The organism is Nonomuraea sp. NPDC049486 (genome assembly GCF_040676925.1).
GTDB lineage: Bacteria > Actinomycetota > Actinomycetes > Streptosporangiales > Streptosporangiaceae > Nonomuraea > Nonomuraea ferruginea.
In genome coordinates, this window is sequence record NZ_JBFAPV010000002.1 from 792,576 (window position 1) to 850,246 (window position 57,671).

Consider the following 57,671-nt stretch of genomic DNA (forward strand, 5'->3'; position numbering starts at 1 on the left):
GACGCCGGCCGCGGCCGGGTGACCGGGTCGCCGATCTCGCGTGCGCCGGCACGCGGCTGCACGCCGAGCTGGGCGGGCGCTGGGCTCTGCTGGCCACCGGCCCGGGCGCGCGGCTCTGCGAACCACAGGTGAGCGACTCGCTGGGTGACCGCGTCGTCACTCTCACACCGGACGGCTGGCGCGATGACGAGGTGTGGCTGGTGCGCCCGGACGCCCATCTGGCCTGGCGCGGCCGTCCCGGCTCGGACGGCCTCGGACGCTGGCTGCGGCGCGCGTCGATACACCCCGAGCCATAGGTCGTCGCCGTGGTGCCGCCGAAGACATCGCGCGGTTGTCGCGGATCGTGGCGAGGCGTTCCTGGCGGCAGGCCGAGGCTGGGCGCTCGCGCCGGCCGGCGGGCTTATGTCAGGCGCTCTGCTGGTGCCAGCGGTGCAGCAGGGCGGGGAGCTCGCCGAGCAGGAACGCGTAGAAGTCGCGCATCTGGGTCAGGCGCTGATGGGCGGGGTTGCCGCTTTCTGTGGCGGCGATCCCGGCGGCCGCGGCCTGGAGCATGGCCTGAATGACGGTGTTCTGGCTGGTGAACAGGGTGGCCCAGGCGTCGTCGCGGAGCCGGTAGTGCTCGCGGCGGCTGCCCGGCGCGGGCAGGCGTTCGATCAGGCCGACCGTCAGCAGGGATTTGATCGCGCCGGAGACCGAGCCCGCGCTGGCCTCCAGCCGGTCGGCGATCTCGCCGGCGGTGACGCTTTCCTGGTCGGTGAACAGGAAGACCGCGAGGGTGCGCGCGGACATGCGTTGCATCCCGCCTTCGATCAGGGTCAGGGCCAGCCGTTCGGCCGCCTGCCACTGCTCATGCCTGTCGTTCACGTGTGCCTCCTTGCGGAAGCAGGATATCGAACACACCATGTCTTCGGAAATTTCTGAAAAGTCGGTATAGTGTTGGCATCGGCCTCCGCGGGAGGTTCGATGGTGTGCCGGGAAGCCTGGTCGGCGATGTGACATCCAATTCCACGTCGATAGGGAGTTGACCGGCTATGACCCTGCTCAGTCGTGTGTACGGCGTGCGGCCCACCCTGCGTCACCGGGTGCGGGTGCGGCGGAACGTGGAGATCCCGGCCGCCGACGGTGTGCGGCTGCTCGCCACGCACTACTATCCGGCCGGTCAGCGCCAGGCTCCCTTGGTGCTGCTGCGCGGCCCGTACGGCCGCGGCAACGTCCTGGACCGGCTTCCTGCGCTGCTGGCCGAGCGTGGTTACCAGGTGCTGTTCCAGAGCCTGCGCGGCACGGCCGGTTCCGGCGGCCGCTTCGACGGCTTCGTCATCGACCCGGCCGACGGCGACGGCACGCTGAGCTGGCTGCGCGCCCAGCCGTGGTTCGGCGGCCAACTGGCCACCTGGGGCGCCAGCTACCTCGGCTTCACGCAGTGGGAACTGGCCGCCCGCGACATCCCGGAGTGGAAGATCGCGCTCATCCAGGACGCGCCGTCGTCGTTGGCCGAAGGCTTCATGTACCCCGGCGGGGCCTTCGCGACCGGGAACGCGCTGGGCTGGGTGCAGCTGGTGGAGCGGATGTTCACCGGCGGCTACCGCATCGCCCGCCAGATGGCCGGCATGGTGGGCGCCGCCCGGCGGCTGTCGAAGGCCACGCTCGCCCTCCCGTTGCAGGAGGCCGACCAGGCCCTGACCGGGCACCCCGTGCCATGGTTCCGGGACTGGGTCCGGCACGAGGCGAGCCAGGAGTACTGGGCGAGCACCGACCACCGCGCCAACACCCCGCGCATGCCGCCGGTGGTGCACTTGCAGGGCGGCTGGCACGACTGCTTCCTGCCGGGGATGCTGGCGGACTACGCCGCCCTGGTGGCCGCCGGGCGCCAGGTGCGGCTCCTGGTCGGCCCATGGGGGCACGGCCGCGGGCTCTACACGCGCCAGGGGCTGGCCGACGCACTGGCCTCGCTGGACGCCGTGCTGCTCGGACGGCAGGCGCCCACCGGTGTACGCCTGTTCGTCACCGGGGCGGACCACTGGCGCGACCTGGCCGCGTGGCCGCCCCCGCACGAGCCGACCCCCTGGTTCCTGCATCCAGCCGGTGGGCTCAGCCGTACCCCGCACGAGGGTCAGGCCGCACCCAGCCGCTACCGCTACGACCCCGCCGACCCGACCCCGACCATCGGCGGCACGCAGGCGGGCATGTCGGTCGGGACGCAGGACAACCGCGCCGTCGAGGCCAGAGCCGACGTGCTGACCTTCACGACCGCGCCCCTGCCCGACCACGTCGAGGCCGTCGGCCCGGTCCGCGTGCGGTTGCACGCGCGCTCGGCCAACCCGAACGTCGACTACTTCGCCCGCCTGTGTGACGTGGACGAGCGCGGCCGGTCGATGAACGTGTGCGACGGGATCGTGCGCCTGCGCGAGCCGGGCGACATCCGTACGGTCGAGGTCACCCTGTGGCCGATGGCCCACCGGTTCCAGCGCGGCCATCGCATCCGGCTGCAGGTCTCCAGCGGCGCACACCCGCGCTTCGGCCGGAACCCCGGCATCGGCGAGCCGCTCGCGACCGGGACGGGCCTGCGCGCGTCCGAGCACGAGATCTTCCACGACCACCTGCGCCCATCAGCCCTTTTCCTGCCCCTCACCCCAGGAGCGTCATGAAACTGCTTGTTCTCGGCGGCACCCACCACGTGGGCCGCGCCGTCGTGGAGACGGCACTGGAGCGCGGTGACGATGTGAGCACGCTCAACCGCGGCCTCAGCCGTGACCCCGCGCCCGGCGTGCGGGCGCTGCTCGCCGACCGCACCGACCCCGAGGCTGTCCGGCGGGCGCTGGGCGGCCAGGAGTGGGACGCGGTCATCGACACCTGGGCCTGGGCGCCCAGAGTGGTGCGCGACACCGCCCGCCTGCTGTCCGGCAGGGCAGGGCACTACGGTTACGTCTCCAGTCGCGGCGTGCACCGCTGGCCCTGGCCCGCGGGCGCCGACGAGCAGGCGCCCCTGGTCGACGGCGACCCCGCCGGCACCGACGATGCCGACTACGCCGCGGCCAAGCGCGGCGGCGAACTCGCCGTCCTCGAATCCTTCCCCGAGACGGCGCTGCTGGCCAGAGCCGGGATGATCCTCGGCCCGTACGAGGACGTCGGCCGCATCCCGTGGTGGCTGCGCCGCCTGGAGAAGGGCGGCAAGGTCCTCGCGCCCGCCCCCGCCCGGACGCCCCTGCAGTACATCGACGTCCGGGACCTGGCCACCTGGCTGCTCCAGTCCGCCGAATGCGGCCTGAGCGGCGCCTTCACCGCGACCGGCCCGCCAGGCGCGATCACCCTCGGCGACCTGCTCACCACGGCCCTGGACGTCACCGGGTTCGACACCGAGCTCGTGTGGGCGGAGCCGGACCTGCTCCTGCGGCACGGCCTGCCGCTCGGCATGGAGTTCGGGCTACGGCTGCCCGACGGCAGCGTGCCGAGCGGCATGCACGACGCCGACGTCAGCGCTGCCCTGGCCGAAGGCCTCACCACCCGCCCCTTGCGCGAGACCCTCGCCGACACCTGGACCTGGCTGCGGGCCGAAGGCGATCCGGCACCCCGCGCGGACGCCCCTTCCCCCGACACCTGGCTGGACGCCACCGCCGAACAGCGGCTACTCGACCATCTCGCCTCCTGAGGAAGCACACCTTTCATGCGCGCCATCATCATCGGAGCCGGCATCGCCGGCCTGGCCACTGCTCTGCGCCTGCACCAGATCGGCTGGGACACCCTCATCGTCGAACGCGCTCCCGCCCGCCGCGGCGGGGGCTACGCCGTCACCTTCGGCGGCATCGGCTACGACGCCGCCGAACGCATGGGCATCCTGCCCGGTCTGCTCGACAAGGGCTTCATCACCGACGAACTCGTCTACCACAAGCCGAACGGCGACCGCCGCTTCTCCCTCGACCGTGCCACCATCGCCGCCACCACCGGCCGCCGCTCGATCACCATCCTGCGCGGCGACCTCGAAGCCGTCCTGTACGAGAAGGTCGAGGGCGGTGAGGGTGGCGCCGAAATCCGCTTCGGCGCCACCCTCACCGCCGTCGACCAGGACGAGCACACCGTACGCGTGACCTTGACCGACGGCACAGAGGAGGAAGGCGATCTGCTGATCGGCGCGGACGGCCTGCACTCGGCCACCCGCGCCCTGCTGTTCGGCCCGGAAGAGGACTTCCTGCTCGACCTGGAGCACAAGGTCGCCGTCTACATGCTCGACAAGCGCCCTGCCTCCATCGCCACCGGCGCCACCGGCACCCTGTCCTCCGGCGGCCGCACCGCCGCGGTCATCAGCATCCCCGACGGCCGCAACGTCGCCTTCTTCGGCTACCGCGCCGACCACGCCCGCCCCGGCGAGGACGTGACCACCGAACTGCGGCGCGTCTACGGCGACCTCGGCTGGGTCATCCCCGAAGCCCTGGCCGGACTTCAGCGGGCCGAGTCGGTCTACTTCGACACCATCAGCCAGGTCGTCGCGCCGTCCTGGAGCAAAGGCCGGGTGGTCCTGCTCGGCGACGCCGCCTGGTGCGTCACCCTGTTCGCCGGATACGGCTCCTCCCTGGCCGTCGGCGGCGCCGACCGCCTCGGCACCGAACTGGCGGCCCACCCCGGCGACGTCCCCGCCGCGCTGGCCGCGTGGGAGGGCGTCATCCGGCCCGAAGCCGAGCGCAAGCAGAAGCTCGGCCGCCGCGTCAAAGGCGTCTACGCCCCGACCAGCCCGCTGCTGCTGTGGCTGAGCTTGCTGCCCCTGCGGCTGGCCTCCCTGCCCCTGGTCCGCCGCTACATGATCCGGCGCTTCATCGAAGGCTGACCATCGGTCCATCTGGCCAACGGAAGATCACACCGCTTGCGGCCGGCGTTCGCGTGGGACCGCTCGTCTCAAGGCCGGGGCCAAGCCGGCGGAGGCGGTGAACTGACGGCCGGTATCGCCGCGTCCATGGTGTCGAAGATCGGCAGGTGAGCTTCCAGGCCAGTGATGCGCAGCCATCGTGTGACCGGTGCGCCGGGATGCAGGAAGGCCATGGCCACACCTGCTCGCTGCAGGCGTTGGTGGGCTGTGATCAGGCTGGCAAGCCCGGAGGAGTCGAGGAAGGCCAGAGCCGACAGATCGATCAGCACCGGCATCTTCGCGTCGGTTGCCAGGTGCGCGTCCAGCCACGATCGCCATCTGGTCATGTTGTCCCAGCTCAAGTCTCCGGCGAGCCTGACGACGAGCACGCCGTGCTCTTCGGCGACGCCCACGATGAGCGCGCTGTCGTTCATGCCGAATCCTCGCGTCGGCCGCCCGGCGGACGCGAAACGTCCTGTGAGGGCCCGGCGGAACACCGGACGACACCGCGGCTTCCTGATGGCGATACGGGCGGGTGGAGCCTGCTCGGATGGGCCGCCGCCGGCGGCAGAGCATCCACAGGGATCCCGGGGAAGGGGATGAACCAATCCCGTGCGCGCATATCGAGGACCTCTGATTTCGGTCGGCGACAACAATTGCCGACCAGGCTTCCCGGCGCACCAATTGTGAGCGTAGCAAACGGTTACAGTCGGCAGAAGTGATGCCGTTATCGGACCAGTGGTGTCATCAAGCTCCACCCGCGAGCGGCTCAGGTGCGCTTTCGCAGGGTGTCGAGGAGCGCGGGCAGGAGGGTCGCGTCCTCGTGCGGGCCGAGATGACCCACGCCCGGCACATTCACCACGTTGGTATCCAGCAGGGCGAGCGCAGGCCCGTGAAGGCGGGCGGGCGGATAGAAACAATCCTCCTGACCGGTGGCCACCACCACGGGGGTGCCCCGCCAGCGGCTCACGAGGGGCGCGGGGAGCGGCGACGGAGCCAAGCTGGTACGACTGTGCCGGGCGACCAGGGTCATCCACTCCGCCAGCCGGTGATCCGAGCCGTCCGTCTCGTGCGCTCGGCCGCTCATGTGACGCAGCAGCGCCTGACTGCGCTCGACGGTCGGAACGGTCAGCCAGGGCAGCGTGACCCTGATCAGCGCGGGAGTCAGGCGGGCCCGGCTCAGACCGGCCGCGGACACCAGTAGCAGGCCGCTGATGTGCGGCCCCGGGTGCGCCGCCAGGGCTACCGCCGCTCCCAGCGAGTGACCCACGACCACGACGGGTCCGCTGTCCAACTGGTCGACTATCTCTCCGACCCAGCGGCCGTAGCCGGCCAGGCGTCCCCGCCCGGGTCGACGTGCCGTGCTCAGGCCCGGCTGGCCCGGCAGGTCCACCATGATCACCTGGTGGCCGGGGAGCAGAGCCTCGGCCACCTCCAGCGAGGTCGCGGCACAGAAATTGGTGCCCGGCAGCAACACCACGCCGCGGCCCTGGCCGGCGCTGACGACCGCCGTGGTGCCCAAACTGGTCTCCAGGGTGTCGAGCCGGTGTCGCACTGTCCAAGAGCGCAGCCGGTCACGGCACCAGTCGCGCACTTCCCGCTCGCCCGCGGGTGAGGTGTAAATGGTGGGGGAGGCCACAGAGGGAGCCCTTCCTCGCAGGTGGGTCGATCATCTGCCGACCAGGCTTCCCGGCTCACCAACCCCGAGCCTCTCGTGAGCGAGGCCAAGGCACGATGTCACCCTGGCAAAGATCCACGCCACCCGCAACAAGCATGCTGTTAGTTGCGAGATTGATCCGAACAAGTGGACCATGAGGGGAAACAGCCAGGGCTGGTGGAGCGGTTCCGGGTGCGCGGCGAGCGGCGCGACCGCTACCGGCTCGCCGAGGACGTCTTCGCCCGCGCGTTCCGCGCCAAGATGGCCGGGGTCGCGAGCTTCCACGCGCTGGCGGAGCAAGGGCTCGAAGCGGTGGGCGGCGACCCTGAACGGCGCCGGCGGCTGGAACTCATGCGCGACATGGCCGCAGGCCGCAGGGCACCGGCCGCAGCATCGTCGACGCCGAGGCCATCACCGACGCAGGCCTGCGACGCCGGCCGTTCGACCACGGCCTCCGCCACGGCCGATCCAGGCGACCGGTTGCGAGGTCGGCGCGAACCCAAGAACAAGCGTCACCAGCGCCACGCGAGTCATCCGTCCGACGGAGGGACGGTGACACGTTGGACATCACGGTGGGCAGCGCGGCGGTTGGCGTGCAGGCTCGTGATCGTGACGGTCGTCAGGGCCACGACGATGACGCCGAGTGAGACCAGGGTGGGGATGTCCGGGACTGCGGGCCAGACGCTGTGCGCCCAGTTCAGGACGAGTTTGACGCCGATGAACCCCAGGATGACGCTGAGCCCGTGATTGAGGTGCCGCAGCTTCTCCAGCACGCCCAGCAGCACGAAGTACAGCGCCCGCAGGCCCAGCAGGGCGAAGGCGTTGGTGACGAAGACGAGGAACGGGTCTTCGGTGACGCCGTACACCGCGGGCACCGAGTCGACCGCGAAGACGATGTCGGTTGCGAAGACGGCCACGATGGCAAGCGCCAGCGGCGTCAGGGCCAACCGGCCGCCCTGGCGGACCATCAGGCGCGAGCCGCGGTAGTCGGCGGTGACCGGCATGAAGCGCCGCAGCACATGGATGGTGCGCATGGAGGAGATGTCGACCTGCTGCTGAGTGCCGTGCAGCGCGTCTCTGAGGATCTTCCCTGCGGTGATGATCAGGATCACGCCGAACAGCAGGAACGCCCAGGTGCCGCTGGCCAGCGCGGCCGCGCCCAGGGCGATGAAGATCGCGCGCAGCGCCAATGCCCCGATGATCCCGTACAGCAGGACCCGCTGGGCCAGCTCACCGGGCACCGCGAAGGCCGACAGCAGCAGCATGAACACGAAGAGGTTGTCCACCGACAACGACTTCTCCACCAGGTAACCGGTGTAGAAGCCCACCGAGGCCTGCAGCCCGAACGCGCGCCACACGTAGACGCCGAACAGCAGGGGCAGCGTCAGGTAGAAGACCGACCAGCCGACCGCCTCACGCATCCGTACCTCGTGCGGGCGCCGGGTCAGCACGAAATCCGCGCCCAGCAGCAGCGCAAGGCCGCCAACGGTGGTCGCCCACAGCTGCGGCGAGCCGATCGATTCCAGAGGGGCAGCCGTCATCAGCCCTATGGGGACGGGCATGGAACCTCCTCGGACCGGCCGGGCCTTTCGAGGTCTCCTTCGCCCACGACCGTGCGGGCGGCCGCCCGGGGACGAAGTCACGCCCGTACTGACCGGGCCGGCTCTTGGGAAGTACTCCCCTCGCCCTTCCAGGCTAGGCACACCGGTCCGGTCTGTTCCACTTCGGCGGCTCCCGCGTTGATCGTCAAGCGTTTGACCGGCGCCGCAAGCTGGGCCGATAGTGGAAGAAAGGGGAGTACCCGCCGTCGGACATCCCGGTCGTCATCACGGTCTGCACGCCTGGACAGGCCCGGCGGGATGGCCCTCCGGCCGCAGCCTGGCCGACGCGGCTGCAGAGGCGGAGGGTGCGGGAAGACCTTCGTCCTCGTGGCGACACCTCCAGGCGAGGCCCAAGAGGAGTCCTCATGTCGATCACCGTGCTGCTGGAGATCCTGGCGGGCGTCCTGCTGATCTTCTCTGCGCTCGTGGCTGCCGCTGCGCTCTGGGTTCCACCGCCGCGGTCCCGCGCCGCCGTTCGCCGCCGTGCCGCCTCTCGCACCCCGCCTGTCGAGGACCGCCCGGAGCGGCCGGGGGGCGCCGCTATGACGGGTAGCGGCACGTACCCTCAGTACGAGGCGCGACCAAACTTGGCTACGAGGTGTCGACACTGATCGCCGCCCGGAGTGCGGCGAGGACATCACCTCAGCGGTGGATCAGCGCACCGTTGCAGTACGTCTCTCAGGCTGCGGATCACTGCGCACCCCACCGCTTCACCAGGTGACGTGGAGAGCCTTCGGGCCGGCGTCGACCCCGTCGCGGACCCACTCGACGCTCTCGGCCGGGCCTGCCAGGCGCAACCCGGGCAGTTGCCGGGCCAGCGCTCCGATCACGGCCGCGACCTCGAGGCGGGCCAGTGGCGCGCCGAGGCAGTAGTGCACGCCGTGCCCGAACACCAGTGACGGGCTCGATGTCCGGTCCGGTACGAAGGCGTCGGGATCGGCGAAGTGCCGGGGATCGCGGTGTGCGGCCTCGAGGCGTACCAGCACCAGGTCACCGGCTCGGATCCGGGTCCCGGCCAGCTCGACGTCGGTCTGGGCGAAGCGGGGGAAGGGCTCGCCTGTCTGTCCGGACTGCAGGCGCAGCACCTCCTCGACGGTCGCGCCCAGCCGCTCGGAGGCCGTGGCCAGGCGTCCCTCGCGCAGCAGCCTGAGCACGGCCGCGGAGATGGCGTTGCGGGCCGACAGGTATCCGGCGGAGACGATGGTGGCGGTCATGGCGACGAGCTCGCTGTCGCTGAGCCTGCCGTCCTCGGCGTCCCGTACGGTGATCAGGGAGCTGAGCAGGTCATCGCCGAGGTCCTCGCGCCTCGCCTCGACCAGGGTCGCGGCGTACGCCGACAGGCTCTCCCACGCCTGCGCGCCCTGGGCCATCTCCTCCTCGCCGCCGAAGACGAAGTCGACGCCGCCGGCGGCACCGGCGACGGCCTGGAAGTGCTCGCGGTCGGCGATCTCCACCCCGAGCAGCTCGCTGATCGCCGCGATGGACACGGGCCCCGCCACGTCCGCGACGAGTTCGGCGGGCGGCCCGCCCCGGGCGATCGCGGCCACGTGGTCGTCCGCGAGCCGCTCGATCCGATCACGCAGCGCCTCGATCCCGCGCGGCCCGAACGCCTTCGACACCAGCCGCCTCAGCCGCCCGTGCGCCTCGCCGTCCTGGAAGAGCGTGTCGTTCCCGGGATGCGCGGTCCCGGGAGGGGCGAGCCCGAACCTCTGGTCCGCCAGGACGGCGGCGACGGCGTCGTAGGAGGTGACGAGCCAGGCGGGGCCGCCGCTGGGTGTCTTCACCTGGGCGATGGGGGTGGTCTCGCGCATGGCCGCGTACTCGGGAGGGGGTGTGAAGGGGTCGGGGCGGTCGTACGGGAGGGTCATCGCCTTCGGCGCCTTTCTTCGACGGGCAGCGGGTGTTCGCTCGCCTGGTGCCAGTCAAGATGTTGACGTCGCGGCAAGGTCAAGCCGATGGGATTCCGGGCTCTCCTGACGAACCCGCCACAGGCGCCGAATCACCGCGATCACGGCGATGACGGCGTTGCTGGCCGTAGGCTTGATCGGCTTCTTCGCCGACCCGCTGCACCTGCCGTCGGGCGTCCTGGGGGTGTTGGATCAGCGGGCGAGCGTGATCAGCATGTTCGTCGGTGCGGTCGGCGAGCCTCTCACCGGCCACGCGTTTCCTGTGTGCGCTGTGGCGTTCCACCCCGACGGTGATCTCTTGGCTGCCGTCGCCCACCACACGATCCGGCTGTACAGCCCCGCGCCGTCCCACGACTGAACAACCAGGAGCACCGGTGGGGGCGTCACCAAAATGCGGCTCGGCCGTCACGGAACCGGGGGGCGATCCCGGCGTCGAGCAGCATGAGCACCCCCGGCGTGTCACCGTGCTGGGCGCGGGCGTACAGCTCCCGCCGCGGCAGCCGAGCGGCCCGTTGAAACTGCACATACCGTGCCTCTTCTCGTGTGCGCCTCCTTTATCTAACGTCGCGTTGTCGGTGTAGATCACTGCTGCGAAGGACACACGATGGCGCAACCCCCCGCATCCGTCGGCTTACCCGCCGACACCGGCCTGGCCCGTGACGACTACGCGCTCGAACGCGTCCCCGCCTCCGCCCGCTACGGCTGGACCACCATCGCCGTGCAGCGGTTCGGTCTGCTGTCGGCGCTGTCGCAGTTCCTGCTCGGCGCCACCCTCGGCATGGGCATGACCTTCTGGCAGGCCGTCCTGGCCGTCACCCTCGGCGCCGTCATCCTCGAGGTCGTCGCGATCGCGCTGGGCATCGCCGGCATGCGCGAGGGCCTGTCGACCAGCCTGCTGGCCCGCTGGGCCGGGTTCGGCCGCTACGGCTCCGGCCTGGTCGGCCTGGTGATCGCGGTCAGCCTGCTCGGCTGGTTCGGCGTGCAGACCGCCGTGCTCGCCCAGGGCGTCTCCTCCCTGCTCGGCGGCTCACCGGCGTGGATCTGGGCGATCGCCGGCGGCCTGGCGATCACCGCGATCGTCGTGCACGGCTTCGCGGGGATGGCCTGGACCGCGTGGATCACCGTCCCGGCCTTCCTGGCGCTGGCGGGCTGGGCCATCGGCGTGGAGCTCGCCGAACGGCCGCTCGGCGAGCTGATCGCCTCCCAGCCCGCGGGGCCGGCGATGAGCCTGGCCCAGGGCGCCACCCTGGTCGCCGGCGGGTTCATCGTCGGCGCCGTCATCTCGCCCGACATGTGCCGCTTCAACCGCAACGCCGCCGACGTCGTCAAGCAGACCATCCTGGGCATCTCGCTCGGCGAGTACGTGCTCGCCCTGGTCGGCGTCCTGCTCGCGCACGCGCTGCGCACCGGCGACGTGGTCACCATCGTCACCACCACCTCCGGCACCGTCGGCGTGCTCGTGCTGATCACCGCCACCGCCAAGGTCAACGACTGGAACCTGTACGCCGCCAGCCTGGGCGTCACCAACACCCTGCACACCGCGTTCGGGGTGAAGGCCGGGCGCGCCGCCGTCACCGTGGTGCTGGGGATCGTCGGCACCGCGCTGGCCGCCCTCGGCATGGCAGACCACCTGGTGGACTTCCTGGTCCTGCTGGGGGTGGCCATCCCGCCCATCGCCGGGATCATGGTCGCCGAGTACTTCGTGGTGCGCACCTGGCGCGCCGACCTCGACAGCTCGCGCGAGCGCGGAGAGCTGCCCGCCCACGCGCCCGGGTGGATCCCGGCCGCGCTGGTCGCCTGGGTGGCCGCCGCGCTGATCGGCCACTTCGTCGCCGCGGGCATCCCGGCGCTCAACGCCCTGCTGGCGGCCTTCGTCCTGTACGCGGTCGCCGGCCGGCTCGGCCTGACCGGCGCGGCCCGGCCGTCGACGTCATGACCCGGATCCCCGGGAAGGAGCACGCGGCTGTGCGCATAGGGATCGACGTGGGCGGCACCCATACCGACGCCGTCCTCCTGGACCAGGACATGAACGTCGTGGCCGGCATCAAGACGGCCACCACGGCCGACGTCACCGGCGGCGTCGTCACGGCGCTGTCCACGCTGCTGGAAGGCAGCCGTCTCGATCGCGGCCGGATCTCCGCCGTCATGATCGGCACCACCCACTTCACCAACGCCCTCGTCACCCGCCGCCGGCTGGCCCGCACCGGCGTGGTCCGGCTCGCGCTGCCCGCCACCGCCGCGCTGCCGCCCACCTCCGCCTGGCCGGCCGAGCTGGTCGACGCCGTCCGCCCGGTGGTGCGTCTGTGCCACGGCGGCCACGAGTTCGACGGCCGGCCCATCTCCCCGCTCGATCCCGACGAGCTCAAGCGGGTCGCCGCCGACCTGGCCGCCCACGACATCACCACCGTGGCGATCAGCTCCGTCTTCTCCCCGGTCACCGCCGAGGCCGAGCTGGCCGCCGCCGACATCCTGCGCGCCGAGCTGCCCCACCTGCGTGTCAGCCTCTCCCACCAGATCGGCCGCATCCGCATGCTGGAACGGGAGAACGCCACCGTCGTCAACGCCTGCCTGCTCGACCTGGCCGACGAGATCGTCGACGCGTTCGCCGCCGCGCTGGCCGCCGTCGGCGTGCGCGCCCCGCTGTTCCTGTCGCAGAACGACGGCACGCTCATGGACGCCGAGTACACCCGCCGCTACCCGGTCAGGACGTTCGCCAGCGGCCCCACCAACAGCATGCGCGGCGCCGCGTTCCTGGCCGGGCTGGCCGACGCCGCGGTGGTCGACATCGGCGGCACCACCACCGACGTCGGCGTGCTGACCGGTGGCTACCCCCGCCAGGCCGGCACCGACGTCGACATCGCCGGGGTGCGCACCAACTTCCGCATGCCGGACGTGGTCTCCGTCGGCCTGGGCGGCGGCAGCCGCGTCACCCGGCGGCCGGAGCTGCGGATCGGCCCCGACTCGGTCGGCTACCAGCTGACCGAGCAGGCGCTGGTCTTCGGCGGCCGTACCCTGACCGCCACGGATCTCGCCGTCGCCGCCGGGCTGGCCGAGGTCGGCGATCGCTCGCTGGTGCGCGGCCTGGACCGTGACCTCGTCCGGCGCGGCGCCGCCTGGATGGCGGACCGGGTGGCCGGACTGGTGGATCAGATGCGGCTGAGCGCCGAGCCGCTGCCGGTCGTCATCGTCGGCGGCGGCGCCGTCCTCATGCCCGCCGAGCTCCCCGGCGTGCCCGAGGTGCGCATCCCCGGCCACCACGGCGTCGCCAACGCCATCGGCGCCGCCATCGGGCAGATCGGCGGCGAGGTCGACCGGCTGTTCCTCATCGGCTCCAAGCTGACCCGCGACGACGTGCTGGACCAGGCCCGCGCCGAGGCGACCGACCTGGCCGTCTCAGCCGGGGCGGTGCCCTCCAGCGTCGAGATCGTCCACGTCGACGAGATCCACGTGAACTACCTGCCGGGCAACGCCGTCCGTGTCATCGTGCGCGCCGTCGGCGACCTGGACCTCGGCCGCGCCCGTACTCCCGAGGAGGATCCGCAGTGGGCTACGACCTGACCCCGCAGGGCCTGCACGACCTGGCCGAAGGCGCCGCGGTGCTGGGCACCGGAGGCGGCGGCGACCCGTACATCGGCCGGCTCCTGGTGGAGCGGGAGATGGCCGCCGGTCGCAGGGTGCGCGTCATCGGCGCCGACGAGCTGCCCGACGACGCGCTGGTGCTGCCGTCGTCGATGATGGGGGCGCCGACCGTGTTCGTGGAGAAGCTGCCCTCCGGCGGCGGCAACGTGGCCGCCTTCCGCGCTCTGGAAGAGCACCTCGGCCGCCGGGCGCACGCCGTCATGCCGACCGAGTGCGGCGGGCTCAACAGCATGATCCCGCTGATGCTCGGCGCCCAGCTCGGCCTGCCCGTGGTCGACGCCGACGGCATGGGCCGCGCCTTCCCCGAACTGCAGATGCAGACCTTCGGCGTGCTGGGCGTGTCCGGCTCGCCCATGGCCATCGCCTCCGACCACGGCGATGTCTGCGTCATCACCGCCGGCGACAACAAGCGCATGGAACAGCTGGCCAGGGCGCTGACCATCCAGATGGGCGGCGCCTCCTACATCAGCGACTACCCCATGGACACCGCCGAGGTCCGCCGTACCTCCGTGCACGGCACGCTGTCGCTGTGCCGCGACATCGGCCGCACGCTGCGCGAGGCCCGCGCCGCGCACGCCGACCCCTTCGACGCGCTCACCGCCATGCTCGCCGGCACCATCTACAGCCTGGGTGTCGTGCTGTTCCGCGGCAAGGTCGTGGACGTCGAGCGCCGCACCGTCGACGGTTTCGCCCGCGGCAGGGCCCGCCTGCGGGCCGCGGACGATCCCGGCGACGTCCTGGAGATCACCTTCCAGAACGAGCACCTCGTCGCCCGCCGGGACGGTCGCGTCCTCGCCATCGTCCCCGACTTGATCTGCACCCTGGCCACCGAGACCGGCGCGCCCGTCCCCACCGAGTCGCTCGCCTACGGCCAGCGGCTGACCGTGTTCGCCATCTCCACGCCGCCGATCATGCGTACGCCGGACGCGCTGGCCTGTTTCGGCCCGGCAGGCTTCGGCCTGACCGACCCGTACGTCCCGCTGGAGAACCTCCTGCCCGGAAGCCTCGCGAAGACCCCCGCACCCTAGGCGCCTTCCTGCTGGGTCGCGCGGGCACGCAGGCCCAGCAGGACATCGACGGCCAGGAAGGCGAGCAGCGACAGGCCCATCAGGGGCAGGAACCAGCCCACAGCCACGACGAGGAGGATCAGCGGTACGAGGACCGCCCAGCCCAGCCGGTGCGAGCCGCCGCGCGGATACGGCTCGCCGAAACCGCGCGTGGGACGACGCTGCCACCACATCCGGTACCCGAGCACGATGAGCGTGATCGCCCCGGCGGCGAGCAGCATCAGCACGATCTGGTTGGCCAGGCCGAACAGCAGGCCCATGTGCCCGTCGATGCCCCACTGGGTGAGCTTGGCGGCGAGGTTGTAGTCGCTGAAGCGCAGCACGGCGGTGACCTGACCGGAGCCGGCGTCGACGGCGACCTGGTCGAGGCGCTGCGGAACCGTCTTGTCGATCTCCTTGATCACGTAGGGTGCGCCCGGCTCGGCGGGCCACACGATCTCCAGCGGGCCCGACAGGCCTTCGCCCGCCCCGGCCCGGGCGACCTGATCGACGCTCACGGCCGTGCCGCCGTGCCGGTGGACCCCCTCACCGGCATGGGCGGCGTGGTCGCCGGAGGACGTGGTGACCGCCGGCGTGGTCCAGCCGAGCGCGGTACGCACCTCGCCGACGTTCTCCCCGGCGTACATGGACCAGGTCAGGCCGGTCGCCGACAGGAAGAGCAGGCCCAGCACCGCCCACAGGCCGACGGAGCCGTGCCAGGACAGGCGCCGGCGCGCTCCCGGCAACGACCGGTCGGGCGCGAGCAGGCCGCGCAGGCGGCGGGTGCTGCGGCGCCTGGTGACCCAGAGCGTCAGGCCGCCCAGGGCGACGACCCACAACCAGCTGGCCGCCAGCTCGCTGTAGAGCCGCCCCGGCTCGCCCAGGTGCAGGTGACGGTGGAGGTTGGAGATCCAGGCGCGGACCGGGAGCGCGCCCGAGCCGCCGTAGCTGTCCAGGGTGCCGCGCACCTGACCCGTGTACGGATCGACGAAGACGGCCAGCTGAGTGCTTTCCGGCAGGCCGGGCACGTCCATCAGGACGCGGGTGCTCGCGTCCGCCGCTTCCGGGGTGCGCACCGCGGTGACCTTCCCGTCAGGACGCGCGGCCTGCGCGGCGGCGACCTGCTGGCTCAGCGGCAGACGCTGCTCGCCGACGGGAACGGTCAGCTCGTGGCGGTGCGCGACCTGCTCGATCTGGAAGGAGGCGGCGTACAGCAGGCCGGTGGAGGCGGCGACGAGCAGGAAGGGAGCGATGAGGATCCCGGCGTAGAAGTGCAGGCGAAGGATCAGCGGCTTGAGCGCGGTCCAGGCCGACGCCCGGCGGGGGGACGGGTCGGGGCCGGCGGTGGGGCGGGTGTCAGTAGAGGTCACGAGAGTCTCCGTTACGGGCGCGCGCCACGACAGGTGCGTGCCGCCGCGAGATGAGGTGTTCGTCCGCGCGTCGGCGCGGCAGGGAGACGGGGGTGGCGGCAGCGGCCGGCCACGACCGTGAAGCGGGCTACGGCCCGATCAGAGAGCGGCAGCCAACAAGGGAGGCCCGCGGCGGCGCAGGCTGGAGGCCAGCAGGAGCCGCAGCCGGGCATGCTCGTGATGCGCCAGAGGGCGGCGCGGCAGGCGTGCGGTGACCGGCGAGACGGCGAGCAGCAGGCCGGCCCAGAGCACGCTCAGCGACGTGACGGCCAGGTGCGCGATCATGGCCAGGGCGGTCTCGCCGCGTTCCAGCCACCACGACGACAGCAGAGCCACCGCCACATGGACCAGGACCATGCCCACCCCGGTGCCGCCGTGGGCGTGGGCGAGGGGGACGGCGGACGCCTCGGCGCCGGCGCTGAACAGGTGGTGCACGCAGTACTGGGCGGCGAAGCACGCGGCGAGCAGCGCGCCCCGGCCGTGCTGGCGGGCACCGATGGCGTAGGCTCCGCCCCAGGTCAGCCCCACCGCCGCGGCCAGGAACCCGGGCCGTACGGCCGCGCCCCCGGCCAGCACGTGCACGACGGCCGACACCAGCACGCAGACCACGGCGAACACCGTGGCACGCGACGCACGCAGGAAGGGCCGGCCGACATGCACCCGCACATCGTTCCCTGGGGGCACACCGCCGACACCCCGGAACCCGTCCGGCGTGGTGCTCGGCGAGGATGTCGCAGGCCGCGGGATCGCCTGCCGTGAACCTTTCACCCGCGGCGAGAGGACTCCGTGCCGAGACGCGCGTCCTCAGTCTTGGGGCGGGGCGCGGCGCAGGAGGTACGTGTCCATGATCCAGCCCTTGCGGGCCCGGGCCTCGGCGCGGAGCTCGCGGATGCGGTCGCCCACTTAAGTCACCGGCATCTCGTCGGGCGTGCCCCGATAGACGGCGAAGTCGTCGAGGCCGGTGAAGGAGCAGTGGGCGTCCAGCATGACGACCGTGTCGTCGGCGGTGGGGCCTTCCGCGGCCAGGCGGCGTAGCCGCTTCACCCGTAGGAGTGTAGGCACTGGTGAGCGGATGAACGCGACCGGACCATGCCAGAAGCGTCGATATACGATGTTGGTCGCCATCGCCTGAGGAGGGTCGTGAATCTGGTCGAGCAGGGGGACGGTTTCGCCGCGTTCTGGCAGGAGCGGCATCTGTGCACGCTCGCCACCGCGCGTCCCGGCGGGCCCCCGCACGTGGTGCCGGTGGGCGCGACCCTGGATCTGGAGACCGCCACCGCCCGGGTGATCACCTCGGGGTCCTCGTACAAGGCCCGGCTCATCGGCGAGGCCGGCGCGCTCGTGGCGCTGTGCCAGGTGGACGGCCGCCGCTGGTCCACGCTGGAGGGCCGGGCCGTGGTGCGGACCGAGCCGGAGTGGGTGGCCGACGCCGAACGCCGCTACGCCGCCCGCTACAAGCCGCCTCGCCCGAACCCGTCCAGGGTCGTCCTGGAGATCGAGGTCACCCGCGTGCTGGGCAACGTGTGATCACCGTCGTCGGCGTCGGCGCGGACGGCCGGGACGGACTGCCCGCCGACTCGCGGCGCACGGTGGAGGCGGCGGAGGTGCTCATGGGCGCCCCCAGGCAGCTCGATCTCGTCCCCGCCTCCGCGGCTGAGCGGGGCCGCGATGCCGGTGACCGTGTGGTCGGTCATCAGGAAGGATGAGCCGTGACCGTCTACTTCATCGGGGCAGGCCCGGGGGCCGCCGACCTGATCACGCTGCGCGGCCTGCGGCGGCTCCAGACGTCGCCGGTGTGCCTGTACGCGGGCTCGCTGGTGCCGCGCGAGCTGCTCGACTCGTGCCCGGTCGGCGCACGGCTGGTGAACACGGCGGACCTGACGCTCGACGAGATCGTCGCGGAGCTGGTCGCCGCGCACCGGGCCGGACTCGACGTGGCGCGGCTGCACTCCGGCGATCCGTCGGTGTTCAGCGCCGTGGCCGAGCAGATGCGCCGCCTGGACGCGCTGGAGGTGCCGTACGACGTGGTGCCGGGGGTGCCGGCCTTCGCCGCGGCGGCCGCCGCGCTGGGCAGGGAGCTCACCGTCCCCGGCGTCGGCCAGACGATCATCCTGACCCGCACGTCGGCCAGGGCGACGCCGATGCCCGACGGCGAGGACCTGTCCACGCTCGGGGCGAGCGGGGCGACGATGGTGCTCCATCTGGCCGTGCAGCGGATCGACGCCGTGGTGGCGGAGCTGCTGCCCTCGTACGGGCCGGACTGCCCGGTGGCGGTGGTGGCGCGGGCGAGCAGGGCGGACGAGGTGATCCTGCGCGGGACGCTGGCGGACATCGCCGGGCAGGTACACGAGGCCGGGATCCGCCGCACGGCGGTGATCGTCGTCGGGCGGGTGCTGTCGGCGTCGGAGTTCCCCGACAGCCACCTCTACAGCGCGAACCGGGCCAGGACGTGAGGCGGATCCTCATCCTGGGCGGCACGGCGGAGGCGCGGGCCCGCGACAGAGGACACGGGCACCGGCCCGACCTGCCGGAAGAGCTGGTGGCGCGGGTGCCTACTACGCCTTCGCCTGGGACATGCTGCCCAGGAAGCTGGACGAGCAGAGCGCGGCGCTGCTGGACAACCTCGACGCCGCGAAGGTCTTCGGCGGCACCCCGGTGAGTGCGCGCTGATCAACCCTTGAGGTGGTCGCGCTCACCAGCGAGGCTTCACGCCTGCCTCACCGACGTCAGAGGGCTTGGGGAGCGGGAACGTGGCCTCCACCTGCGTCCCCGGCCCGGTCAGAGGCGCCTGGGTGATCCGGCAGGTGCCGCCCAGCTCCGCGGCGCGCTCGCGCATCGAGGCGAAGCCGACGCCGGAGCGCTGGTGGCCGGTGAGCCCTTTGCCGTCGTCGCGCACCCGTACGACCAGCGCGTGTTCCGAGCAGGCCAGCGTGACGATGATCCGGGTGGCGTCGGCGTGCTTGCGCACGTTGGTCAGCGCCTCCTGCGCGATCCGATACGCCGCCACCTCCACGGCAGCCGGCAGGTCGCGGGTCTCGCCCTCCACCTCGACCTGGACGGGCGGGCCGGGCTCCGCGGCGAGCGCGCGCACCGCCCCGAGCAGACCCAGGTCATCCAGGCTGGGCGGGCGCAGGCCGTAGACCAGCTCGCGGACCTCCTGGCTGACCGAGTCCATGCTGCCGCGCAGGTCCCGCAGCATCCGGTCGGCGGTGGACGGCACCTCGCGCAGGCGCAGCTGGGCCATGGTCAGGGACATCGACATGTTGGTGAGCGCCTGGCCGAGGCCGTCGTGCAGGTCGCGGCGGAGCCTGCGCCGCTCCTCCTCACGGGCGTTCAGGATGTTCTCCCTGGAGCGTTGCAGGTCGGCCGTCATCAGTACGGCGTGCGCGACGTCGGCGACGTGGACGGTCGCCGTGCTGATCAGCCGTTCGGTGTAGGCGGCGGAGAAACGGCGCGGCCCTGGCGGCCCGATCAGCATCCGGCCCACCGGCTCGCCGTGCCACACCAGCGGCACGGCCCGCGGGTCCGGACCGATCGTCCCCAGCTCCACCCGCATGCCCGCGGCGCCGGCCTCGGTGCCGGCCTCTGTGCCGGCCTCTGTGCCGACCTCGACGACGACGCCGGTCACGCCCAGGCCGTCGTGCACCACGGCCGTGACGGCGGCCAGCGCGTTCACCGGCTCGGTCTCGCCGACCTCGCGCGCCAGTCTCCTGGCCAGTTCCTCCGGCTGGCCGTGCCTGCCGTACAGCATCACGTCGGTGAGGCGGCGCAGACGCGTGCGCAGCGGCTGGAAGAACACGCCCGTCACCAGCGCGGCGGCCAGCCCCGCCACCTGGTCGTAGCCCGACACCAGCAGCGCGGCCAGGGCGCCGGTGCCGAAGTAGGCCCCGCCGACCGCGGCGATCAGGCCGGTCGCGATGACGGTCCGGCTGATGACGGTGTCGATGCCGTACAGCCGGTACTGCAGCACCGCGAACGCGATCGTCACCGGAAGCAGCCCGGTCCAGATCGTCGCAGGCAGCCAATAGGCCTCGCCGAGCAGCACGAACACCGTGTAGACGACGAACGCGCTCAGCGGCCAGGCGATCTGCCTGCGCGCCGCCGGGGACGCGTGCCGCAGCCGTACCAGCAGGGAGATCAGGGCGAGCACCACACACGCGTTGATCAGCAGAGTCAGCGAGCGCGTCAGCACCCCCTGGTAGGGAGCCAGGGCCTCGATCGCCAGCGGATTCGGGATGACCTCCGGCCAGCGGTAGGTGCTCGCGGGCGGCGTCGGCCGCGCGATGGTGCGCACGCCCTCGACGACGGTCGCGGCCACACCGGTGATCGCCACCGGCAGCCAGCGGCGGGAGGGCAGGCGATCGTCCGGTGAGAGCAGCGGCGTCAGGATCCCCAGCGCGCAGGCCCCGACGATCCAGCCCACGACGGCCAGGATGCGCAGCCATCCGGCGCTCTCCAGGTCGCCGGCCGACGCCTGCGCGAACTGCAGCCCGGTCACCATCACGTTGACCGCGCAGCCGAGGCCGCCGGCACACATCAGCCAGGCCAGCTTCAGACGGGGACGGTGCGCGATCAGGAATGCGCCGATCAGCGGGAACGTCAGGCCCGCGCCGTGGTCGGGCGCCAGGGGCGGCCACGGCGACCACTCCTCGGGCAGCGATAACTGGATCGCGGTGCCGGCCACGGTCAGCGACACCGACAGCACGGCCAGCACGACGGACACCCACGCCCGCACCCGGCCCGCGCCCGGCGCGCCGCCCCCGTCTGCCTTCACTGCTCGCATCCCCTGCCCCGCGGAACTCTCAGCGCCCGTCGGCGAACCGACCAGGCGTCCGCGAGCATCAGCGTAGAACGCTATCCGGCGCGCATGGCCGCTGACCAGGCACGTGCCCGGCGGTTCAGGCGAAGGCGGCGTGCGGTGCGCTGGTGCCCTCCGGCACGCGGACCGGCCCGGACGCGCTGGGCCGGACGTCGACGTCGAAGATCGCGGTCGGCAGGTACACGGTGGCGCAGGAGTTGGGGATGTCCACCACCCCCGACAGCCGGCCCTCGATCGGGGCGGCGCCGAGCAGCAGGTATGCCTGCTCGGGGCTGTAGCCGAACGTCGTCAGGTAGTCGATCGCGTGCAGGCAGGCCCGCTGGTAGGCCAGTTGCGAGTCGAGGTAGCGCTGCTCGCCGTCCAGCGTGACGGAGATCCCGGAGAACGCCAGCCACTCGCTGTACTGGGGGGCGGTGCGGCCCGGCATGAAGATGGTGTTCTCGCCGACGCGGTACGTCCGCATGCCGTCCTTGATGAGGTCGACGTGCAGGTCGACGAAGCCGCCCATCTCGATGGCGCCGCAGAAGGTGATCTCGCCGTCGCCCTGGGAGAAGTGCAGGTCGCCGAGCGACAGGTTCGCCCCGGGCACGAACACCGGATAGAAGACGCGGGAGCCCTGGGTGAGGTTCTTGATGTCCTGGTTGCCGCCGTTCTCCCGGGGCGGCGCGGTGCGGGCGGCCTCGCCGGCGATCCTGTCGAACGCGGACGAGGACACCGATCCGAGGATGGCGTCCTGCGGCTCCGGTGGCAGGGCCAGCGCCGGCACTCTCGCCGGGTCGGTGGCGATCAGCGCGCCCTCCCGCTGGTTCCACTTCGCCAGCAGCTCCGCCGACGGCGCGGTGCCCATGAGCCCGATGTGGGTGATGCCGGTGAACGACACCGCCGGGATGTGGCGCGAGGTGGCTTCCTGTCCGCGGAAGTCCCAGATCGCCTTGTAGGCGTCGGGGAACTGGTCGGTGAGGAACGAGCCGCCGTTCTTCTTGGCGAAGATGCCGGTGTAACCCCAGCCCTGGCCCGCCAGGGGGCCGCTGTCCTCCTGGGGGATGGGTCCCACGTCGAGGATGTCCACGATCAGCAGGTCGCCCGGCTCGGCTCCCTCCACCGCGAACGGGCCGCTGAGCGCGTGCACCTTCGTCAGCGGGGCGTCACGGATGTCCTCGGCGGAGTCGTCGTTGTGGATCGCGCCGTCGAACCACTCCCGGCAGTGGACCCGGAAGCTGTCGCCCGGTTTGACCCGCGCCACCGGCGGGATCTCGGGATGCCAGCGGTTGTGACCGATCTTGGCCTGGTCGGTGAACTTCTTGGTCGAGTCGAGCGGGAAGATCAGCTCTGGCACGGCTGGATCCTTTCGGCACAGGGACGGTCACGGACGCGGCAGGCGACCGGTGGCGGGATGGACGGGCACCGCGGCCGGGGCGCGGCGCGGCGGCAGGGACGTGACGACCTCGGGCTCGGAGGCGCTGCGCTCCGCCCGCCGCAACCGGGCCGCCAGGGCGGCCGGAGTGCGCGCCAGCATCGGCGCCGAGAACATCCGCGTCGAGGTCGCGCCGCAGTCCGGGCACCGCACCGCGGCGGGTGCGGTGCCGATCGGAAAGGCGACCTCGATGTCGCGACAATGCGGACAGCGATAGCCGTATGTCGCCATAGAAGGTGCCCCCCGCGTTTTCGAACAAAAGCCCCAGGCCACGACGTCTTATCGACGTGACCTGGGGAAACAACCTCAGAAACGGATATACGCAACTTAACGTGTGAATGAGCTGCAATCGATCGCACTTCTGCCAAGCTTGCTCGCGGAGTAAGGCAGGTCGCCGAATACCTAGGCAAAACCCATGCCACGTACCTCCCGTATGTTCATGGCTGATCGACGGGAGTACGTTGCGGAGCCGCGCCTGGTGAGAGCAAGATCGGTACGTGAGCGAGAACGACGGGGCCCAGGCGCATCCCGCGCTGGCCGGTGGCGCGCTGTACCTGGATTACAACGCCACCACCCCGGTCGACCCCGAGGCGCTGCGGGCGGCGCTGCCCTACCTGACGACGCACTTCGGCAACCCCTCCAGCGGCCATTCCTACGCCGGTGAGCCGCGCCGGGCCGTGGAGCGCGCCCGCGGCCAGGTGGCCGGACTGCTCGGCGCCCAACCCGGTGAGATCGTGTTCACGAGCGGCGGGTCCGAAGCCGACACGCTGGCCGTCCGCGGCGCCGCCCTCGGCTCCCCGGGGCGGCAGGTCGTCACCCTGGCCACCGAGCATCCGGCGGTGCTGCGCTCCTGCGAGAGCCTGCGCGCGGACGGGTTCACCGTGACGCGGGTGCCGGTGGACCCGCACGGCCGCGTCGACCCGGACGTGCTCCGCGCCGCCGTCCAGGAGCGGCAGACCGCCCTGGTCTCGATCGCCTACGGCAACAGCGAGACCGGCACCCTGCAGCCGATCGCCGAGCTGGCCGCCGTCGCGCACGAGTCGGGGGCCCTGTTCCACACGGACGCCGCGCAGGCCGCCGGGAAGGTGCCCCTCGACGTGTCCGCCCTCGGCGTGGACCTGCTGACGATGGCCGGTCACAAGATGTACGCGCCCAAGGGCGTGGGCGCCCTCTACGTGCGCTCCGGCACCCGGCTCCATCCGCTCATCCACGGCGGCGGCCAGGAGGGCGGGCTGCGGGCCGGCACGGAGAACGTCGCCCTGGTCGCCGCCCTCGGCAGGGCCGCCGAGCTGGCCCGGCTCGAACTGCCCGGCAGCGCCGTACGGCTGGCCGCCCTGCGCGACCTGTTGCACGCCGAACTGGAGGCCCGGTTGCCCGGCCGGGTCCACCTCAACGGTCACCCGGCCGAACGGCTGCCGGGGACGCTGAACGTGAGCATCGACGGCGTCGGAGGCCGGGCCCTGCTGGCCGCGGTCCCCGGCATCGCCGCCGCCACCGGATCGGCCTGCCACGAAGGCGTCGACGCCCCCTCGCCCGTGCTGCTCGCCATGGGCCTGCCGGCCGGGCGGGCGTCCGAGGCGGTGCGGCTGTCCCTGGGCCGGTGGAGCACCGAGCGGGAGGTGCGGCGGGCGGCGCAATTGATCGCCGACGCGGCGCGTGAGACGTCACGTCCGCGGACGTGACCGGTCCGTCCGAGAGTCGCTGGAATACGCTCCCCGAAACCGGGCATGGATCGCACCATGGCAGGAAGGGGATGGCCGGCCCGCTGGCCGGTGATCCGGCAGCTCAGAGGCCAGGACGGCAGAGGCGACGCGGCACGGTCGCGCCGCACCGACGCCCTGCGCCCGCGCACCGAGGACGCCGCCACGGTGGCCCGGTCCATCTGCCCCTACTGCGCGGTCGGCTGCGGCCAGCTCGTCTACGTCGAGGGCGGCAAGGTCACCCAGATCGAGGGCGACCCCGACTCCCCGATCTCCCGGGGACGGCTCTGCCCCAAGGGGGCGGCCAGCAAGCAGCTCGTCACCCATCCGGGACGCCAGACCCAGGTGCTCTACCGCAGGCCGTACGGCACCGGCTGGGAGCGGCTCGACCTGGACACCGCGATGGAGATGATCGCCGACCGGGTGGTGCGCACCCGGCGGGAGACCTGGGAGGAGACCCACGAGGGCAAGGTCGTGCGCCGCACGATGGGCATCGCCAGTCTGGGCGGGGCGACGCTCGACAACGAAGAGAACTACCTGATGAAGAAGCTCTACACCGCCCTCGGCGCCATCCAGGTGGAGAACCAGGCGCGTATTTGACACTCCTCCACCGTCCCCGGTCTGGGGACCAGCTTCGGGCGTGGCGGCGCGACGACCTTCCAGCAGGATCTGGCGGAGGCGGACTGCATCGTCATCCAGGGCTCCAACATGGCCGAGTGCCACCCCGTCGGGTTCCAGTGGGTGATGGAGGCCAAGGCGCGCGGGGCGAAGGTCTTCCACGTGGACCCGCGGTTCACGCGTACCAGCGCGCTGGCCGACCGGCACCTGCCGATCCGCGCGGGCAGCGACATCGTGCTGCTCGGCGCGCTGATCAACCACGTGCTGGAGAACGAGCTGGACTTCCGGGAGTACGTGCTGGCGTACACCAACGCCGCCTCCCTCGTGTCCGAGGACTTCCGCGACACCGAGGACCTCGACGGCCTGTTTTCCGGCTGGGACCCGGAGACGGCCACGTACGACCCGAGGAACTGGGCGTACGAGTCCACGCCTGAGGGCCACCCATCCGAGCAGGCGGAGGGCGGAGCCCGGCACGCCAAGACGGCTGGACCGGACACCTACGGCGCGCGCGGGGCCGGCGCGCACCCCAGGCCGCCCACGGACCCGACGCTGACCCACCCGCGCTGCGTCTACCAGATCGTGAAGCGGCACTTCGCCCGCTACACCCCGGAGCTGGTCGAACAGCTCTGCGGCATCCCGCGTGACGACTTCACCGAACTGGCCGAGGCCATCACCGCGAACTCCGGCCGCGAGCGCACCACCGCCTGGGTCTACTCCGTCGGCTGGACCCAGCACAGCGTCGGCGCGCAGTACATCCGCACGGCCTCGATCCTGCAGCTCCTGCTGGGCAACATGGGACGGCCTGGCGGCGGCATCCTGGCGCTGCGCGGCCACGCCAGCATTCAGGGCTCGACCGACATCCCGACGCTGTTCAACCTCCTGCCGGGCTACCTGGACATGCCGGACGCCGGGCGGCACGAAGGCCTGGACCACTACCTGGAGCTGGAGGGCGGCAGCACGGGCTTCTGGGGCAACCGGCGCGCCTACCTGGTGAGCCTGCTGAAGGCGTGGTGGGGCGAGGCCGCCACCGAGGAGAACGACTTCTGCTTCGGCCACCTGCCGCGCATGACCGGCGACCACGGCCACTACACCACCGTGATGAACCAGATCGACGGCACGGTGAAGGGCTACTTCGTGGTGGGGGAGAACCCCGTGGTCGGCTCCTCCGGCGGCCGGGCGCAGCGCCTCGGCCTGGCGAACCTCGACTGGCTCGTGGTCCGTGACCTGGCCCTGGTGGAGACCGCCACGTTCTGGCTGGACGGCCCGGAGCTGGAGACGGGCGAACTGCGCACCGAGGACATCGGCACCGAGGTGTTCTTCCTGCCCGCCGCGAGCCACGTGGAGAAGGAGGGCACGTTCACCAACACCCAGCGGCTCCTCCAGTGGCGGGAGAAGGCGGTCGACCCGTCCGGCGACTGCCGCAGCGAGCTGTGGTTCTACTACCACCTCGGCAAGCTCATCAGGCGGCGGCTGACCGACGACGAGATCGACCGGCCGGTGCGCGAGCTGACCTGGGACTATCCGGAGCTCGGCGTGCACGGAGAGCCCTCGGCCGCGGCCGTGCTCCGCGAGATCAACGGGGTCGGCCCCGACGGGCGGGCGCTGTCGTCCACCAGCCAGCTCCGCGCCGACGGCTCCACGACCTGCGGCTGCTGGATCTACTGCGGGGTGTACGCCGACGAGGTCAACCAGGCCGCCCGCCGCCGACCCCGCCGGGAACAGACCGCGGTGGCGCCCGAATGGGGCTGGGCGTGGCCGGCCAACCGGCGCATCCTGTACAACCGGGCCTCCGCCGATCCCGAGGGCCGCCCGTGGAGCGAGCGCAAGGCGTACGTGTGGTGGGACGCCGAGCGCGGCGAGTGGACCGGCCACGACGTGCCCGACTGCGAGATCGGCAAGCCGCCCGGTTACGTGCCGCCCGAGGGCGCCTTCGCCCAGGACGCGCTCGCCGGGACCGACCCGTTCATCATGCAGTCCGACGGCAAGGGCTGGCTGTACGTGCCGCTCGGGCTCGTCGACGGCCCGCTGCCCGCCCACTACGAGCCGCACGAGTCTCCGGTCGCCAACCCCCTGTACGCCCAGCAGGCCAACCCGGCACGCCACACCTACAACCGGCCGGAGAGCCCGTACAACGCGCCGGACGGACGCTTCCCCTACGTGCTGACGACGTACAGGCTGACCGAGCACCACACGGCGGGCGCGATGAGCCGGCCGCTGGCCTACCTCGCCGAGCTGCAGCCGGAGCTGTTCTGCGAGGTGTCGCCGCGGCTCGCCGCCGAAGCGGGGCTGACCAACGGCGGCTGGGCCACGATCGTGACCAGCCGTGCCGTGGTGGAGGCCAGGGTGCTGGTCACCGGGCGGATGCGGCCGCTGCGCCTCGGGGGCGTGATCGTCCACCAGGTCGGCCTGCCGTACCACTGGGGGTGGGGCGGAGGCGGCCTGGTCACCGGTGACGTCACCAACGACCTGACGCCGCTGGTCCTCGATCCGAACGTCTACATCCAGGAAGGCAAGGCGATGACCTGTGACGTGCGGCCGGGGCGCCGGCCCAGGGGCCCGGCGGCGCTCGACCTGCTGGAGAGGTACCGCCGTGGCTGAGCGGATGGGGTTCTTCACCGACACGAGCGTGTGCATCGGCTGCAAGGCGTGCGAGGTGGCCTGCAAGGAGTGGAACCAGATCCCCGACGACGGCTTCGTCTTCGAGGCCACCTCCTACGACAACACCGGCATGCTGGGGGCGAGCACCTGGCGGCACGTCGCGTTCATCGAGCAGTCACGGCCGGTGGCCGTCGGCGGTGACGAGGGCGTGGACCGGTGGCTGATGTCCTCCGACGTGTGCAAGCACTGCACGCGCGCCGCCTGCCTGGACGTGTGCCCGACCGGGGCGCTGTTCCGGACCGAGTTCGACACGGTGGTGGTGCAGGCCGACATCTGCAACGGGTGCGGCTACTGCGTGCCCGCCTGCCCGTACGGCGTGATCGACCGGCGGGAGGGCGACGGGCGGGCCTGGAAGTGCACGATGTGCTACGACCGCCAGCGCGGCGGCCTCGAACCCGCCTGTTCCAAGGCGTGCCCCACCGACTCGATCCAGTTCGGCCCGCTCGACGAGCTGCGGGAGCGCGCCGAGCAGCGGGTGGCCCGGCTGCGCGCCGACGGGAACGAGCAGGCCCGCCTGTACGGGGAGAGCCCCGATGACGGGGTGGGCGGGACGGGGGCGTTCTTCCTGCTGCTGGACGAGCCCGAGGTGTACGGCCTGCCGCCGGACCCGGTGGTGACCACCCGCGACCTGCCCGCCATGTGGGGCTGGGCGGGCGCGGCCGCGCTGTCGGCGGCCGGCGCCGTGGCTCTGGCGTTCCTGCGTACGGGGGAGCGGCGGTGAGGCGGGAACGGGCCATGGTGCCGGAGGCGGAGTTCCGGTCCTACTACGGCCGCCCGGTGATCAAGCCGCCCATCTGGCATGAACCCCACATGCCGACATATCTGTATCTGGGAGGTGTGTCGGGAATATCGTCCTCGATGGCCGTGATGGCCCGGCTGACCGGCCGGACCCGCCTCGACCGCACCGCCCGCGTCGCGGCGGCGGCCGGGGCGGCCCTGGGCGCCGGGCTGCTCTCCGCCGAGCTGGGCAGGCCCGAACGGTTCCTCAACATGTTCCGCGTCTTCAAGCTCACCTCGCCGATGAGCGTCGGCTCGTGGATCCTCGCCGCGCACGGCGGGCTGTCGGCCGCCGCCCTGGCCGGTGACCTGACCGGCATCCTGCCGGCCGCCGGTGACGCGGCGCTGCTGGCCACCGCGGTGACCGGGCCGCTGACCGCCACCTACACCGCCGTCCTGGTCGCCGACACCGCCGTGCCCGCCTGGCACGAGGCGTACCGGGAGCTGCCGTTCCTGTTCGCGGGCAGCGCGATGGCCGCCGCCGGGGCGGCCGGGATGCTCGGCACGCCGCCGGCCCACGCCGGTCCCGCCCGCGCGGTGGCCGCGCTCGGGGCGGGCGTGGAGACGGTCGCGGGGCAGCTGATGGAGCGCCGGCTCGGGTTCCTGGGGGAGCCGTACCAGGTGGGACGGGCGGGCCGGCTCATGCGCGCCGCGCGCGTCCTGACGGCCGGCGGCGGGCTGCTCGCCGTGGTCGCCGGACGCAGCCGCGCACTCAACGCCGTGTCCGGCCTCGCCCTCACGGCGGGCTCGCTGTGCACCCGCTTCGGCATCCTCGCGGCGGGCCGCGCCTCCGCCGCCGACCCCAAGTACACCGTCGTCCCCCAACGCCGGCGCCTCGACGAGGCCTCCTGAAGCCGGATCCCGGCCGGGCGCGCCGGGTCGCCGGATGGCCCTCACCGATTTTCAGGAGGCCGAGGTCCTCGGCCCGGCGGGTTCGATTCCCGCCCGCTTCCGCTTATGTTCGGGAATATGGATCGACGCAGGCGGGTGCCACGCACCGACGCCGTGCTCGCCGACTCGCGCCTGGTGGAGGCGGGCGGGCGGCTGGGCCGGTCGGTGGTCAAGGCCGCGGTGGCGGCGGCGCAGGAGCGGGCCCGGCAGGGCGAGATCGCCCCCGAGGAGGTGGCCGACGCGGCGGTGACGGCGCTCCCGGCCCGCGCGGCGAGCCTGCGTCCGGTCGTCAACGCCACCGGCGTGCTGATCCACACCAACCTCGGCCGGGCGCCGCTGTCGGCGGCGGCCGTCGAGGCGATGACCGCCGCCGCCGGGTCCGCCGACGTGGAGTTCGACCTGGCGACGGGCGCCCGGTCGCGGCGGGGCCGGGGCACGCTGGAGGCGCTCGCCGGCGCCGTGCCGGTGGCGCAGGACGTGCACGTCGTGAACAACAACGCCGCCGCCCTCGTCCTGGTCGCCACCGCGCTCGCCGCCGGGCGGGAGATCGTGATCAGCCGGGGCGAGCTGGTCGAGATCGGCGACGGGTTCCGCATCCCCGACCTGCTCGCCTCCACCGGGGCGCGGTTGCGCGAGGTGGGCACCACCAACCGCACCTCCGTCCGCGACTACGCCGACGCGGTGGGGCCGGCGACGGGGTTCGTGCTCAAGGTCCACCCGTCGAACTTCCGGATCGAGGGCTTCACCGGCTCGGCCGAGGTGCCGGAGCTGACCGGGCTCGGCGTGCCCGTCGTGGTGGACATCGGCTCCGGCCTGCTGGCCCGTGAGCCGCTGCTGCCCGCAGAACCCGACGCCGCCACCATGATCGAGGCGGGCGCTGACCTGGTGACGGCCAGCGGCGACAAACTGCTCGGCGGGCCGCAGGCGGGCCTCCTGCTGGGCCGGTGCGACCTGGTCGAACGCTGCCGCCGGCACCCGCTCGCCCGCGCGCTGCGGGTCGACAAGCTCACGCTCGCCGCGCTGGAGGCGACGCTGCGCGGTCCCGTCCCGCCGGTCCGGCGGGCGCTGCACGCCGATCCGGCCGTGCTGGAGAGGCGCGCCGCCGCCCTGGCCGGTCGCCTGGCCGGCGCCGGGATCGACGCCCTGGTGGTGCCGAGCGAGGCCGCCGTCGGCGGCGGCGGCGCGCCCGGCGTGCTGCTGCCGAGCGCGGCCGTGAGCCTGCCCGAACGGTTCGCCGTCCCGCTGCGGACGGGCGATCCGCCGGTCGTCGGCCGGATCGAGGGCGCTCAGCTGCTGCTGGACCTGCGTGCCGTCCCGCCCGAACGCGACGACGACGTGGCGCGCGCGGTGCTGGCGGTCGCGGAGGTGGTGGGCTGATGCACGTCGTGGCCACCGCGGGTCACGTCGACCACGGCAAGTCCACCCTGGTACGGGCACTCACCGGCATGGAACCAGACCGGCTGGACGAGGAACGCCGGCGCGGCCTCACCATCGAGCTCGGGTACGCGTGGACGGACCTCCCATCCGGAGAGCCGCTCGCGTTCGTGGACGTCCCAGGTCATGAGCGGTTCCTCGGCACGATGCTCGCGGGGGTCGGGCCCGTACCGGCCGTGGTGTTCGTGGTGGCGGCCGACGAGGGGTGGATGCCGCAGTCGGAGGAGCACCTGGTGGCCCTGGAGGCCCTCGGGGTACGGCACTGCCTGCTGGTGGTGACCCGCTCGGACCTCGCCGACCCGGCCCCGGCGATCGAGCGGTCCCGCGCCCGCCTGGACGAGGCACTCGGGAAGCCGGGCGGTGGGGTGGCGGCGGTCGCCGTGAGCGGGCGCACCGGTCAGGGGCTGGACGAACTGCGGCGGGCGCTGGACCGGCTGGTGGCCGGGCTGCCCCGGCCGGATCCGGGGGCGGCGGTCCGGTTGTGGATCGACCGGACGTTCAGCGTGACCGGCAGTGGGACGGTGGTGACCGGGACGCTGCCCGCCGGGACGGTGTCGGTGGGCGACGAGCTGCTGCTCGACGGCGAGCCGGTGCGGGTCAGGGGCCTGGAGTCGTTGAAGCGGACGCGGGACACGGTGTCCGGGGTCGCCCGGGTGGCGGTCAACCTGCGCGGGCAGGACCTCCCCGAGCGCGGGCAGGCGCTCGTCGCACCGGGCGGGTGGACGTACACGGAGTCGGTGGACGTACGCGTCGCGCCCGTCGGGGCGCAGCCGCAAGAGGATCCCGGCCTACCTCGGCGGCTGACCGTCCACGTGGGGTCGGCGGCCGTGACGGCCGAGGCGCGGCACCTCGGCGGCCGCTTCGTACGGCTGCGCCTGGACCGGCCGGTGCCGCTGCATCTCGGCGACGTGCTGCTGCTGCGCGACCCCGGGCGTGACCGGTCCGAGGTGCGGGTGCTCGCCGGGGCGGCCGTCCTCGACGTGCGCCCCCGGGCCCTGCGCGGCCGGGGCGCCGGCAGAGAGCGAGCCGCCCAGCTGGAAACGGCCCTCCCCAAGCCCGACCCCGCCGGGCTCGACGCGGCGTTCGCGTTGCGGGTGCATCGGCTGCTGCGGGCCGCCGACCTGCGGGCCATGGGGCCGGCGCCCGAGGTTCCCGGGGTGGCGGGGGAGTGGCACGCCGATCCGGACTACTGGGAGGAGTCGCGGAGGCGGCTGGGCGAGGCGGCGCGGCGGTACGCGGAGCGCAATCCCCTGGAGCCGGCCATGCCGGTCGAGGCGGCCCGGCGCGCGCTGGGGCTGCCGGATCGGCGGCTGGTCGCGGCGCTGGTAGGGCCGCCGCTCACCCTCGCCGGCGGGCGGATCGTGGCGAGGCCGGCGGGGCTGCCGGGGCCGGTCGCGCTGGCGGTGGAGCGGGTGCAGCGGGAGCTGGCGGCGCGGCCGTTCCAGGCGCCGGAGGCGGGGCGGCTGGCCGAGCTGGGGCTGGGCCCGAAGGAGCTGGCGGCGGCCGTGCGGGCGGGGAGCCTGCTGCGGGTGGGCGAGGGGATCGTGCTGCTGCCGGGAGCCGACGGGCGGGCGGCCGAGGTGCTCAGCCGGCTGCCGCAGCCGTTCACGGTCAGCCAGGCCAGACGCGCGCTCGGCACCACCCGCCGGGTCGCCGTGCCGCTGCTCGAACACCTCGACAGGGCCGGTCTCACCGAGCGGCTGGACGAGGTGCGCCGCCGCTGCGGATGACTCCGCTTAGGGGCCTGGACCTGGGTATATATATTGGGAAATCAGGGGGATTGTGAACCATCGTCATCTGGGGGTTGCGATGGTCGGAGACCTTCCACGGCGGCTCGTCGCGGAAGCCATCGGGACAATGCTGCTGGTGATCTTCGGTCCGGGATCCGTGGTGGCCGCGTTGCTCATGGGCAACGGTGAACTTTCCTACGCCGCGCTCGGCTTCATCTCGTTGTCGTTCGCCGTGGTCGTCGCGCTCGTCATCTACGCCTTCGGCACCACGTCGGGCGCGCACATCAACCCGGCCGTCACCCTCGCCCTGGCGGCGGGCCGCAGGTTCCCGTGGGCGGAGGTGCCACCGTACATCGTGGCGCAGCTCATCGGGGCGTTCGCCGGCGGTCTGCTCATCGTGGGCGGCTTCGGCCGCCGGGCCGCCGACCTGGGCACCGGGCTCACCGCTCTCGGTGAGGGCGTGAGCTATGGGCAGGGCATCCTGCTGGAGGTGATGGGCACGTTCCTGCTGATGCTCACCATCATGGCGATGGCCGTGGACCGCCGGGCGCCGAGCGGCTGGGCGGGGTGGATCATCGGCATGGCCGTCGCCTGCGAGATCTTCGTGATCGGCCCCATGACGGGCGGCTCCGTCAACCCCGCCCGCACCTTCGGCCCGTACCTGACGACGAGCGTGTTCGGCGGTGACACGCCATGGTCGGAGTTCGGCGTCTACATCATCGGCCCGGTCGTCGGAGCCGTACTCGCCGTGCTCGTGTACGACCAGGTGGCGCGCCCGGCGCGCGAGCTGCCCGAGGCGGCCGAGCAGGGGACCGCCGGGGAGATCACCGGCACCCGGCGGCCGGGTGACGAGGAGGACCTCGCGCGGGACGTCCCGGTGGCCCGGAGCTCTCGCGACGACCTGGTACGCGACCGCCCGGCGCACGGCCCACGCCGCCGCCCCGGCCCCGGGGGTGATCGATGACCACGTGACCACCCGCCATTCGCACCCCGTACAAGGGAGAGGGCACGTCATGTCAGGTAACAGAGGAGTCTCCTACGAGGGCCCCGGCAAGGTCGAGGTACGCGTGACCGACTATCCCGACTACGAACTCAAGGACGGTCCGGGCGTCAACCCGGCCAACGTGGGCCGCAAACTGCCCCACGCGGCGATACTCAAGTCGGTCGCGACCAACATCTGCGGAAGCGACCAGCACATGGTCCGAGGCCGTACCACGGCCCCGACGGGCCTCATCCTCGGTCACGAGATCACCGGCGAGGTGGTCGACACCGGCCCCGACGTCGAGTACGTCAAGAACGGCGACCTCGTGTCCGTGCCGTTCAACATCTCCTGCGGCCGCTGCCGCAACTGTAAGGAACGCAAGACCGGCATCTGCGAGAACGTCAACCCGGACCGGCCCGGCTCCGCCTACGGCTACGTCGACATGGGCGGCTGGGTGGGCGGCCAGGCGGAGTACGTCCTGGTGCCGTACGCCGACTGGAACCTGCTGAAGTTCCCGGACAAGGACCAGGCGATGGAGAAGATGCTCGACCTGGCCATGCTCTCGGACATCTTCCCGACGGGGTTCCACGGCTGTGTGAGCGCCGGGGTGGGGCCGGGCTCGACCGTCTACATCGCCGGGGCCGGACCGGTCGGGCTCGCCGCGGCGAGTTCGGCGTTCCTGCTCGGCGCCGCCGTCGTCATCGTCGGCGACCTGAACAAGGACCGTCTGGAGCAGGCCAGGAGCTTCGGCTGCGAGACCGTCAACGTGGCCGAGGGCGAGCCGAAGGACCAGATCGAGCAGATCCTCGGCGAGCCCGAGGTGGACTGCGCCGTGGACGCCGTCGGCTTCGAGGCCCGCGGCCACGGCAAGGAGGCGGAGAAGGAGCAGCCCGCGACCGTGCTCAACACGGTGATGGACGTCACCCGGGCGGGTGGCGCGCTCGGCATCCCGGGACTCTACGTGACCGGTGACCCCGGCGCGGCGGACGAGGCGGCCAAGCAGGGCTCGCTGTCGATCCAGATCGGTCTCGGCTGGGCCAAGTCGCTCAGTTTCGTCACCGGCCAGTGCCCGGTCATGCGGTACAACCGCCAGCTCATGCAGGCGATCCTGCATGACCGCGTGCAGATCGCCAAGGCGGTCAACGCCACCCCGATCTCGCTGGACGACGCCCCGCGCGGCTACCACGAGTTCGACGAGGGCGCGGCGCGCAAGTACGTGATCGACCCGCACGGCATGCTCGCGTCCAGGTGACCATGCGCCGCGAGCGGCGCGAGCCGTCGCTCGCGGTCCCCCGGGCCGTCACCAGGCCGGGTCCATCACCGTCTCGGGCGCGATGGGCAGGCCGCGGACCCGGCGGCCGGTCGCGTGGAAGACGGCGTTGGCGATGGCGGCGGCCACCCCGACCTGACCGATCTCCCCGACCCCCTTGACGCCGAGCGGGCCGACGACCTCGTCGCGCACCTCGACGAGGTCGACCGTGACCTCGGGCGCGTCGGCGTTGACCGGCACGAGGTACTCGCCCAGGTTCGCCGCGGCCCAGCGGCCCGTGCGCGGGTCCGCGTGGTTGCCTTCCAGGAGAGCCTGGCCCAGGCCCCAGAGCATGCCGCCCAACAGCTGGCTGCGGGCCAGGAGCGGGTTGAGCACCCGTCCGGGCGCGAACGCGCCGCTCAGCCGGCGGACGCGGACGAGGCCGAACTCCGGGTCCACGGCGACCTCGGCGAACTGGGCGCCGAAGGTGAGCAGGCCGTGCGGCGTGTCCAGCGGCGGCGGACGCCACGTGCCCGTCGCCTCCGCGTCGGACAGGTGGTGGCGTTCGAGCAGCTCACGGTACGTGTCGGCGGCGCCGGGACGTTCGGCGGAGGACAGGCGCCCGGCGGCCACGGTCACCGACGCGGGGGCGACGCCGTGCAGCGGTGACGCCTCGTCACCCACCGCCAGCGCGACGAGCTGCTCGCGCAGCGCGGTGCCGGCGGCGTGGACGGCGGAGCTGACCATGCCCGCGCCGGTCGAGCCCACCGCCGCCGTGCTGTTGGGCAGATCGGTGTCGCCGGCCTGGACCTGCAGGTCGGCGAGGGTGACACCGAGCGCGTCCGCTCCGACCTGGGTGGCGATGGTGAGCACGCCGGTGCCGATCTCCTGCGTCGAGGTCTGCACGACCGCGCTGCCGTCGGCGAAGAGACGGGCCCGGGCGCGCTGGGGCGGCATGAACAACGCCACCGGGTACGCCGCGGCCGCCATCCCGGTGCCGATCAGCCAGTCTCCGTCGGACCGCGTGCGCGGGGCCGGGTCACGCCCGGACCAGCCGAATCGTTCGGCGCCGAGGCGGAGGCACTCCTCCAGCCCGCCGCTGGACCACGGGTTGCCGTGCGGGTCGGTCCGCGCGTGGTTGAGCAGCCGCAGGTCGAGCGGGTCGATCCCGAGCCGGTAGGCCAGCTCGTCCATCGTCGCCTCAAGGGTGAAGACGCCGAGGGTCTCACCGGGGCCCCGGGTGAAGGTCGGCGTCATGGTGTTGCCCCTGATGAGGCGGTGCACGCCGAGGTAGTCGCCGCACGCGTACAGCTGCGACGAGACGCCGGTCGCGGGCTCGGCCCAGTCGTCGAACGGCGAGGTGACCGACAGCTTCTCGTGCCGGATCGCGGTCAGCCGGCCGTCCCGGGTGGCGCCGAGCGCCATGCTCTGCTCCTGCTCCTCGCGGTGCCCCGTCGAGGTGAACATCTGCGGCCGGGTGAGCATCAGCTTCACCGGCCGGCCGACGTGCCGCGCGGCCATGGCGGTGAGCGTCGTGTGCGGCCACACCATCGCCTTGGAGCCGAACGCGCCGCCGACGAAGGACGTGATGACCCGGACGCGGGAGACGGGCAGGCCGAGCAGGTGGGCCACGGTCTGCTGGGTGGCCCGCACGCCCATGGTCGACTCGTACAACGTCAGGTCGTCGCCGTCCCAGACGGCGACCGTCGACGGCGCCTCAAGGGCGTTGTGGTGGTTGGCCGCCATCCGATAGCGGGCCTCCACCCGCACGTCGGCCCGGGCCAGGCCGGCTTCGGCGTCGCCGCGCTCCTCGCGCCCCGGCAGCAGCCCGCCGAACAGGCGCTCCGCCTCGTACGACCGGCCGCGCCCCTGCTCGATCGTGGCGGTCGCCTGGACGACGTCGTACGAGACGCGCACCAGCGAAGCCGCGTACCGGGCCTGCTCGTACGTCTCGGCGACGACCAGGGCCACCGGCTGTCCCGCGTAGTGCACGACGGTGTCCTGCATCGGGAAGAAGCTCTCGCCGGGCGCGGTCAGGCCCGCCAGCGACGGCAGCAGGCGCGGCGGCGCGGCGATCCTCGGCAGGTTCTCGTGGGTGAGCACCGCGAGGACGCCCTCCGCCGCGTGCGCCGCGGCGGTGTCCATCGCGGACACCCGGCCGGCGGCGACGGACGCGCCGACGATCGCGAGATGCGCCGCCCCCGGCGGCGAGATCTCCGCTGAATACCGCGCGGCGCCGGTCACCTTCGCCGGGCCGTCCACCCGCGTGACCGGCGTGCCGACCGTGGTCATGGCCGGGCTCCCCTCAGGCTGTGGGTCAGACCGCGCACCACCGCGCGGCGCGCGAGCTCGACCTTGAACGCGTTGTACCGGCGAGGCACGGCGGCGTCGAGTTCGAGCGCGGCGGCCCGCCGGAAGGCCGCCTCGTCCGCCGGGCCGCCGACGAGCGCCGCCTCCGCCCGCCTCGCCCGCCAGGGCTTCGTGCCGACCCCGCCCAGAGCGAGCCGGACGCCGGTGACGATCCCGTCCTCCGCCTCCACGGCCGCCGCGACCGAGACGAGGGCGAACTCGTACGACTGCCGGTCGCGGAACTTGAGGTAGACCGAGCCGCGGCCGAGCGGCTCGCCGGGAACGTCGATCCCGACGATCAGCTCGCCGTGCGCCAGCGGGTGCTCGACCTCGGGCGTGTCGCCGGGAAGAAGGAAGAAGTCGTCGGCCGCGATCGCGCGCTCGCCGCCGGGCCCCGCCGTCCGGATGACGGCGTCGAACGCCACCAGCGCGACGGCGACGTCCGACGGGTGGGTGGCGATGCAGCGCTCGCTGGTGCCGAGGATCGCGTGGCCCCGGTTCAGCCCGTCGAGCGCCGAGCAGCCCGTCCCCGGTTCGCGCTTGTTGCACGGCGAGACGCCGTCGCGCAGGTAGGGGCAGCGGGTGCGCTGGCAGAGGTTGCCCCCCATCGTCGCCATGTTCCGCAGCTGCTCGGAGGCGCCCAGCAGCAGCGCCCGGGAGATCGCCGGGAAGCGGCGGACGACGATCGGCGCCCGCGCGACGTCGGTCATGCGGGCGAGCGCGCCGATGCGCAGGCCGCCGCCGGGACGGTCCTCGACGGCCGTCAGCGGCAGGTCGTTGATGTCCACCAGGTGGCCGGAGCGGGAGACGCCCGCCCGGATCAGGTCCACCTCGTTGGTCCCGCCGGCCAGGAAGGCGCTCGCGGGACTCGCCGCCGCCAGGGCGATCGCGTCGCCGACGTCCCTGGCCCTGCTGTAGGTGAGCGGCCTCATGACGCGCCTCCCGCGCCGTCGCGGACCTGCCGGATGGCGGCGCGGATGTTCGGGTACGCCGCGCAGCGGCAGAGGTTGCCGCTCATGAACTCGGCGATGTCCTCGTCGGTGGCGGCGTTGCCCTCCTCGATGAGCTTGACCGCGGACATGATCTGTCCTGGGGTGCAGTAGCCGCACTGGAAGGCGTCGTTCTCGACGAAGGCCCGCTGCATCGGGTGCGGCCCGTCGTCGCCGGCGAGCCCTTCGATCGTGGTGATCTCGCGGCCCGCGGCGGTGACGGCCAGCATCAGGCAGGCGAGCACCCGCCGGCCGTCGGACCACACGGTGCAGGCCCCGCAGGTGCCCTGGTCGCAGCCCTTCTTGGTGCCGGTCAGGCCGAGGTGCTCGCGCAACGCGTCGAGCAGGCTCACGCGCGGCTCGACCTGGAGGACCCGGGGCCTGCCGTTGATCCTCAGCGACACCGGGACGCTCTCCGGCCCCTGGATGACGCGCGGGCGGCGATCGGTATCGGACATGGTCTTCCCTTCCCCTGGCCGCTGGCCTGTCCTTCCCTACCCGGCGAAGGTACGGAGGAGCTGAGGCGAGGGCTTGGGCCGGGTAAACCCGGGCGCCCCGCCCCGGCCTTCCCGTTTTCGGAAGCGGGGCGGGGGAAGCCTGACACCTACGTGGAAGAGGGGATTCACCATGCGTGGAGCAGTTCTGTACGCTCCGGGCGACGTCCGCGTCGAGGACCGTCCCGACCCGGTGATCGTCGAGCCCACCGACGCGATCATCCGGCTCTCGGCGACCTGCGTCTGCGGATCCGATCTGTGGCCCTACCGGGGGGTCGAGAAGCTCGACGGGGCGGCTCCCATGGGGCACGAGTACGTCGGCGTCGTGGAGGAGGTCGGCGGCCAGGTCACCACCATCAGGCCGGGTCAGTTCGTGGTCGGCTCGTTCTGGGCCTCCGACAACACCTGCGAGATCTGCCGGGCGGGCTACCAGAGCGGCTGCGTCCACCGGGTGCTCATGGGCTCGATCGGCACCCAGTCCGAGCTGGCGCGGATACCGCTCGCCGACGGCACGCTCGTCGCGACCCCCGGCATGCCGGACGCCGATCTGGTGCCGAGCCTGCTGGCCGCCTCCGACGTGCTGGGCACCGGCTGGTTCGGCGCCGTCGCCGCCGCGGCCGGGCCGGGCAAGACCGTCGTGGTCGTCGGTGACGGCGCCGTCGGATTGTGCGGGATCCTCGCGGCCGGGCAGCTCGGGGCCGAGCGGGTCATCGCGATGAGCCGGCACGCGCCCCGGCAGGAGCTGGCCCGCCGGTTCGGCGCCACGGACATCGTCACCGAACGCGGCGACGAAGGGGTGGCCCGGATCAAGGAGCTGACGGGCGGGCTCGGCGCGCACAGCGTCATCGAGGCGGTCGGCACCCAGGAGTCGATGACGCAGGCCATCCGCTCCACCCGCCCCGGCGGCCACGTCGGCTTCGTCGGCGTCTCCCACGACGTCGCGCTGCAGGGCGACGAGCTGTTCTTCTCACTCGTGCACCTGCACGGCGGGCCGGCGCCGGTGCGGCAGTATCTTCCCGAGCTGATCGGGCTGATCTGCGACAGGAAGATCGATCCCGGCCAGGTCTTCGACCTGACCCTGCCACTGGACCAGGCCGCGGAGGGCTACCGGGCGATGGACGAGCGCCGCGCGATCAAGGCACTCCTCCTGCCCTGACTACAGGTTGGTGCGGGCGTCCAGGGCGAGCCCTTCGTCGATCGCCTCCGCTGGAACGTCCCTGAGTCCCAGGTGGTCCTTGGCGATCTGCCCGAGGGTGGGCAGGCTGTCGCGGGCCGGCCAGGTCTCGGGCTTCCACAGCGACGACCGCAGGAACGCCTTCGCGCAGTGCATGTAGAGCTCCTCGACGTCCACGAGCACCGCCAGCCGGGGCCGCCTGCCCCGGGCCACCAGGTCGTCGAAGAACGGCGCGTCCGACACGAGGGTGGCGCGGCCGTTGACCCTCAGGGTCTCGTTCATCCCCGGCACGATGAACAGCAGCCCGACGTGGGGGTTGCGCAGCACGTTGCGGAAGCTGTCGACGCGGTGGTTGCCGGGCCGGTCGGCGAGCGCCAGGCGGTGGTCGTCGAGGACCAGCACCGACCCGGCCGGGTCGCCGCGCGGCGAGACGTCGCACGTCCCGTCGGGGTTCGAGGTCGCCAGCAGCACGAGCGGCGAGTGGGCGATGATCGCGCGGGCGTGCTCGTCGATCCGGCCGATGTCCTTGTCCCAGATGCCCTGCGACGGCTCCGGCACGATCTCCCGGAGCTCGGCCTCGGTCGTCACCGTACGGATCTCAGAAGCGTGATGCACCGCCTCAATATAGTGGTGGGCACGCCGCCCGCAGCCCCCGGCCTGTACGTGAGCATCCCCGGGTGGATCACCCTCCACGGATGCTTTACCGTGGAGGGCAACGAGGGGAGTACTTCCCAAGCGTCGAACCCGGTCAGTACGGACCTGTGGCGGGTCCCCGGGCGGCCGCCCGCGTCAAGCGGGTGAAGGAGACCTCGAACGGCTCAGCGTTCGAGGAGGATGCATGCCCGCCACGTCAGTCTTGGCTGCCGTCGAACTGCAGACGATCGCCTCACCCCAGCTGTGGGCGATCACCATCGCGGGGCTGGTCGCCCTGCTCGTGCTCGACTTCGTCGTCACGCGGCGCCCGCACGAGGTGCGGATGCGCGAGGCGGCCGGCTGGTCGATCTTCTACCTGGCCCTTCCCGTGGTGTTCGGGTTCGGCCTGTGGGCGTGGGCCGGCTCCACCGTGGCGGTGGAGTTCTTCACCGGCTACGTCGTGGAGAAGTCGCTGTCGGTGGACAACCTGTTCGTGTTCATGCTGCTGCTGGGCGCCTTCGCGGTGCCCGCCGCGCTGGCCCAGCGTGTCCTGCTCTACGGGATCATCGGGGCGCTGGTGCTGCGGGCCGTCTTCATCGCGCTCGGAGCCGCCGCCCTGCAGAGCGGCACGTGGGCGTTCCTGCTGTTCGGCGCGATCCTCGTGCTGACGGCCGGGAAGGTCTTCAAGGACGCGGCGAGCGGCAGGGAGCAGGAGGTCGACATCTCCTCCATCCGCTCGATCCGGCTGCTGCGCCGGTTCGTGCCGGTGACCGACGACTACCGGGGCTCGCGGCTCGTCGTCAGGGAGGCCGGGCGGTACGCGCTGACCCCGCTGGCGCTGGCCATCGTGGCGGTCTTCGCCACGGACATCGTGTTCGCCGTCGACTCCGTGCCCGCCGTCTACGGCGTCACCGAGGACCCGTTCCTGGTGTTCGCCACCAACGCCTTCGCCCTGCTCGGCCTGCGGGCGCTCTACTTCGTGCTGCAGGGAGCCCTCAGCAAGCTCCGCTACCTCAACCACGGGCTCGCCCTCATCCTGGCGTTCATCGGCGTCAAGCTCGTCCTGCACTGGGCGCACGGCATCTGGCCGCAGGTCCCCGAGATCCCGACCCTCGCCTCGCTGGGCGTCATCGTCACGGTCCTGCTCACCGTCACGCTCACCAGCGTGCGCGCCAACCAGCGCGACGAGCGCCGCGCCGGAGAACGCCCGGACCGGTGACCCGACGTATGCCCAGGTCAGCAGGGTTGTCCGGTTTGTCGCCCCGAAGGTGGGGGTAGCCCGGCAACCGTGCCCGACGCCCGCGACCTCGACGTGCTCGTCCCGACCAGGGACCGTCCCGTGCTGGTCACCCTGGCCGGCCTGGCGGCGCGGCGCGTGACCGGCGCCCGCGTGGTGATCTCCGACCGGTCGCGGGCGCCCGTCGCGCACGACCCGCCGGCGGAGTCCGCGTACGCGGACGTGGTGGCGCGGTTGCGGGTGAGGGAGCGGTACGGGGGAGCGGGCCGGGCCTACCGTCTGGAGCCGCCGACGACCGTCCTGGAACAGCCGTGAGCACGGTCGCCGGGGTGCGGCGGATCGCGGTGCTGCGCGCCAACGCGCTCGGCGACTTCCTGCTGGCGCTGCCCGGCGTCGAGGCGATCAGGAACGCCTACCCGGACGCCGAGCTCACGCTGCTCGCCCTGCCGTGGCACGCCGACTTCCTGGCCGGGCGGCCGGGCCCGGTGGACAAGGTGATCGCGCTCCCGCCGATCACCGGGGTGTCCACCTCCGAGGACGGCCACCGGGCGCCTGCCGGGCTGCTGGAGCGGCTGCGGGAGTCGCGCTTCGACCTGGCGGTGCAGATCCACGGCGGCGGGCGCTACTCCAACCCGTTCGTGCGGGCGCTCGGCGCGGGGACGACGGCCGGGCTCCGCGCCCCGGACGCGCCGCCGCTGGACCGATGGGTACGGTACATCCACTTCCAGCACGAGACGATGCGGTATCTGGAGGTCGCGGCACTGGTGGGCGGCCACACCAGCCTGACCGAGCCGCGCCTGACCGTGACGGCGCGCGACCGGGCGGAGCTGGGCGAGCTGCCGGAAGGGCTGGTCGCGATACATCCGGGGGCCAACGACCCGAGGCGGCGGTGGCCGCCGGAGCGCTTCGCCGCGGTGGCGGACCGGCTGGGCCGGCCGGTCGTGGTCACCGGGTCGCGGGCGGAGCGCGACCTGGTGGCCAGGGTGGCCGGGGCGATGCGGCGGCCACCGGCCGCGGTCGCCGGGGAGCTGAGCGTGGGCGGGCTGGCCGCGCTGTACGAGCGGTGCGATCTGCTGGTGGCCAACGACACCGGGCCACGCCACCTGGCGGCCGCGGTGGGGACGGCGACGGTGGCGGTCTACTGGTGCGGCAACCTGATCAACGCCGGCCCGCTCTCCCGCCACCGCCACCGGCCGCTGGTGTCGTGGACGCCCGCCTGCCCGGTCTGCGGCGCGGGCGGGCTCGACCCGCACGCCGGTCGGTGCGCGCACGAGGTGTCATGGGTGACCGACGTGCCGGTGGACGCGGTCGCGGAGGAGGCCGGGGACCTGCTGAAGTGACCCCGCGGTCCGGCGGTCACCCGGCTCCGTGGATGTGCAGGCGGTTCGTCAGCCAGTCCACCACCTTGGTCACGAAGCTGATCCGGTTGCCGATCCGCCGGATCTCGTGGCCCTCGTCCTCGAAGAAGAGGTGGTCGCACGGCACGCCGCGGGCCGTGGCCGCGTCGACGACCTGTTCGGCCTCGTACAGCGGCACGTTGGTGTCGTGCGCCCCGTGCACGACCAGCAGCGGGGCGGCCAGCCGGTCGAACGCGCGCAGCGGCGACAGGGCGCGCAGCAGCTCGCGGTCGGTCTCCGGGTGTCCGTACTCGCTGATCGCGGCCGCGGCGATCCACGGCTCGCTGCGGGCGTAGAACGTCTCGAAGTCGGCGATGCCGCTCACGGTCACGCCCGCGCGGAAGAGCCCCGGATGGGTGACGAGCGCGGCCAGCGTCAGATAGCCGCCGTAGGACCAGCCCATGCAGGCGATCCGGTCCCGCGCGGCGGCGCCGGTGCGCACCAGTTCGGCCACGCAGTCGGCCACGTCGTCGACGGCGCGGAAGCGCAGCTCGCGGTCGTCCGCCTGCCGGAAGGCGCGCCCGTATCCGCCGGAGCCGCGCACGTTCGGGGCGAGCACGCCGATCCCGGCGGCCAGCAGGTTCTGGTAGAGGGGGTTGAACGTGGGACGCTCCTGGTCCTCGGGGCCGCCGTGCAGGAACACCAGGAACGGAGCCGGCCCCAGCACGTGCGGCGGCCGGTAGAGCCAGGCGGCCAGGACGAGGCCGTCGCGGGCGGGGAAGCGCACCAGCTCCGCACCCGCCGCCGTGGCCAGCCGGCCGGCGCCCGCGACCCGCCGGTAGCCGCCCCGGTCCAGGTCGCACAGCAGCACGTGCGAGGGGTCGCCGGGGCTCTCCGCGGCGAGGACGGCCAGGGTGCCGTCCCAGCTGATCCTGGCGGAGGTCACCACGTCGGCGGGCGGCGGCGGCAGCGGCCTGGGCTGCTCGGTCCCCAGCTCCAGCACGTCCAGCCCGGAGCGGCCGTGCTCGTTCCACACCAGCAGCGCGCGGCGCCCGTCCGCGCTCAGCGCGAACCGGTCCAGCTCGGCGTCCGGCCGCTCGGCCAGCACGACCGCGTCCGCGCCCTGCCGCACCGCCAGCAGCGCGGCCCGGTCGCGGCCGGCGTCGGAGACCACGTACGCGGTGCGGCCGTCGGGGGAGAGGGCGCCGGCGTCGGTGGATCCCGGCAGTCCGGGCAGCAGCGGCCGCTCCCCGCTCGGCAGGTGCGCGCCCAGCGCCTCGGCGACGAGGGTCGCCACGTACATGTGCCGCCGTCCGCGCGGGCCCCGCCGCAGCAGCATCGTGGCGTGGTCGCGGCTGATGGCCGCCGGCCACATCAACCGGCCCGCGGCGATGACCTGACGCCCGCCCGTGGCGGCGTCGGCCAGCACGGCGTGGGTGTGGCCGGCGGCCGACGTCTCGGCGACCAGCACCTCCTCGCCCCGCCCCGTCCATCGGACCAGCGCGGCCGACCCTCCGGCGGGCGCGGAGAGCAGGCGCAGGTCGCCGCCGTGCGGCCGCACCGTCCAGACCTGGGCGTGCTCGCCGCCGCCCGGAGCCAGCAGCACGGCCAGCCGGGCACCGGTCGGCGCCCAGCTCACGTCGACGGCGGGCTGCGGCCCGGTGTCCACGACCCACGCCTCGGCGTCCTCGCCGACCGGCTGGATCCACACCCGGGGAGAGCCGTCCCTGTCGCTGACGAAGGCGACGGCGCTGTCGTCCGGGGCCAGGGCGGGCGCCAGGCAGCTCCACGCGGTCAGGCTGGCGGCCGACGGCAGGTGCGACAGGCCGCCGATGATCTCCGGCGTCATCCGAGGTGGGCCTGCAGCCACAGTTCCAGCAGGCCGAGCTGCCACAGCGTATTCACCCCTGTCGCCGCCCTGTCGCGGCCGGGGTCGGCGAGCAGCCGGTCGACGTAGTCCCGCCGGAACAGGCCGCGGTCGCGGGCGGCCCGGCTGGTGAGCGCGTCGCGGACGAGGTCGAGGAGCCGCCCTTCGACGTGCCGGATCGCCGGCACCGGGAAGTAGCCCTTGGGCCGGTCGACGACCTCGGCGGGCAGCATCCGGCGGGCGGCGTCCTTGAGCACGCCCTTGCCGCCGCCGGCCAGCTTGAGCTCGGCCGGGCAGGCCGCGGCCAGCTCGACCAGCTCGTGGTCGAGGAACGGCGTGCGCGCCTCCAGGCCGTGCGCCATCGTCATGTTGTCGAGCCGCTTGACCGGGTCGTCGACCATCATGGCGGTGGTCTCCAGGCGCAGCACGGCGTCCAGCGCGGTGTCCGCGCCCGGCCTGGCGAGGTGGGCGCGGACGAGGTCGCCGCTGACGTCGGAGCCCAGCAGGTGATCGGGCGCGAGGATACGCGCCAGGTCGTGGTGCGGGCGGTCCCTGAACGCCTCCAGGTACGTGTCCGCGGCCCGCTCGCGCGGCACCCCGGCCAGCGGCGGGAACCAGTCGTAGCCGGCGAACACCTCGTCGGCGCCCTGGCCCGACTGCACGACTTGACGTGCCCGGCGACCTCCCGCGACAGCAGGTGGAAGGCGACGCAGTCGTGGCTGACCATCGGCTCGCTCATCGCGTGCACCGCCTGCTCCACCCCCTGCGCCAGGCGGGAGTCCGGGACGCGGATGCGGTGGTGGTCGGTGCCGAAGCGCCGGGCCACCAGGTCGGAGTAGGCGAACTCGTCGCCCTGCTCGCCGCCGGCCGGCTCGAACCCGATGCTGAACGTGGCCAGCTCCCGCTGCCCCTGCTCGGCCAGCAGCGCCACGATCAGGCTGGAGTCCAGCCCGCCGGACAGCAGCACGCCCACCGGCACGTCGGCGACCATGCGCCTGCGCACCGCCGTGCGCAGCGCGTCGAGGACGGCACGGCGCCACTCGCCGTCGTCCGCCGGCGCCGCCGGGCGCCGGTGGCGGGGCTCCCAGTAGCGGTGCTCGGTGCTCGTGCCGTCCGCCTCGATCACCCGTACGGTGGCCGCGGGCAGCTTGCGGACCCCGGCCAGGATGGTGCGCTCGCCGGGCACCAGCGAGTGGAAGGTCATGTAGTGGTGCAGGGCGACCGGGTCGATGCCGGTGTCCACCCCGCCGGCGGCCAGCAGGGCGGGCAGCGACGAGGCGAACCGCAGCCGCCGGCCGTCCTCGGACAGATACAGGGGCTTGATGCCGAGCCGGTCGCGGCCCAGGGTGAGCCTGCCGCCGCCGCGTTCGGCGACCGCGAACGCGAACATGCCGGTGAAGTGGTCCACGCATCCGGCGCCCCACCGGTGGAACGCCTTCACCAGCACCTCGGTGTCGGAGCCGGACTGGAAGCGGTAGCCCGCGCGGCGCAGCTCGGCGCGCAGCTCCCGATAGTTGTAGAGGCAGCCGTTGAACACCGCAGCCAGGCCCAGCTCGGCGTCGACCATGGGCTGGGCCGCCTTCTCCGACAGGTCGATGATCTTCAAGCGGCGGTGGCCGAGCGCGATGGGCCCGTGCGACCACAGGCCGGAGCCGTCGGGCCCGCGGTCGCGCATGGCCTCGGTCATCCGGCCCACGGCGCCGAGGTCCGCCTCCGCGTCGTCGAAGCGGATCTCACCACTCAGCCCGCACATCGTCCCTCCCTTTCAGGACGCCGCGGACCGGTACGGCGGGGAGTCGCCGAGGGGCCGGTTCCACTCGCAGGCCCGGGTCTCGGCCAGCAGCAGGTCCACGACGTCGGCCAGCCGCCCCCGGCGGGCGAACGCCTGGCGCTGGCGCGCCGCCGAGCTGCCCCGCGCCAGCGCCTCCCGCGTCAGCCCGGAGACGAGCTCCCAGTCCGCCGACTCCTCCAGCTGCGGCCGCAGGCCCTCGACCAGGCGCCGGATCACGACGGGCGCGGCCCGCGGCACGCCTCCCACCGGGTCGATGAGCTCGCCCTCCAGCCCGGACCGCGCCGCCTGCCACGTCGCCGCTCGCACCGCTTCCAGGTGCACCTCGCGCTCCACGCCCTGGCGCACCGCCTCCAGCTCCCTGGCCACCAGCGCCCGGAACAGTCCCGCGATCAGCACGATGTCCTCAAGCCGGGGGCAGGAGTCGCAGATCCGCAGCTCGACCGTGGGCACATGCTGCGAAGGCCGGATGTCGTAGTAGATCATCCCGGGATCGCTGATGACCCCCGACCGGATGAGCTCCTTGATCATCTCCTTGTACTCGGCGGCGGAGTCGTACTTCGCGATGGGACCGGCGGTGGGCCAGCGCCGCCACACCAGGCTGCGGTAGCTGGCGTATCCGGTGTCGTCGCCGTCCCAGTAGGGCGAGCTGGCCGACAGCGCCAGCAGCGGCGGCAGCCACGGCGTCAGCCGGTGCGCGACGGTGACGGCCAGGTCCGGATCGTCCACTTCCGCGTGTACGTGGGTGCCGCAGATCAGCTGCTCACGGGTGAGCTGCTGGTAGTCGCTGAGCATCTGCTCGTAGCGGGGGTCCGGGGAGACCTTCAGCTCGTGCATGTCCACCAGCGGAGGGCTGCCCGCCGCGCTGATCCCCAGGCCCGCCTCGTCGGCCAGCCCGATCAGCCGCCCCCGCAGGTCGCCCAGGTCCCGCGCCAGGTCGTCCAGCCGCAGGAAGGGCGAGCTGTTGGACTCCACCATCGAACGCTGCAGCTCGTGGGTGAAGCGATCGGGCGGCAACTGCTCCAGCAGCAGATCGGCGTGCCCGGTCAGGCGCCGGGTGTCCAGGGAGACCACATGGAACTCCTCCTCGACCCCCACCCGGATCGATCCCGCGTCACCCGCCACCAGTACCTCCTTCGTGCCCGTATGACATGCCCCCTCCCCTGAAAAAGGCCTTCCTCACGTGGGATCGATCACTGTGCGCGGTCCGCGTCCGGGCGGTGTTCCGCCGGGTCCTCCGCGACTTTGCCGGTCGTCGGCAACGTTCGCGCCGGGAGACTGCGGGGCGCCGTCGTTGTCCGCCGTCATGCCCGTACACCAGCCTTGATGTGAAAACCGTTTCCCATCTGGAGGGCCATGACCGACGCCGGACGCCGCCATCTCTTCGGCCGCGGCTCGTGGGCGGAAGCCCGCCGCATCGCCGACATCCTGCGCAAGGAGACCATCGGAGGAGCTCTCCTGCTGGGCGGCGCGGCGCTGGCCCTGATCTGGGCGAACTCGCCCTGGTCGGGGGTGTACGAGGCGATCCGCGGCTTCACCGTCGGCCCCGCCTCCCTGCATCTGCGCCTCGACCTGGCGACCTGGGCGGCCGACGGGCTGCTTGCCGTCTTCTTCTTCGTCGCCGGGCTCGAACTGAAACGGGAGTTCGTCGCGGGCGACCTGCGCCAGGTGAGGCGGGCCGCGGTGCCGGTCGCGGCGGCCTTCGGCGGGGTCGTCGTCCCCGCCGCGGTCTACCTGCTGGCCACCAGGAACGTCGACGGAGCCGCGGCCGGGTGGGCGATCCCCACGGCCACCGACATCGCCTTCGCGCTGGCGGTGCTCGCGGTCCTCGGCACGTTCCTGCCCCCGGCGCTGCGGACCTTCCTGCTCACCCTGGCCGTGGTCGACGACCTGATGGCCATCGTCATCATCGCCGTCTTCTACACCGGTGACCTGGCGCCGGTCCCGTTGCTCGCGGCCCTGGTCCCGCTGGCGGTCTTCGCGGTGCTGGTACGGCGCGGGGTCCGCTCCTGGTGGCTGCTGCTGCCCCTGGCGTTCGCGGTCTGGGCGCTGGTGCACGCCTCCGGGGTCCACGCCACGGTCGCGGGCGTGCTCCTCGCCTTCGCGGTGCCCGTCGTCCGCGGCGAAGGCCGGGGGCCGGCCGAGCACTTCGAGCGCCGCTTCCGGCCGCTGTCGGCGGGGGTGGCGGTGCCGCTGTTCGCGTTCCTGTCGGCCGGTGTGCACCTCGGCGGGCTGAACGGCCTCGCGACCGCGCTCACCGACCCGGTCGCCGTGGGAGTCGTCGCCGGCCTCGTCGCCGGCAAGCCGATCGGGATCATGGCCGCCACCTGGCTGGTGGCCCGGTTCACCCGCGCCCAGCTCGACGAAGGGCTGAGCTGGCTCGACGTGCTGGGCCTGTCGATCCTGGCCGGGATCGGCTTCACGGTGTCGCTGCTCATTGGCGAGCTGGCCTTCGGGGCCGGCGGCGACCACGTCAAGCTGGCGGTGCTGGCAGGCTCGGTCACCGCCGCCCTGCTGGCCGCGGTGATCCTGCGCCTGCGCAACCGGGCCTACCGGCGCATCCACGAAGCCGACGACCGCGACGCCGCGCGCCAGGTTGGAACGCTACAGTGACGCTTGCCGGACCTCGGCAATCCAGAGCGCGGGCCTTCGGGGGAGAGCCGCACCGTGACCGTACCCGAATTCGACCTCGAGGAGATCGCCGCACGCGCGAGCGCCGACGCGGGCGGCGTGCCCGCCCGCTGGCTGGGCGAGTACCTGCCGCTGCTGGCCCAGGTGAGCAGGACCCAGGGGCATCTCGACGGCGCGGCGCTGGCGCGCATGCGCGAGTGCGGTGAGACGGCGGCACGCGACGGCATCCCGCTGCGCGCCGTCATCGACGTCCACCTGAGCGCCACCTGGCTGGCCTGGCCGACGCTGCCGGGGATCGTCGGCGCGCGGCGGGCGCAGGAGCTGCGGTCCGCGGGGGAGGCGATCTTCCGGGCCGCCGACCGGTCGGCCGGCGCGCTGGTCGAGGGGTACGAGGGAGCCCAGCGGCTGGAGATCCGCCGGGAGGAGGCCGTACGCCGGGAGTTCGTCGACGACCTGCTCCAGGGGCGCGGGGACCTCGGCACGGTGGTCGAACGCGCGGGGCGCTTCGGGCTGCGCCTGGCGGCCGCCCACCTCGTCTGCGTCGCCGAGGCCGGCCGCCCCTTCCACGACGGCGGCCCCGTCGCCCGCCATGTCGAGGCCGCGATGGACGTACGGGACGTGCTGATCGCCACCAAGGACGGCCTGCTGGTGTGCGTGGCCCCCGGTCACGCGGACGGCGTGAGCGAGGCGTTCGCCGCGCGCGTGCGGCAGGCGCTGGGCGGGGAGGAGTCGCTGCGCGTCGGGGTCGGCCGCGCGCACGAGGGGCCCGGCGGGGTGGTGCGCTCCTTCGATGAGGCGCGCAGCGTGGTGGAGTTCGGCCGCCTCCTGGAGCTGGAGCAGGAGGTGCTGTACGCGTCCGAGCTGCTCGTCCTTCAGGTGCTGCTGCGGGACAGGGCGGCGATCGCCGAGCTCGTCGAGGCCGTGCTCGGCCCGTTGCGGGCCGCCAGAGGAGGGCCCGCCACCCTGCTGGAAACGCTGTTCGCCTACTTCGCCAGCGGCGCCGTCGCCACCGCGACGGCGAGCCGCCTGCACGTGGGCGTCCGCACGGTGACCTACCGCCTCGGCCGGATCCAGCGACTCACCGGCTACGACCTCGGCCAGCCCATCCAGCGGCACGCCCTGGAGACGGCCACCCTGGGCGCCCGCCTCCTGGGCTGGCCCGGCGCGCAGTCCTCTCCTGGAACGTAGCCTGGGAGGGTGATCCTCGAATTCTTTCTCGGGTTACTGGGCGCGATCTTAGGCAGCCCCCCACATCGGTGGACGATGCCACGCGCGAGGTCGAACGCCGACGGGTCGGTGACCGTTCCCGGCGCCGTCCACGGCTTCACCTCGATCGACCGTGAGAACGGCTGGATCGGCGGCTGGCTGACGATCTCGGACGAGAAGGTGGTCCACACCATCGACAGGGAGGTCAAGGTCCTCCGCAGGACCGTCCCGCTGGAGGGGACCACCTTCGAGATCCGGGCGAAACCGGACGCGCAATACGTGACCATCGCCCTCACCACGGCCGACGGCCGGGACTTCAAGATCAACTTCGACCGGTTCTACGACCAGGCGCTCGCCCGGTTCGGGTGAGTCGGTGCCGCGCGGCCGGGTTCTGTGTGGCGCACGGTCTCCGGCGACGCTGTTAGCGTTATCACTGCGTGTCCGCATGAAAGTACGCCGACTGCCACCGCCAGTCAAGGGCGTTGACCGTTGTCATGTTTCGTGTCTATATTCCCCTCGACCCCTGGCGCACGGTCTCCTCCACCCCCCACCAGGAGAGGACCCATCGTGCGCCCAGCCATCACCGTCATGGCGGCCGTCGTCACCCTGCTGCTCAACACCACTCCCGCGCTGGCCTACCCGCCGCCCGGCCAGGTCGCCGGTGACACGGTCGTGCACGACCCGACGATGATCCGCACCCCGTTCGGCTACGTCCTGTACTCCACCCACGGCCACCTGGAGGCCCGCACCTCCGCCGACGGGGTCACGTTCACCCGCGCCGGCGACGCGTTCGACACGCCGCCCGCCTGGTGGAGCACGTACTCGGCCGAGAACGACCCCTGGGCCCCCGACATCTCCCATGAACGCGGGAAATACCTGATGTACTACGCCGTCTCCAGCTTCGGCAGCAACCACTCGGCCATCGGCCTGGCCACCAGCCGCACCGGCCGCCCGGGAAGCTGGACCGACCGCGGCATCGTGTACGCCACGGAGCTCGGCATGGACCACAACGCCATCGACCCCAACCTGCTCGTCGACCGCGAGGGCCGCTGGTGGCTGAGCTTCGGCTCGTACTGGACCGGCGTCCGCATGATCCGCCTCGACCCCCGTACCGGACTGCGGCACGAGAAGGACCGCACCCTGTACCACCTCGCCACCCGCCCCGACGCGCCGTACGCGGTCGAGGCGCCGGACATCGTCGAGCGCGGCGGCTACTACTACCTGTTCGCCTCCTACGACCGCTGCTGCGCGGGCCTGGACAGCACGTACAAGATCAAGGTCGGCCGCTCGACCAGCCCGACCGGCCCGTACACCGGCCGCGACGGGCAGCCGATGATGACCGGCGGCGGCACCCTGCTGCTGGAGACCCACGGCCGCTTCGTCGGCCCCGGCGGCCAGAGCGTCATGCGCGACCGCGGCCGCGACGTGCTCGTCTACCACTACTACGACGGCGACGACGGCGGCACACCCAAGCTCGGGCTCAACCGGCTCGCCTGGGACGCCGACGGCTGGCCGCACGTGAGCTGACGATTTACCGTCGGCATACCGGTGGTCACTAGGCTGACGGCCCTCCATCGTCTGATCTTGAAGGACCCCCGTGACCCGTCTGGCGCTCGTGACCCTCGCCGCCCTCCTGCCGGCGCTCATCCCCGGCGTCGTCCACGCCGACGTCCCCGGTGTGCGGGGGACGGAAGGCAACCTCATCAGGGAGGAGGCGCCACGGGACGACGGGATCAGGCACATGGACACCAAGGCGATGATCGCGGCCCTGAAGGCTCTCGACGCGAACACGTACGTCTATCCGATGGCCGGTGACAACGTGCACTGGGAGGACCTGCGCGAGGAGTTCCTGCCGGCCGCCGCCGACGCCGGGATCAAGGTGTGGGTGATGGTGTACTCGCCGAGCCAGCAGGGCTGCTGCGTCTCCCGTCCGTTCAAGCACGACTACGTGGCCTGGTCCCGCGAGCTCGCCACCCTCTCCAAGACTCACCCGAACCTGGCCGGCTGGACCGTGGACGACTACGCCTACGACATCGGGAAGACCTTCACCCTCGCGTACGTCCGCCAGATGAGGGACGCCGCCAAGGCGGTCAACCCGGCGTTCACGTTCAACCCGACCGTCTACTACAAGCAGTTCACCGACGACTTCATCGCCCAGCAGATCCCGCTCCTGGACGGCGTGATCTTCCCGTTCAGGGACTCGCCGCACCGCGACACCTCCTGGTCGTGGAGCCTGTCCTACCAGGTCAAGCAGCTCGCCCAGCGCCTTCCCGGCACCGACGTCTACGTGATGCCGTACGCGCACCCGCTGAGCCACGCCGCGCAGAAGCCCACGGTGTCCTACGTCGAGACGATCACGAAGCAGGCGCTCGACCTCGTCCGCGCGGGAGAGGCCGCGGGCGTCATCCAGTACAAGCTCCCGCTCATGCCCCGCGACGCCAACTGGACGCGCCCCGCGACCGACGACCTCTCCCGCACCGGCGACGGACGGTTGAGCTTCGTCGTCGAGTCCGGCACTCCGACCAAGGCCGGGATGTGGTGTGGCGCCGAGCGCACGGTCCAGCTGACGCCCGGAGCGACCAAGCGCACGGTCACCTTCTACCACCGGGACGGCCGCGGCTCCGAGAGCCCGGCCGGCTACCACAAGAAGCAGCTTCTCGTGGACGGGAAACTGGTGTGGCAGCGGGACGTCACCGCCGACGCCAAGAACACGTGGACCAAGGCCACGATCGACCTGACGGACCAGCTGGCCGGGCGGACGAGCGCGAAGCTCCAGTGGCGGCTGTTCGAGCTCAAGGGCGTGACGAACTACTTCGTCGACGTGAGCGTGGACGACATCGCGCTGACCGGCATCCAGCTGAGCGACCCCGGCGTCGAGAACGCCGCCACCTGGACGTCCGGCCTGTCACGTAACGGCGGCCCGGTCTACTGCTCCGCCCAGGTCTACCACCGGGACTACGGCGCCGACCTGCGCGAGCGCCTCGCCGGGCTGTACGGCGGCTAGCCTGCGCCCGGGACGCGGAGATCGTTTACCGCTAGGTTGGCCTCATGGCCATGTCTGCGATCGCGTACCCGTCGTGACGTCCTTCGGCGAGGCCGCCCTGCTGCGGGCCTGCCGGGCCGGCCAGGTCGTGCGGGCGTCACGCGGGGAAGAGCTCGTCGTCGACGCCGATCTCGTGCGCAAGGTGTGCCGGCGGGACCCGGCGGAGATCGACCCCCGCGGCCTGGTGATCGAGGGGGCCAGGATCACGGGCGGGCTCGACCTGACGGGGATGGCGGTCACCTTCCCGCTCCGTTTCGTCAGGTGCGTGTTCGACGAGCCCCTCGACCTGGACGGCGCCGACCTCCACCTGCTGGCGCTCGACGGCTGCGCGGTCCCCGGCCTGCTGGCCAACGGCCTGCGCGTACGGCGGGACCTGGATTTGTCCAGGTCCCGCATCACCGGCGACCTCCGGACTCCCGCCAGCACCTCGTCAACCGCGGCCGTCTGGCTGTGCGAGTCGGAGATCGGCGGGCGCCTGCTCTGCCTGGACACGCTCATCGAGTCCGAGGGCCGGGCGATCCAGGCGGATCGCATCAGGGTCGGCGGGACGATCCGGCTGCTGCACCGGTTCGAGGCGCGCGGCGCGCTGCGGCTGATCGGCGCGCGGGTCGAGGGGTCGCTGGACCTGACCGGCGCCAGCCTCACCCGCCCCCAGCAGGACCTGGCGCTGGACCTGGGGGACGCCGAGATCGGCGGCAGCGTGTTCCTCATCGACGACCAGACCGGCAGGCGCCCGCTGGTCCGCGGCCGGATCGATCTCGGCAACACCCGCATCTCCGGACATGTCCTGATCCGTAATGCCACCATCGACCCCACAGGCCCGGTGACCGGCGTCAACTACACCAGCGGCCGCAGCACCGGCACCGCCATCAGCGCCCCCGGACTCGTCGTCGGCGGACCCCTCGGCATCGAGGGCGAGTGCAGGATCAGCGGCGGCGTGGACCTGAGCATGGGATCCTTCAGCACCATCCAGATCAGCCGCGAGAGCGTCTTCACCGTCCCCGGCGGCCGCGCCCTCGACCTGACCAACGCCGAGCTGCGGTCGAGACTCCTCATCGAGGAGGGCGCGACCGTCGAGGGCACGCTCCGCCTGGCCGGCGCCCACATCCGGGGCGACCTCACGTTGCGGGGCACCCGCTGGAGCCACCCGGAGGAGACCTCCGTCATCTCCGCCCAGGGCGCCGTGATCGACGGCATGGTCAACATGCGGGAGGTGAAGACCGAGGGAGGCCGGCTCGGCTTCCGCGCCGCGACGGTCGGCGGCGTGGTCAACGTCCGCAACGCCCGCTTACACAACCCCGGCGGCCAGGCGCTCTCCCTCGAACAGGCCCTCATCCGGGGCCCGATCCTGCTCAGCGCCGGCTTCACCGCGGACGGCGAGGTCGTGCTCAACCGGTGCGCCGCGGAAGGCCGGCTCGACTGCGACGACGGCACCTTCACCGCCGGCATCAAGGCCGTGTCGGCCACCACGCGCGAGGGCATGCGCCTGCGCTGGGCCGAAGTGCCGCCGCACGTCGACCTGACCGGCGCGGCCACCACGGTCCTCGCCGACGACGTGACCCGGTGGCCGTCCGACACGGCGATCTCCGGCTTCGTCTACGACCGCTTCGACGACGCCTGGGACTGGCGGCAGCGCCGCGACTGGCTCCGGTCCATGACCTCGTACGACGCGAGCCCGTACGAGCAGGCGGCCCGGGTCTTCCGCCAGCACGGCCGCCCGGTCGAAGCCGAGCACCTGCTCATGGAACTGCGCCGCCGGGCGCCCCGGCGCGGCTGGATCAGGGACACCATCGACGCCCTCTACGGCCTCACCGTCGGCTACGGCTACCGCCCCGGACGCGTGCTCTGGCTGCTCGGCGCCCTGCTCGTCCTCGTCTACGCCATGCTGCTCACCCCCGTCGTGCAGGAGACCCTGCGCGCCACCGACCCGCGCGGCAACGTGTACGCGGCGGACGGCCGCCTGGTCACCGTCGAGGCGGCGACCCCGGAGGACGACAGCACCGTCACCGTGTCCCGCCGGGATCCCCGGCCAGGTCCGTGCGGTGACGGCCAGGTGCGCTGCTTCGACCCGCTCTTCTACACCGTCGACACCGTCGTCCCGCTCCTGTCGCTGGGCCAGCGGGCGACGTGGTACCCGGAGACGCGCACCGGCGGCGGCTCGCTGGTGTCGGGGCTGCTCAACGTGGCCGGCCTGCTGGGATGGCTGCTGTCCACGGTGGTCGTGCTCTCCTTCGCCAGGCTGGCCAGGCCGGCGTGACGATCGACACAACCGGCGCCGTGGGCGGGAGCCCCGCCCACCGCGCCGGAGCTGTCACTCAGGCCAGGGCCCGCTTGAGCGCCTCGATGCGCCGGGCCCAGATCCGCAGGGATAGCGGGGCCTCGGCGGCGAACGTCTCGGAGGCGTGGTAGCTGCCCGGGTTGACGTGCAGTTCGGTCGGGACGCCCGCCTGCATGAGTCGCTGTGCGAAGGCGATGTCCTCGTCCCGGAAGAGATCGACGGTGCCGACGTCGATGTAGGCCGGCGGGAGGCCGGTCAGGTCCTCGGCGCGTGTCGGGGCGGCGTACTGGTCGGCGTCCTTGCCGCCGAGGTACCAGGCCCAGGCTTCGATGTTGCCCGCCCGGTCCCAGATGCCGATGTCGGTGATCTCGTGGCTGGACGGCGTCTCGTTCCGGTCGTCGATCATCGGGTAGATCGGCATCATGAAGGAGATCGCGGGTCCGCCGCGGTCGCGTGCCAGCAGCGCCGTGCCGATGGTCAGCCCGCCGCCGGCGCTGGCGCCGTAGATCGCCAGCCGTTCCGGGTCGATGCCCAGGTCGGCGGCGTTCTTCGCGGTCCACGCCAGGCCGGCGTAGCAGTCCTCGACCGGGGCGGGATGGGGGTGCTCGGGGGCGAGGCGGTACTCGACGGAGACCACGACGGCGCCGACCTGGTCGCAGATCATCGTCGCGTTGGCGTCCTCACCGGCGACGTCGCCGAGGATCATGCCACCGCCATGGATGTAGTAGATGCCGGGCAGGGTACCGGACGCGTTGACCGGCCGGTAGATCCGCACGGTGATGTCGGGTTCCCCGTCGGGGCCGGGGACGGTCCGGTCCTCCTTGGTGACGTTCGGGTTGTCCGGCACCTCGATCGCGCTCATCATGCCCTGGACGGCGGCTCGGCGCTGGACGATGTCGGGGATGGCGTTGAAGCCGCCGGGCATCATGCCGAGCAGCGCGTCCAGGGGGATGCGGCTTTCCGGGTCTATCAGGTCACGACGGGACATCGAGCCCTCCATGGGGGTCATGAATCCGGTGGTCTGGAGTGGGTGTTCTTGTGGTCCCGGCGGGCTCAGACGGAGAGGGCGAAGCCCTTGTAGCCCTGGGCGGCGATCTCGTCACACGTCTTGCGGTACTCGCCGACACCGCCGGCGTAGGGCATGAAGACCTGCGGCTTGCCGGGCACGTTGGCCCCCATGTACCAGGAGTTCGCCTTGGGGTAGAGGGTGGCGTCGGCGATCAGGTTGACATGGTCCACCCAGGCGTCCTCGGCTTCCTGGGTGGGCTCGATCGTGGTGAGGCCCTGGTGGTCGAGATACGCGATCGCGTCGGTCACCCAGTCGACGTGCTGCTCGATCGAGACGACCATGTTCGAGAGCACCGACGGGCTGCCCGGACCGGTGATCATGAACAGGTTCGGGTAGCCCGCGGAACTGATCCCCAGGTACGTGCGAGGGCCGGCGCTCCAGGCCTCGTCGAGCGGCGCCCCGCCCCTGCCCCGGATGTCGACGCTCGTCAGCGCGCCCGTCATCGCGTCGAACCCTGTCGCGTAGACGATCACGTCGAACTCGTACGCCTGGTCCGAGGTGCGGATGCCCCTCTCGGTGATCTCCACGATGGGGGTGCGCCGCAGGTTGACCAGGTGCACGTTCTCCCGGTTGTACGTCTCGTAGTAGCCGGTGTCCAGACAGGGGCGCTTGGTCCCGACGGGATATTCGGGACACAGGTCCGCGGCGGTCCGCGGGTCCTCGACGATCTGGTGGATCTTGCGGTGGATGAACCGCTTGGCCGTGTCGTTGGCCGCCTGGTCGATGCTGAGATCGGCGTACGCGGTCAGCAGGTTGACCAGGCTGCCGCTCTCCCAGGCCCGCTCGAAGGTGGCGTCGCGCTCCTCGTCGGAGACCTCCAGGGCGGACTTCGTCGGGATCGGCGTGGGGACACCGAATCCCGACTCCTTCTGGGCCTGGCGGAACGTCCGGTAGTTCGCCTTCATGGCGGCGATCTCGTCCGGGCGCAGGCTGCGGTTGCGCGCCGGGAGGCTGTAGGCGGGGGTGCGCTGGAAGACGGTGAGCTGCGCGGCCTGCTCGGCGATGACGGGGATCGACTGCACGCCGGAGGACCCCGTACCGATGATCCCGACCCGCAGCCCGGTGAAGTCCACGCCCTCATGCGGCCAGTGCGCGGTGTGGTAGGTGGCGCCCGCGAAGCGGTCGAGCCCGGGGATCTCCGGCAGCTTCGAGGCCGACAGGCAGCCGGTGGCCATGACGAGGAAGCGGGCGGTGACGGCGTCCCCGTGCT

49 protein-coding genes and 1 pseudogene (2 of these 50 cut by a window edge) are annotated in these 57,671 nt (G+C 72.6%); 29 read left to right on the forward strand and 21 right to left on the reverse strand.

What is annotated here, in order from left to right; translation table 11 throughout:
- Positions 1–296 carry the end of an FAD-dependent monooxygenase gene (locus AB0K05_RS08565; protein ID WP_148032216.1) on the forward strand. It extends 1,219 nt beyond the left edge of the window, so the window shows 296 of its 1,515 coding nt (coding positions 1,220–1,515); its start codon lies beyond the left edge, outside the window; it ends in the stop codon at positions 294–296.
- 109 nt (positions 297–405) lie between these two features.
- Here AB0K05_RS08565 and AB0K05_RS08570 read toward each other — a convergent pair whose 3' ends face one another.
- Positions 406–864 carry a helix-turn-helix domain-containing protein gene (locus AB0K05_RS08570; protein WP_219548801.1) on the reverse strand — a complete coding sequence of 153 codons (459 nt, stop codon included), beginning with the start codon at positions 862–864 and terminating at the stop codon, positions 406–408.
- Positions 865–1,031: 167 nt separating this feature from the next.
- On the opposite strand from AB0K05_RS08570, the gene AB0K05_RS08575 reads away from it, so the two are divergent.
- From AB0K05_RS08575 to AB0K05_RS08585, 3 genes are read left to right on the forward strand one after another with little or no spacing between them, the layout of a single operon-like run.
- The gene (locus AB0K05_RS08575; RefSeq protein ID WP_364227901.1) at positions 1,032–2,645 is read left to right on the forward strand and encodes a CocE/NonD family hydrolase; all 1,614 of its coding nucleotides are present in this window, start codon (positions 1,032–1,034) and stop codon (positions 2,643–2,645) included.
- Positions 2,642–3,646 (forward strand): reductase, encoded by a 1,005-nt coding sequence (locus AB0K05_RS08580; protein ID WP_364227904.1) that lies wholly within the window; start codon positions 2,642–2,644, stop codon positions 3,644–3,646. Before AB0K05_RS08575 ends, AB0K05_RS08580 begins: the two co-directional genes overlap by 4 nt.
- Positions 3,647–3,661: 15 nt before the next feature.
- Entirely contained in the window at positions 3,662–4,816 is a 1,155-nt protein-coding gene (locus AB0K05_RS08585) for an FAD-dependent monooxygenase (RefSeq protein ID WP_364227907.1), read from the forward strand.
- A gap of 68 nt (positions 4,817–4,884) precedes the next feature.
- Here AB0K05_RS08585 and AB0K05_RS08590 read toward each other — a convergent pair whose 3' ends face one another.
- The 4 genes from AB0K05_RS08590 to AB0K05_RS08605 form a co-directional block, all read right to left on the reverse strand.
- Positions 4,885–5,268, reverse strand: a complete 384-nt coding sequence (locus tag AB0K05_RS08590; RefSeq protein WP_364227910.1) for an STAS domain-containing protein — start codon at positions 5,266–5,268, stop codon at positions 4,885–4,887.
- A 335-nt stretch (positions 5,269–5,603) separates the two neighbouring features.
- Positions 5,604–6,389 (reverse strand): alpha/beta hydrolase, encoded by a 786-nt coding sequence (locus AB0K05_RS08595; RefSeq protein ID WP_364227913.1) that lies wholly within the window; start codon positions 6,387–6,389, stop codon positions 5,604–5,606.
- Positions 6,390–7,021: 632 nt separating this feature from the next.
- On the reverse strand, positions 7,022–8,053 hold the full coding sequence (locus tag AB0K05_RS08600) for a TerC/Alx family metal homeostasis membrane protein (RefSeq protein ID WP_364227916.1): 1,032 nt from the start codon (positions 8,051–8,053) through the stop codon (positions 7,022–7,024).
- A 749-nt stretch (positions 8,054–8,802) separates the two neighbouring features.
- The gene (locus tag AB0K05_RS08605) at positions 8,803–9,960 is read right to left on the reverse strand and encodes a cytochrome P450 (protein WP_364227919.1); all 1,158 of its coding nucleotides are present in this window, start codon (positions 9,958–9,960) and stop codon (positions 8,803–8,805) included.
- A 148-nt stretch (positions 9,961–10,108) separates the two neighbouring features.
- On the opposite strand from AB0K05_RS08605, the gene AB0K05_RS08610 reads away from it, so the two are divergent.
- The gene (locus tag AB0K05_RS08610) at positions 10,109–10,357 is read left to right on the forward strand and encodes a WD40 repeat domain-containing protein (RefSeq protein ID WP_364227922.1); all 249 of its coding nucleotides are present in this window, start codon (positions 10,109–10,111) and stop codon (positions 10,355–10,357) included.
- A 25-nt stretch (positions 10,358–10,382) separates the two neighbouring features.
- Here the strand turns inward: AB0K05_RS08610 and AB0K05_RS08615 are convergent, their stop codons facing one another.
- Positions 10,383–10,523: a hypothetical protein gene (locus AB0K05_RS08615; protein WP_364227925.1), complete on the reverse strand. Its 141-nt coding sequence runs from the start codon at positions 10,521–10,523 to the stop codon at positions 10,383–10,385.
- Between the two features lie 80 nt (positions 10,524–10,603).
- On the opposite strand from AB0K05_RS08615, the gene AB0K05_RS08620 reads away from it, so the two are divergent.
- Genes AB0K05_RS08620 through AB0K05_RS08630 form a run of 3 tightly spaced genes read left to right on the forward strand, consistent with a single transcriptional unit; the run spans position 10,604 to position 14,666 of the window.
- Positions 10,604–11,935, forward strand: coding sequence for a cytosine permease (locus AB0K05_RS08620; protein WP_364227927.1), 1,332 nt, complete (start codon positions 10,604–10,606; stop codon positions 11,933–11,935).
- 29 nt (positions 11,936–11,964) lie between these two features.
- A complete protein-coding gene (locus tag AB0K05_RS08625) occupies positions 11,965–13,557 on the forward strand; it encodes a hydantoinase/oxoprolinase family protein (protein ID WP_364227930.1) in 1,593 nt (530 codons plus the stop codon).
- Positions 13,542–14,666 carry a DUF917 domain-containing protein gene (locus AB0K05_RS08630; protein ID WP_364227933.1) on the forward strand — a complete coding sequence of 375 codons (1,125 nt, stop codon included), beginning with the start codon at positions 13,542–13,544 and terminating at the stop codon, positions 14,664–14,666. Before AB0K05_RS08625 ends, AB0K05_RS08630 begins: the two co-directional genes overlap by 16 nt.
- Here AB0K05_RS08630 and AB0K05_RS08635 read toward each other — a convergent pair.
- From AB0K05_RS08635 to AB0K05_RS08645, 3 genes are all read right to left on the reverse strand, one after another.
- The gene (locus AB0K05_RS08635; RefSeq protein ID WP_364227936.1) at positions 14,663–16,054 is read right to left on the reverse strand and encodes a PepSY domain-containing protein; all 1,392 of its coding nucleotides are present in this window, start codon (positions 16,052–16,054) and stop codon (positions 14,663–14,665) included. The two genes, AB0K05_RS08630 and AB0K05_RS08635, sit on opposite strands and share 4 nt — an antisense overlap.
- A gap of 138 nt (positions 16,055–16,192) precedes the next feature.
- Positions 16,193–16,753, reverse strand: a complete 561-nt coding sequence (locus AB0K05_RS08640) for a hypothetical protein (RefSeq protein WP_271278567.1) — start codon at positions 16,751–16,753, stop codon at positions 16,193–16,195.
- A 243-nt stretch (positions 16,754–16,996) separates the two neighbouring features.
- Positions 16,997–17,137 carry a hypothetical protein gene (locus AB0K05_RS08645; protein ID WP_364227939.1) on the reverse strand — a complete coding sequence of 47 codons (141 nt, stop codon included), beginning with the start codon at positions 17,135–17,137 and terminating at the stop codon, positions 16,997–16,999.
- Positions 17,138–17,233: 96 nt separating this feature from the next.
- Here AB0K05_RS08645 and AB0K05_RS08650 point away from each other — a divergent pair, with 96 nt between their 5' ends.
- From AB0K05_RS08650 to cobM, 3 genes are read left to right on the forward strand one after another with little or no spacing between them, the layout of a single operon-like run.
- Entirely contained in the window at positions 17,234–17,620 is a 387-nt protein-coding gene (locus tag AB0K05_RS08650) for a pyridoxamine 5'-phosphate oxidase family protein (RefSeq protein WP_364227942.1), read from the forward strand.
- Positions 17,617–17,799, forward strand: coding sequence for a hypothetical protein (locus AB0K05_RS08655; protein WP_364227945.1), 183 nt, complete (start codon positions 17,617–17,619; stop codon positions 17,797–17,799). The genes AB0K05_RS08650 and AB0K05_RS08655 overlap by 4 nt, the downstream gene beginning before the upstream one ends.
- A gap of 3 nt (positions 17,800–17,802) precedes the next feature.
- Positions 17,803–18,546: a precorrin-4 C(11)-methyltransferase gene (cobM, locus tag AB0K05_RS08660; protein ID WP_364227948.1), complete on the forward strand. Its 744-nt coding sequence runs from the start codon at positions 17,803–17,805 to the stop codon at positions 18,544–18,546.
- 239 nt (positions 18,547–18,785) lie between these two features.
- Here the strand turns inward: cobM and AB0K05_RS08665 are convergent, their stop codons facing one another.
- From AB0K05_RS08665 to AB0K05_RS08675, 3 genes are all read right to left on the reverse strand, one after another.
- A complete protein-coding gene (locus AB0K05_RS08665; protein WP_364227951.1) occupies positions 18,786–20,867 on the reverse strand; it encodes a histidine kinase in 2,082 nt (693 codons plus the stop codon).
- A gap of 124 nt (positions 20,868–20,991) precedes the next feature.
- On the reverse strand, positions 20,992–22,248 hold the full coding sequence (gene fmdA, locus AB0K05_RS08670; protein ID WP_148032199.1) for a formamidase: 1,257 nt from the start codon (positions 22,246–22,248) through the stop codon (positions 20,992–20,994).
- 27 nt (positions 22,249–22,275) lie between these two features.
- Positions 22,276–22,557 carry an FmdB family zinc ribbon protein gene (locus AB0K05_RS08675; protein ID WP_364227955.1) on the reverse strand — a complete coding sequence of 94 codons (282 nt, stop codon included), beginning with the start codon at positions 22,555–22,557 and terminating at the stop codon, positions 22,276–22,278.
- A 266-nt stretch (positions 22,558–22,823) separates the two neighbouring features.
- On the opposite strand from AB0K05_RS08675, the gene AB0K05_RS08680 reads away from it, so the two are divergent.
- The 8 genes from AB0K05_RS08680 (at position 22,824) to fdhA (ending at position 34,368) form a co-directional block, all read left to right on the forward strand.
- Positions 22,824–24,008: a cysteine desulfurase family protein gene (locus AB0K05_RS08680; protein ID WP_364227957.1), complete on the forward strand. Its 1,185-nt coding sequence runs from the start codon at positions 22,824–22,826 to the stop codon at positions 24,006–24,008.
- A 57-nt stretch (positions 24,009–24,065) separates the two neighbouring features.
- Positions 24,066–27,242, forward strand: a complete 3,177-nt coding sequence (gene fdh / locus AB0K05_RS08685; protein ID WP_364227960.1) for a formate dehydrogenase — start codon at positions 24,066–24,068, stop codon at positions 27,240–27,242.
- 4 nt (positions 27,243–27,246) lie between these two features.
- The gene (locus tag AB0K05_RS08690; RefSeq protein ID WP_148034666.1) at positions 27,247–28,023 is read left to right on the forward strand and encodes a 4Fe-4S dicluster domain-containing protein; all 777 of its coding nucleotides are present in this window, start codon (positions 27,247–27,249) and stop codon (positions 28,021–28,023) included.
- On the forward strand, positions 28,020–28,931 hold the full coding sequence (gene nrfD, locus AB0K05_RS08695) for an NrfD/PsrC family molybdoenzyme membrane anchor subunit (RefSeq protein WP_364227963.1): 912 nt from the start codon (positions 28,020–28,022) through the stop codon (positions 28,929–28,931). The genes AB0K05_RS08690 and nrfD overlap by 4 nt, the downstream gene beginning before the upstream one ends.
- A 117-nt stretch (positions 28,932–29,048) precedes the next feature.
- Positions 29,049–30,347, forward strand: coding sequence for an L-seryl-tRNA(Sec) selenium transferase (selA, locus tag AB0K05_RS08700; protein ID WP_364227966.1), 1,299 nt, complete (start codon positions 29,049–29,051; stop codon positions 30,345–30,347).
- Entirely contained in the window at positions 30,347–32,134 is a 1,788-nt protein-coding gene (locus AB0K05_RS08705; RefSeq protein ID WP_364227969.1) for a SelB C-terminal domain-containing protein, read from the forward strand. The genes selA and AB0K05_RS08705 overlap by 1 nt, the downstream gene beginning before the upstream one ends.
- A gap of 79 nt (positions 32,135–32,213) precedes the next feature.
- Positions 32,214–33,098 (forward strand): MIP/aquaporin family protein, encoded by an 885-nt coding sequence (locus tag AB0K05_RS08710; RefSeq protein WP_148032194.1) that lies wholly within the window; start codon positions 32,214–32,216, stop codon positions 33,096–33,098.
- Between the two features lie 49 nt (positions 33,099–33,147).
- Complete coding sequence (gene fdhA / locus AB0K05_RS08715; protein ID WP_219548689.1) at positions 33,148–34,368, forward strand: formaldehyde dehydrogenase, glutathione-independent; 1,221 nt, start codon at positions 33,148–33,150, stop codon at positions 34,366–34,368.
- A 48-nt stretch (positions 34,369–34,416) separates the two neighbouring features.
- Here fdhA and AB0K05_RS08720 read toward each other — a convergent pair whose 3' ends face one another.
- Genes AB0K05_RS08720 through AB0K05_RS08730 form a run of 3 tightly spaced genes read right to left on the reverse strand, consistent with a single transcriptional unit; the run spans position 34,417 to position 38,161 of the window.
- Positions 34,417–36,657, reverse strand: a complete 2,241-nt coding sequence (locus tag AB0K05_RS08720; RefSeq protein WP_364227974.1) for a xanthine dehydrogenase family protein molybdopterin-binding subunit — start codon at positions 36,655–36,657, stop codon at positions 34,417–34,419.
- The gene (locus AB0K05_RS08725; RefSeq protein ID WP_364227977.1) at positions 36,654–37,646 is read right to left on the reverse strand and encodes a xanthine dehydrogenase family protein subunit M; all 993 of its coding nucleotides are present in this window, start codon (positions 37,644–37,646) and stop codon (positions 36,654–36,656) included. The genes AB0K05_RS08720 and AB0K05_RS08725 overlap by 4 nt, the downstream gene beginning before the upstream one ends.
- Positions 37,643–38,161 carry a (2Fe-2S)-binding protein gene (locus AB0K05_RS08730; RefSeq protein WP_271279942.1) on the reverse strand — a complete coding sequence of 173 codons (519 nt, stop codon included), beginning with the start codon at positions 38,159–38,161 and terminating at the stop codon, positions 37,643–37,645. The genes AB0K05_RS08725 and AB0K05_RS08730 overlap by 4 nt, the downstream gene beginning before the upstream one ends.
- A gap of 169 nt (positions 38,162–38,330) precedes the next feature.
- Between AB0K05_RS08730 and AB0K05_RS08735 the strand changes: the two genes are divergently transcribed.
- Positions 38,331–39,353 carry a zinc-dependent alcohol dehydrogenase family protein gene (locus tag AB0K05_RS08735; RefSeq protein ID WP_364227981.1) on the forward strand — a complete coding sequence of 341 codons (1,023 nt, stop codon included), beginning with the start codon at positions 38,331–38,333 and terminating at the stop codon, positions 39,351–39,353.
- Here the strand turns inward: AB0K05_RS08735 and AB0K05_RS08740 are convergent, their stop codons facing one another.
- Entirely contained in the window at positions 39,354–39,986 is a 633-nt protein-coding gene (locus tag AB0K05_RS08740) for a pyridoxamine 5'-phosphate oxidase family protein (protein WP_271279940.1), read from the reverse strand.
- Positions 39,987–40,209: 223 nt separating this feature from the next.
- Here AB0K05_RS08740 and AB0K05_RS08745 point away from each other — a divergent pair, with 223 nt between their 5' ends.
- From AB0K05_RS08745 to AB0K05_RS08755, 3 genes are all read left to right on the forward strand, one after another.
- Entirely contained in the window at positions 40,210–41,223 is a 1,014-nt protein-coding gene (locus tag AB0K05_RS08745; protein WP_148032189.1) for a TerC/Alx family metal homeostasis membrane protein, read from the forward strand.
- 69 nt (positions 41,224–41,292) lie between these two features.
- Positions 41,293–41,556, forward strand: a complete 264-nt coding sequence (locus AB0K05_RS08750; RefSeq protein WP_271279939.1) for a hypothetical protein — start codon at positions 41,293–41,295, stop codon at positions 41,554–41,556.
- Positions 41,553–42,581, forward strand: a complete 1,029-nt coding sequence (locus AB0K05_RS08755; RefSeq protein WP_271279938.1) for a glycosyltransferase family 9 protein — start codon at positions 41,553–41,555, stop codon at positions 42,579–42,581. The genes AB0K05_RS08750 and AB0K05_RS08755 overlap by 4 nt, the downstream gene beginning before the upstream one ends.
- A gap of 16 nt (positions 42,582–42,597) precedes the next feature.
- On the opposite strand, the gene AB0K05_RS08760 is transcribed toward AB0K05_RS08755, so the two are convergent.
- From AB0K05_RS08760 to AB0K05_RS08770, 3 genes and pseudogenes are all read right to left on the reverse strand, one after another.
- The gene (locus AB0K05_RS08760) at positions 42,598–44,427 is read right to left on the reverse strand and encodes a S9 family peptidase (protein WP_364227987.1); all 1,830 of its coding nucleotides are present in this window, start codon (positions 44,425–44,427) and stop codon (positions 42,598–42,600) included.
- A pseudogene (locus tag AB0K05_RS08765) lies at positions 44,424–46,198 on the reverse strand (N-acetylglutaminylglutamine amidotransferase). The gene AB0K05_RS08760 and the pseudogene AB0K05_RS08765 overlap by 4 nt, the downstream one beginning before the upstream one ends.
- Before the next feature lie 12 nt (positions 46,199–46,210).
- Entirely contained in the window at positions 46,211–47,359 is a 1,149-nt protein-coding gene (locus AB0K05_RS08770; RefSeq protein WP_271280007.1) for a glutamate--cysteine ligase, read from the reverse strand.
- 231 nt (positions 47,360–47,590) lie between these two features.
- Between AB0K05_RS08770 and nhaA the strand changes: the two genes are divergently transcribed.
- From nhaA to AB0K05_RS08800, 6 genes are all read left to right on the forward strand, one after another.
- A complete protein-coding gene (gene nhaA / locus AB0K05_RS08775) occupies positions 47,591–48,847 on the forward strand; it encodes a Na+/H+ antiporter NhaA (protein WP_271280008.1) in 1,257 nt (418 codons plus the stop codon).
- A gap of 54 nt (positions 48,848–48,901) precedes the next feature.
- Positions 48,902–50,053, forward strand: coding sequence for a helix-turn-helix domain-containing protein (locus tag AB0K05_RS08780; protein WP_271280009.1), 1,152 nt, complete (start codon positions 48,902–48,904; stop codon positions 50,051–50,053).
- A 75-nt stretch (positions 50,054–50,128) separates the two neighbouring features.
- Positions 50,129–50,440 (forward strand): hypothetical protein, encoded by a 312-nt coding sequence (locus AB0K05_RS08785; RefSeq protein WP_271280010.1) that lies wholly within the window; start codon positions 50,129–50,131, stop codon positions 50,438–50,440.
- Between the two features lie 198 nt (positions 50,441–50,638).
- Complete coding sequence (locus AB0K05_RS08790; protein WP_364227993.1) at positions 50,639–51,598, forward strand: arabinan endo-1,5-alpha-L-arabinosidase; 960 nt, start codon at positions 50,639–50,641, stop codon at positions 51,596–51,598.
- A 70-nt stretch (positions 51,599–51,668) separates the two neighbouring features.
- Positions 51,669–53,075, forward strand: coding sequence for a hypothetical protein (locus tag AB0K05_RS08795; protein ID WP_364227996.1), 1,407 nt, complete (start codon positions 51,669–51,671; stop codon positions 53,073–53,075).
- A gap of 73 nt (positions 53,076–53,148) precedes the next feature.
- Complete coding sequence (locus AB0K05_RS08800) at positions 53,149–55,371, forward strand: hypothetical protein (RefSeq protein WP_271280013.1); 2,223 nt, start codon at positions 53,149–53,151, stop codon at positions 55,369–55,371.
- Between the two features lie 58 nt (positions 55,372–55,429).
- Here AB0K05_RS08800 and AB0K05_RS08805 read toward each other — a convergent pair whose 3' ends face one another.
- Both AB0K05_RS08805 and AB0K05_RS08810 read right to left on the reverse strand, forming a co-directional pair.
- Positions 55,430–56,380 (reverse strand): alpha/beta hydrolase, encoded by a 951-nt coding sequence (locus tag AB0K05_RS08805; RefSeq protein ID WP_364228000.1) that lies wholly within the window; start codon positions 56,378–56,380, stop codon positions 55,430–55,432.
- A 65-nt stretch (positions 56,381–56,445) separates the two neighbouring features.
- Positions 56,446–57,671, reverse strand: partial view of an NAD(P)/FAD-dependent oxidoreductase gene (locus tag AB0K05_RS08810; protein ID WP_148032178.1) — the 3' portion only. It continues 412 nt past the right edge of the window; the window shows 1,226 of its 1,638 coding nt (coding positions 413–1,638); its start codon lies beyond the right edge, outside the window; it ends in the stop codon at positions 56,446–56,448.

Bases quoted from the DNA above. Each gene is read 5' to 3' on its own strand.
- AB0K05_RS08575 (WP_364227901.1), top strand. From the start codon at position 1,032: ATGACCCTGCTCAGTCGTGTGTACGGCGTGCGGCCCACCCTGCGTCAC.
- AB0K05_RS08580 (WP_364227904.1), top strand. From the start codon at position 2,642: ATGAAACTGCTTGTTCTCGGCGGCACCCACCACGTGGGCCGCGCCGTC.
- AB0K05_RS08585 (WP_364227907.1), top strand. From the start codon at position 3,662: ATGCGCGCCATCATCATCGGAGCCGGCATCGCCGGCCTGGCCACTGCT.
- AB0K05_RS08590 (WP_364227910.1), bottom strand. From the start codon at position 5,268: ATGAACGACAGCGCGCTCATCGTGGGCGTCGCCGAAGAGCACGGCGTG.
- AB0K05_RS08600 (WP_364227916.1), bottom strand. From the start codon at position 8,053: ATGCCCGTCCCCATAGGGCTGATGACGGCTGCCCCTCTGGAATCGATC.
- AB0K05_RS08605 (WP_364227919.1), bottom strand. From the start codon at position 9,960: ATGACCCTCCCGTACGACCGCCCCGACCCCTTCACACCCCCTCCCGAG.
- AB0K05_RS08610 (WP_364227922.1), top strand. From the start codon at position 10,109: ATGACGGCGTTGCTGGCCGTAGGCTTGATCGGCTTCTTCGCCGACCCG.
- AB0K05_RS08620 (WP_364227927.1), top strand. From the start codon at position 10,604: ATGGCGCAACCCCCCGCATCCGTCGGCTTACCCGCCGACACCGGCCTG.
- AB0K05_RS08675 (WP_364227955.1), bottom strand. From the start codon at position 22,557: ATGGCGACATACGGCTATCGCTGTCCGCATTGTCGCGACATCGAGGTC.
- AB0K05_RS08690 (WP_148034666.1), top strand. From the start codon at position 27,247: ATGGGGTTCTTCACCGACACGAGCGTGTGCATCGGCTGCAAGGCGTGC.
- selA (WP_364227966.1), top strand. From the start codon at position 29,049: ATGGATCGACGCAGGCGGGTGCCACGCACCGACGCCGTGCTCGCCGAC.
- AB0K05_RS08705 (WP_364227969.1), top strand. From the start codon at position 30,347: ATGCACGTCGTGGCCACCGCGGGTCACGTCGACCACGGCAAGTCCACC.
- AB0K05_RS08710 (WP_148032194.1), top strand. From the start codon at position 32,214: ATGGTCGGAGACCTTCCACGGCGGCTCGTCGCGGAAGCCATCGGGACA.
- fdhA (WP_219548689.1), top strand. From the start codon at position 33,148: ATGTCAGGTAACAGAGGAGTCTCCTACGAGGGCCCCGGCAAGGTCGAG.
- AB0K05_RS08720 (WP_364227974.1), bottom strand. From the start codon at position 36,657: ATGACCACGGTCGGCACGCCGGTCACGCGGGTGGACGGCCCGGCGAAG.
- AB0K05_RS08725 (WP_364227977.1), bottom strand. From the start codon at position 37,646: ATGAGGCCGCTCACCTACAGCAGGGCCAGGGACGTCGGCGACGCGATC.
- AB0K05_RS08730 (WP_271279942.1), bottom strand. From the start codon at position 38,161: ATGTCCGATACCGATCGCCGCCCGCGCGTCATCCAGGGGCCGGAGAGC.
- AB0K05_RS08735 (WP_364227981.1), top strand. From the start codon at position 38,331: ATGCGTGGAGCAGTTCTGTACGCTCCGGGCGACGTCCGCGTCGAGGAC.
- AB0K05_RS08745 (WP_148032189.1), top strand. From the start codon at position 40,210: ATGCCCGCCACGTCAGTCTTGGCTGCCGTCGAACTGCAGACGATCGCC.
- AB0K05_RS08760 (WP_364227987.1), bottom strand. From the start codon at position 44,427: ATGACGCCGGAGATCATCGGCGGCCTGTCGCACCTGCCGTCGGCCGCC.
- nhaA (WP_271280008.1), top strand. From the start codon at position 47,591: ATGACCGACGCCGGACGCCGCCATCTCTTCGGCCGCGGCTCGTGGGCG.
- AB0K05_RS08785 (WP_271280010.1), top strand. From the start codon at position 50,129: ATGCCACGCGCGAGGTCGAACGCCGACGGGTCGGTGACCGTTCCCGGC.
- AB0K05_RS08805 (WP_364228000.1), bottom strand. From the start codon at position 56,380: ATGTCCCGTCGTGACCTGATAGACCCGGAAAGCCGCATCCCCCTGGAC.